Below are 56,452 nucleotides of genomic sequence, written 5' to 3'. Positions count from 1 at the left end.
ACCGGCGAGTGGCTGTTCCCGGTCGGCGCGGGCGAGCCGCTGCGCCCCGACCTCGCCGAGCGCGGCGGCATCTCGCTGCACGGGCGCGGCAGCTGGTTCGCCGCGCCGCCGTCGACGTACCCGCAGGGCTCCGTGCACTGGCGGGTCCGCCCGTCGGCGTGCGGCTGGAACCTCCCCGACCCGTTCCGCGTCCAGGACGCGCTGGCCGAGGCCGTCGCGCAGCGTCCGGCCGTCGCCGGCGGCGGGTCGACCTACCGCCTCGCCACCGTCGCGACCGGGGTCCGTTCCTAGAGCCCCGACGCGACACCCACCACAACTCCACACTCGGGTCCCCTCGGGGCGACGCCGGATCAGCGAGGCCCACCTGATGAGGGCCGCGCCCGCCGCCCCACCCGGATCCCGTGGCCGACGCGCCGGTGCACCCGCCGCGACCGGCCCGCGGTCCGGGCCAGGGAGGACCCCGCGGCGGTGGACCGCCCGCGACGAGACCGTCGCGCGGTCCACCGCCGCCACATACCGCGCCGCAGGCCGGGTCGATGAGCTCCCCGGCCTGCGGCGTGACATACCTCGCCGCGGGTCGGGACGGCCCCGTAACCCCCGACCCGCGGCGGAGCCCACTCCCGCAGGCGCGGGACCCGCTCAGCCCTCCGCGAGCCGGGTCAGCACCACATCGAGCACGACGACCGCGCCGGCCTTGTCGAGCGGGTCGTTGCCGTTCCCGCACTTGGGTGACTGCACGCAGGACGGGCAGCCCGAGGGGCACTCGCAGTCGGCGATCGCGGCCCGGGTCGCGGTGAGCCACTCCCGTAGGGCCTCGTGGCCCCGGTCGGCGAAGCCCGCGCCGCCGGGGTGGCCGTCGTGGACGAACACCGTGGGTCGGCCGGTGTCGGGGTGCAGGGCGGTCGAGACGCCGCCGATGTCCCAGCGGTCGCAGGTCGCGACGAGCGGGAGCAGCCCGATCGCCGCGTGCTCGGCCGCGTGCAGGGCACCCGGCCAGCGCGACGGCTCCAGGCCTGCCCGTAGGAGCGCGTCCTCGGTGAGCGTGTACCAGACCGCCCGGGTGCGCAGGCTGCGCTCGGGCATGTCCAGCGGCGTCGAGTCGAGGACGCGCCCGGACGGGAGTTTCCGCAGGTAGCCGACCACCTGCTCGCTGACCTCGACCGAGCCCAGGCACACCTGCAGGTCCCCGTGCGGGGCGCACCGCTCGGTCTCGATCACGGTGATGTCGATGACGGTCCGGGCCTGGGTCGTCCACTCCGGGTCCTCGGCGTGCAGGTGGGCGAGGCCGTCGTCGAGGTCGAGGGAGTCGACGACGTAGCTCTCGCCCTGGTGCAGGTGCACGGCGCCGGGGTGGACGGTCGCGGGGGCGGTCCCGGGGTCGACGGTGCCGAGCATGCGCCCGGTGTCGGACTCGACGAGGACGACCTGCTCGCCGCCGCTGCCCCGGATGTCGACGCCCGCGTGCGGGCGGTCGGTGGGGTGTGACCAGAACCAGCCGCCGCGCCGGCGCCGCAGCAGGCCCTCGGCGACGAGGTCGTCGACCACCGCCAGGGCGGCGTCTCCACCCAGAGAGGCGACGTCCTCCCGCGTCAACGGGATCTCCGACGCCGCGCAGGCCAGGTGGGGCGCGAGCACGTAGGGGTTGGTGGGGTCGAGCACGCAGCGCTCCAGGGGCGCGCCGAGCATCGCCTCCGGGTGGTGCACGAGGTAGGTGTCGAGGGGGTCGTCGCGGGCGACGAGCACCACGAGCGCGTCGTCGCCCGACCGCCCCGCGCGCCCCGCCTGCTGCCAGAACGACGCCCGCGTGCCCGGGAACCCGGCGACCACCACCGCGTCCAGCCCGGCGATGTCCACCCCGAGCTCGAGGGCGTTCGTCGTCGCCACCCCCCGCAACGACCCGCTCAGCAGCGCCTGCTCCAGGGCCCGGCGCTCCTCGGGCAGGTAGCCCGCCCGGTACGCCGCCACCTGCGAGGCCAGCTCCTCGTCGATCTCCGCGAGCACCCGGCGGGCGCCGAGCGCCGTCAGCTCCGCCCCGCGCCGCGAGCGCACGAAGGCGAGCGACCGCGCGCCCTCCACGACGAGGTCGGCCAGCATCCGCGCCGTCTCCGCCCCCGCCGACCGCCGGACCGGGGCGCCGTTCTCGCCGGTGACCTCCTCCAGCAGCGGCGGCTCCCACAACGCGACCGCCCGAGCACCGCGCGGGGAGCCGTCGTCCGTGACTTCCGCCACGTCCAGCCCGGTGAGCACCGACGCCGAGACGGCCGGCTCGGACACCGTCGCCGACGCGAGCACGAACGTCGGGTGCGCGCCGTAGCGCGCGCACACCCGCCGCAGGCGCCGCATCAGCAGCGCGACGTGCGAGCCGAACAGGCCGCGGTAGGTGTGGCACTCGTCGATGACGACGTAGCGCAGGCGGCGCAGGAAGGTCGTCCAACGCCCGTGGCGCGGCAGGATCCCGCGGTGGAGCATGTCCGGATTCGTGAACACCCAGTTCGCGTGCTGGCGCACCCAGTCGCGTTCCGGGAGCGGGGTGTCGCCGTCGTAGGACGCCGCGCGGACGCCGTCGACGCGGAGCTCCGCGACGGTGCGCAGCTGGTCCGCGCCCAGCGCCTTGGTCGGCGAGAGGTAGAGCGCGGTGGCCCGTGGATCGGCGTTCAGCCTGGTCAGGACGGGTAGCTGGTAGGCCAGCGACTTCCCCGACGCCGTGCCGGTGGCGACGACGACGTGCTCGCCGACGTGCGCCCGGTCGGCGGCGGCGGCCTGGTGGCTCCAGGGGCGCGCGATGCCGCGGGCGAGGAACGGCGCGCGGACGTCCTCGGGCACCCAGTCCGGCCAGCCCTGCGTGACGCCCTCGCGGGCGGGCACGAGCTCGGCGTGGGTCAGCGGGCTCTCGCCCGCGGGCGTCCCGGCGAGCACCCGACGCAACAGCACGGAGCCCCGACTCCGACCGTCGAGCACCGCGGCGGGAGCTCCGAGCACCCGTCCGCCGTCCACGTCCGTCGAGCCTGGCACAGGTCCTCCCGTCGCTGCTCTCGTTCGTGAAAGACGTACACCTCACAGCTCGTCGGGGAACTGCTGTGCGTGCGGGTGAAGGCCACCTCCTACACTGCGGCACCTGTCCACCACCCGCCGTGCCGGGTCGTGACTGTGATCATCACGCGCCGCAGCCGCCGCGAGGCCTGGCCCGGCGCGTCGTGTTTGTAGGTGCCAACCGGGAGGCTGGATGCAAGCGTCCGTCCTCGCCGCGGGGATCACGTTCTCCGCCGGCGACAACATCGTGGTCATCGTGGTGGCGGCCGTCGCCGTCATCGCGCTGGCCATCGGCTTCGTCCTGCGCAGGCAGGTGCTGGCCGCCGACGAGGGCACGCAGGGAATGCGTGACATCGGCAAGGCGGTCCAGGAGGGCGCGAGCGCCTTCCTCACCCGCCAGTTCAAGACGCTCGCTCCGTTCATCATCGTCGTCTTCCTGGTGCTCTTCGCGCTCCCGGCCAACAGCACCGGTGAGCTGATCGGGCGCTCGGTGGCCTTCGTGGTCGGCGCGCTGTTCTCCATGTCGATCGGCGCGCTGGGCATGAACCTGGCGACGCAGGCCAACATCCGCGTCGCCGCGGCGGCCAACGAGCCGGGCGGGCGCGACAAGGGCGCGAAGATCGCGTTCCGCACCGGCGGCGTGGTCGGCATGGCCACCGTCGGCCTCGGGCTCTTCGGTGCCTCGGTCGTCGTGCTCCTCTACGTCGAGGAGGCCCCGCGCGTGCTCGAGGGCTTCGGCCTCGGCGCGGCCCTGCTCGCCATGTTCATGCGTGTCGGCGGCGGCATCTTCACCAAGGCCGCCGACGTCGGCGCCGACCTCGTCGGCAAGGTCGAGCAGAACATCCCCGAGGACGACCCCCGCAACGCGGCGACGATCGCCGACAACGTGGGCGACAACGTCGGTGACTGCGCCGGCATGGCCGCGGACCTCTTCGAGTCCTACGCCGTGATGCTGGTGGCCGCGCTGATCCTGGGCTCGGTCGCGTTCGGCACGCTGGGCCTGACCTACCCGCTGATCATCCCGGCGATCGGTGTCATCACCGCGATCATCGGCGTGTTCATCACCCGCACCCGTGAGGGCGAGAACGCGCTGCGGGCGATCAACCGCAGCTTCTACGTGTCCGCGGTCATCTCCATCGTGCTCTGCACGATCGCCGCGTTCACCTACCTGCCGTCGAGCTTCACCGAGCTGCCCGGCGTCGACGCCGCCCGTATCGGCGACCTCGCCGCGGCCGGCAACCCGCAGATCATTGCGTTCGCCGCCGTCGCCATCGGCATCGTGCTCGCGATCATCATCCTGTCGCTGACGGGCTACTACACCGGCACCGAGACCCAGCCGGTCAAGGACGTCGGCACGAGCTCGCTCACCGGTGCGGCGACGGTCATCCTCGCCGGCATCTCCGTGGGCTTCGAGTCCGCCGTGTACACCGCGCTGGTCATCGGTGCGGCCGTCTACGGCGCGTTCCTGCTCTCGGGCTCGGTGTTCGTCGCGCTGTTCGCCGTCGCCCTCGCGGGCACCGGCCTCCTCACCACGGTCGGCGTCATCGTCGCCATGGACACCTTCGGACCGGTCTCGGACAACGCGCAGGGCATCGCCGAGATGTCCGGCGACGTGACCGGCCCCGGTGCCGACATCCTGACCGAGCTCGACGCGGTCGGGAACACCACCAAGGCGATCACCAAGGGCATCGCGATCGCCACGGCGGTGCTCGCCGCCACGGCGCTGTTCGGGTCGTACAACGACGCGATCACCCAGGCCTACTCCGAGGCCGGGCAGGCGCTGAGCGACATCTACAACGTGACCGCCCCGAACGTCCTCGTCGGCGTGATCATCGGTGCGGCCGTGGTGTTCATGTTCTCCGGCCTCGCGGTCAACGCCGTGTCCCGCGCCGCGGGGGCGGTGGTGTACGAGGTGCGCCGCCAGTTCCGCGAGAACCCCGGGATCATGGACTACTCCGTGCGTCCCGAGTACGGCCGCGTGGTCGACATGTGCACGAGGGACGCGCTGCGCGAGCTCGCCACCCCGGGCCTGCTCGCGATCCTCGCCCCGATCGCCGTCGGCTTCGGCCTCGGCGTCGGCCCGCTCGCGGGCTACCTCGGCGGCGCGATCGCGGCCGGCACGCTGATGGCGGTGTTCCTGGCCAACTCCGGTGGTGCCTGGGACAACGCCAAGAAGCTGGTCGAGGACGGCAACCACGGCGGCAAGGGATCCGACGCCCACGAGGCGACGATCATCGGCGACACCGTCGGTGACCCGTTCAAGGACACCGCCGGCCCGTCGATCAACCCGCTGATCAAGGTCATGAACCTGGTCTCGGTGCTGATCGCCCCGGCCGTCGTCGCCCTGTCGGTCGGCGTGGACGCCAACCCGGCGATCCGCATCACGATCGCGGTCGTCGCCCTGCTGGGCATCGTGGTCGCGATCTACGTGTCGAAGCGCCGCTCGACCGCGATCGCCGACTCCAACACGGACGCCCCGGCGACCGCCCAGGCCTGACGGCCACAGCTGTACCGAGCGAAGGGCACCTTCGGCCGATCTAGTCGGCCGAAGGTGCCCTTCGCTCGTTCCCGGGACGGGTCGGTCACCAGGGCACGAGGCCGTCCCTCTCGACGAAGCGGCCCGAGGGAGACGTGGTGTCGAGGGCGGCCGCGACGATCGCGTCAGTGCCCTCCTCGACGGTCTGGGTGCCCTGGTGGTCGTTCAGGTCGGTCGCGGTGAAGCCCGGGTTGACGACGGTGACGAGGACGTCGGTCATCGTCCTGGCGTACATCACCGAGATCATGTTCAGCGCCGCCTTGGACGACGGGTAGGCGAGGTACGGGTGGTTCTCCCACCGCCAGTCGCTCATGTCGGCCAGCGACCCGAGGCTCGACGAGACCATGACGAGCCGTGGCCGCTCGGCGCGCCGCAGCAGCGGCAGGAACGCCCCGGTGACACGGACGGGGCCGAAGACGTTCGTCTCGTAGGCCTCGCGCAGGACGTCGGCGCCGGCCTCGGCGGGCTCGACCATCTCGCCGACGATCGCGGCGTTGTTGACCAGGACGTCGAGGCTGCCGACCTGGTCCTCGACCTCCTTGACGGCGGCGGCCACCGATGCGTCGTCGGCGACGTCGAGGGTGAGGGGGCGGATGTCGAGGCCAGGCTCCAGGGTCTCCGCCAGGCGTCCGGGCTCGCGGCACCCGGCGAGGACGGTCCAGCCCTGGGCGGCGAGGCGGCGGGCGGTCACGACGCCCAGCCCGCGCGACGCTCCGGTGATCAGTGCGGTGCTCATGGCGCCCACGCTGCGCCCGCGCCGGCCTGCCCTCCAGGGACGGCGGACCCGGGGACCCGCGGTACCAGGCTCCGCGGCCCGCGACGGAGCAGAGTGGGGTCATGAGCCGCGGTGACCACGCCGAACTGGCCGCGGCGCTGCGCCAGTGGCGCGAGCGCCTGACGCCCGCGGACACCGGGCTGCCCGCCGGCCCGCGACGGCGCACGCCCGGGCTGCGTCGCGAGGAGGTGGCGCGACTCGCGGGCGTCTCCGTCGACTACGTGGTGCGCCTGGAGCAGGCGCGCGGCCCGCACCCGTCGGAGTCGGTGCTCGGGGCCCTGGCCCGGGCGCTGCGGCTGTCGGCCCCGGAGACGGCCCACCTCTTCGACCTCGCCGGGGTCGAGCGTCCCGGCGCGGGCCACGTCGTCGACACCGTCCGGCCCAGCGTGCTGCGCCTGCTCGACCGCATGGCCGACCTGCCCGCCATGCTCGTCGACGCCCGCAGCACGCTCCTGGCCTGGAACCCGCTGGTCGAGGCCCTCTACGGAGATCTGTCCGCGATCCCCCGCGACCGGCGCAACATGCTCTGGATGCGTTTCGGGCCGGCGGGCGGCGAGGGTCGCTCGCTCGTGGTGGACGAGGACGGGACGCGCGAGCGCCTCGACCGGCTCTCGGTGGCGCAGGCCCGGGCGGCGCTCGGGCGCTACCCCGGCGACACGATCCTGCGCGGGATCGTCGACGAGCTCCTGCGGACCAGCCCCCTGTTCGCCGACCTGTGGGCGCTGCGCCCGGTCGAGGACCGCCGCGTCGACCGCAAGAGCTTCGACGTCCCCGGCGTCGGCCGGATCACCCTCGACTGCGACTCCCTGGACGTCCCGGGCGACGACCAGCGCCTCGTCGTCTACTCCGCCGCGCCGCGCACCCGGGACGCCGAACTGCTCGACCTCCTGCGCGTGGTGGGGTTGCAGACCGTCTGATCCGGGTGTCGGTCCCCCCGTCCGTTCGAACGCATGTTCTAGGCTCCGCGGGCGTGGGGCAGCTGTCGTTCTGGTCGGCGGACGCCCGTCCGCGCGCCCTGGGCGATCTCGAGGGTCTGCTCTGCGGGCCGGGGCGGGCGGAGCTCTTCGGCCGCGGGTCCCTGGCGCGCCTCATCGTGGTCCTGGGCCCGCCGCCGAAGCAGGAGCCGGAGGAGGACGAGGAGGACGAGCACGAGGCCGAGCACGAGGAGCCCGATGCAAGCCCTGCGTCCACGCTGGCACTCAACGCCAGAAACGCCGCATCGTCGCCGGCGCGACACGCCGAGCCTGCGGCCCCCGGGACCGAGGACGACGACCCCGCCCCCGCCGTGGACCTCGACGACCTTGCCTTCCTCGACCTCGACCCTGACGAGCTCGCCGCCCGCCTGGGGCAGGCGCCGGCTCCCAGGTCCCGCGAACCCGATCCCGAGCCGCGAGAAAGCGGACTTCCTGGCGTTGAGTGCAAGCGAGGACGCAGGGCTTGCACCGACCCACCCGACCCCGCCCTGACCTGGCGCGCCCACGCCGTGCGCTGCGCCCTCCGGGCCCGGGGGGTGCCGGCCGAGATCGGGCGCACCGAGGACGGCCGCCCCGAGGTCCGCACGGCCTTCCGGGCCGACCTCGTCGACCTCGCCCGGGCGTGGACGGCCGGGGACGGAATGAAGAAGGTGCCGGCGGAGTTCGAGCTGGACGGGCCGCGGTTGCGCCTGTGGGTGCTCGCGGCCGGGGTGCACGACGGCCGGGCGTACACGCTCGGACTCGACCCCGAGGACCGTGGCACCGACGGTGACCTGCTCACGGCGAGTCGTCACCTGGGTCTGGGCGCGTCGCTCCATCCGCCGGCCCTCCGGATCGTCGGCGCCCGCCGGCAGCGGCGTCTGGGCGAGCTCGTGGGGCGTCCACCCGGCGATCTGATCGACGGCGTCTGGCCGGTGTGAGGCCCGCGACACTCCGCCTCGGCGGTCCGATCAGGCCGCTGTGCAGGGGTGATCGGTGTCCGGACCACGCCGTCCCCACCCGGGTGCGGACGTGATGCGACCGGTCGCACCCGGAAGCACATTGACGGTGAGGCACACTGGCGGCGGGTGGCGTCCCGCCACACGAACGACGAGACGAGGCATGTCCGTGGCAGCGAAGGGCTCGACGACGGCACGCAGCGCGACCACCGAGACCGTCGACACCACCGAGGTGGAGTCGACGGGACGGTCCGGCGCGCGCGCGACGTCGAGCACGAAGTCCGGCGGCAAGGGCTCCGGCGGCGGCCGGAAGACGGGCCGCGGGGGTGCGACCCCGGCCGGGGACGGCGGACGCCGTCTGGTGATCGTCGAGTCGCCCGCGAAGGCCCGCAAGATCGCCGACTACCTCGGCTCGCGATACATCGTCGAGTCCAGCCGCGGCCACATCCGCGACCTGCCGCGCGGCGCCGCCGACGTCCCCGCCAAGTACAAGGGCGAGTCGTGGGCCCGCCTGGGCGTGGACGTTGACCACGACTTCGAGCCCCTCTACGTGGTCTCCCCGGACAAGAAGTCCACGGTCTCCGAGCTCAAGGAGGCCCTCAAGGAGGTCGACGAGCTCTACCTCGCGACGGACGGCGACCGCGAGGGCGAGGCCATCGCCTGGCACCTCCTCGAGACGCTCAAGCCGAAGGTCCCGGTCCGCCGGATGGTGTTCCACGAGATCACCGAGTCGGCCATCCAGGCCGCCGCCGCGAACCCGCGCGACCTCGACCAGGACCTCGTCGACGCGCAGGAGACCCGCCGCATCCTCGACCGGCTCTACGGCTACGAGGTCAGCCCCGTGCTGTGGAAGAAGGTCATGCCGAAGCTCTCGGCGGGCCGCGTGCAGTCGGTGGCCACCCGCGTCATCGTCGAGCGCGAGCGAGAGCGCATGGCGTTCGTGTCCGCCGGCTACTGGGGCATCGACGCGCAGCTGCGGGCGACCGAGAAGAAGGACGAGCAGGCCCCGCGCAGCTTCAAGGCCGCGCTGACGTCGATCGACGGTGCCCGCGTGGCCACCGGCCGTGACTTCGACTCGCTCGGGCAGCTCAAGAACAGCGACGTCAAGCGGCTCGACGAGGGCGACGCCCGCCGGCTCGCGGAGGCCCTCGCCGACCGCGACTACACGGTCTCGTCGGTCGAGGAGAAGCCCTACACGCGCAAGCCCTACGCGCCGTTCATGACGTCCACGCTCCAGCAGGAGGGTGGCCGCAAGCTGCGGTTCTCGGCCGAGCGGACGATGCGCACCGCGCAGCGGCTGTACGAGAACGGCTACATCACCTACATGCGTACGGACTCCACGACGCTGTCGGAGACCGCGATCAACGCCGCGCGTACCCAGGCCCGCGACCTCTACGGCGACGAGAACGTCGCGGAGAAGCCGCGCCAGTACACGCGCAAGGTGAAGAACGCGCAGGAGGCGCACGAGGCGATCCGTCCCGCCGGGGACTCCTTCCGGACCCCCGGGCAGGTCGCGAACGAGCTCTCCGGCGACGAGTTCCGGCTCTACGAGCTGGTCTGGCAGCGCACCATCGCGAGCCAGATGCGCGACGCCCGCGGTACGACGATGAGCGTGCGGATCACCGGCACCGCCGCCACCGGCGAGGAGTGCACCTTCTCCGCGTCCGGGCGCACCATCACGTTCCCCGGCTTCCTGCGCGCCTACGTCGAGACCGTCGACGAGGAGGCCGGCGGCGAGGCCGACGACGCCGAGAGCCGGCTGCCGCGCCTGGCCGAGGGCGACGGCTGCGCCGCGGAGTCGCTGGACCCCGAGGGCCACAGCACCAACCCGCCCGCGCGCTACACCGAGGCGAGCCTGGTCAAGACGCTCGAGGAGCGCGGCATCGGCCGCCCCTCGACCTACGCGTCGATCATCAACACGATCCAGGAGCGCGGATACGTCTGGAAGAAGGGCGGCGCCCTCGTCCCGAGCTGGATCGCCTTCGCGGTCATCGGGCTGATGGAGGTCCACTTCGGCCGCCTGGTCGACTACGACTTCACCGCCGCGCTCGAGGACGAGCTGGACGGCATCGCCGCGGGCACCACCCAGCGCGAGACGTGGCTGTCGCACTTCTACTTCGGCGCCAACGGCAACGGCGCCCACGGCAACGGCGCCAACGGCAGCGCGAACGGGCACGGCAGCGGCGTCGAGGCCGCGATGTCGCAGGCCGGCGGCCTGAAGAAGCTCGTGGGCGACAAGCTCGAGGGCATCGACGCGCGCCAGGTCAACTCGCTGCGCATGTTCGCCGACGACCAGGGCCGCGACGTCGTCGTGCGCGTCGGTCGCTACGGGCCCTACCTCGAGCGGACGATCACCGAGGACGGTGAGGAGAAGTCGCAGCGGGCGAACCTGCCCGACGACCTCCCGCCCGACGAGCTCGACCTCGCGCTCGCCGAGCAGCTGTTCTCGACCCCGCAGGAGGGCCGCTCGCTGGGCACCGACCCGGAGTCGGGCCACGAGATCCTGGCGAAGGAGGGCCGCTTCGGTCCCTACGTCACGGAGACCCTGCCCGAGGGCGCCAAGGAGAAGCCGCGCACCGGCTCGCTCTTCAAGTCGATGACGCTCTCGGAGATCACGCTCGACGACGCGCTGAAGCTGCTGAGCCTGCCGCGGGTGGTCGGCACCGACCCGGAGTCCGGCGTCGAGATCACCGCGCAGAACGGGCGCTACGGGCCGTACATCAAGAAGGACAAGGACTCCCGCTCGCTCGACAGCGAGGAGAAGCTCTTCACGGTCACCCTCGAGGAGGCCCAGAAGATCTTCGCGCAGCCGAAGCAGCGTGGCCGGGCCGCCGCCAAGCCGCCGCTCAAGGAGCTCGGCACGGACCCGGCCTCGGGCGAGCCGATGGTGGTCAAGGACGGTCGCTTCGGGCCGTACGTCACCGACGGCCTCGGGGTGAACGCCTCGCTACGCAAGGGCGACGCGGTCGAGTCGCTGACCGACGAGCGGGCCGCGGAGCTGCTCGCCGAGAAGCGCGCCAAGGACGGGATCAAGCCGGGCGCCAAGAAGGCGCCGGCGAAGAAGGCCCCGGCCAAGTCGGCCACGACCAAGTCAGCGGCCAAGACCACGACAAAGAAGGCGCCCGCCAAGAAGGCGCCGACGAAGAAGAGCGGCACGCCGAGCCGCTGAGGGCCTCACCGGTTCCCGGTGACCGCCGGATAATCTGGCGGTCGCCGAGACCGGGAGGTGCCCATCGCCGAGCCGACGGTCGGTGGGTCGCCCGCCGACGTGACCGATGCCGAGGCGTCCGCGTCCGCGACGCACCGGATCCGCAACGTGCTCGCGATCCGGCCGTTCCGGCGGCTGTGGGCGGTCACGGCGGTCGCGAGCTTCGGCGACTGGCTCTCGCTGCTCGCGCTCACGGCCCTCGCGACGCAGCTGACCAGCGGCTACCAGGCGCAGAGCTTCGCGCTCGGCGGCGTGGTGGCCACCAAGCTGCTGCCGGCGCTGTTCATGGCCCCGCTGGGCGGGGTGCTCGCGGACAAGTTCGACCGCCGCACGGTGATGGTCACGTGCGACGTCCTCAAGGCCCTGCTCTTCCTGTCGATCCCGCTGGTCGGCTCGCTGTGGTGGCTGTTCGCCGCCACCTTCCTCATCGAGCTCTGCGCGCTGTGCTGGATCCCGGCCAAGGACTCCTCGGTCCCGAACCTGCTCAAGCGCTCCGACCAGATCGAGACGGCCAACCAGCTCTCGCTGGTGATGACCTACGGCGTCGCGGTGATCAGCGCCGCCGGGGCGTTCGCGCTGATCTCGAAGTTGGGCAACATCGCGGGCTGGCACCCGAGCCCGACGACGACGGTGTACCTCGCGCTCGTCGTCAACGGGCTCGCCGCGCTGCTCACCGCATTCACCGTCGCCTTCCGCATCCCCGAGATCTCGGGTCGCAGCGCGGAGCGCCGGGAGGCCGCGCCGGGCCTGCTGGCGATGCTGCGCGACGGCGCACAGTTCGTCTCGACGACGCCGCTGGTGCGCGGGCTCGTCGTCGGCATCATCGGGGCGTTCGCCGCCGGCGGCGCGGTGATCGCCAGCGCCCGGCTCTACGCCGCGAGCCTCGGGGGCGGCGACGCGGCCTACTCGGTGCTGTTCATCGCGCTGTTCAGCGGCCTCGCGCTGGGGATGGCGACGGTGCCGCGGATGGCGCGCCGGATGCCGCACAACCGCCTGTTCGGCGTCGCCATCGTCGGCGCCGGCACCTCGCTGCTCGCCGTCGCGATCGCCTGGCACCTCTACCTGGCGCTGGCCACCGTCGTCCTCGTCGGCTTCTTCGCAGGCAGCGCGCTGCTCACCGGCCTGACGATCATCGGCGCGCAGGTCGAGGACGCCGTCCGCGGGCGGGTCGTCGCGTTCGTCCAGTCGATCGTGCGGGTCGACCTGCTGGCCTCGATGTCGGTGGTGCCGCTGCTCGTCGGGCTCGTGCAGTCGCGGACGCTGACGCTGTTCGGCCAGCCCGCGCAGGTCGACGGCACCCGCTTCGTGCTCTTCGGCGCGGGCATCGTCGCCGCGGCGGTCGGCGTGCTCGCCTACCGGCAGATGGACGACCGGCGCGACCGCACGATCCTCGCCGACGTCAAGCGCGCCCTGCGCCGCAGCCGGCACGGCGAACCGGGGCTGCTCGTGGCCGTCGAGGGTGCCTCGCGCACCGACACCGACGTGCAGAGCGACCTGCTCGTGGCGTGGCTGCGCGAGCAGGGTGCCGACGTCGTGCTCGCCGGCCGCAGCGCCACCGACGCCGCGCGGGTCTCCGCGGCCGTCGGCGCCAGCGGGGTCGAGGGCCAGCGCGCCCGGGCCCTCGTGGCGGCCGCGGTGCGCGCCGACGTGCTCGCCGGCGAGGTCCTGCCGGCCCTGCGCGCGGGCCGGGTCGTCGTCATCGAGGGCTGCCTGGACTCTCCGCTCGCCCGGGTGGGCGACGAGCTCGACGCCGCCGACCTGCAGCGCCTCGGCGCCTGGGCCACGGGCTCGCTGCGTCCCGACGTCACGGTGCTGCTCGACCGCGACCCGTCGGTCCATGACGCCGCCCCGGTGACCGGCGGGATCGTCGACACCTGGCAGGTGCAGCGCACGCTCACCGAGATGGCCGCCGCCGATCCGGGGCGCTACGTGCGTGTCGACGGCGACGGCGACCCCGAGGTCGTCAGCGCCCGGGTGCGCGAGGTGCTCGCGCCCCTCGTGGCCCGCGCGCTGCCCACGCGCACCGTCTGAGTCACGACGGCGCGGGCACCGCGATCCCCGCGACGGCCTCGGCGAGGGCGTCCGGTCGGTCGATCATGGAGTACGTCCGGGCGCCCTCGAGGACGGTCAGCTGCGCCTGGGGCATCGCCGCGACCAGCCGGTGGGCGTCTCCGATCGGGAAGAAGCGGTCGTCGGCCGACCACGCGACGAGCACCGGCCGCGTGAACTCGCCGAGGCGCGCCCCGACGTCCAGCGAGGTCTGCCGATGCAGCGAGGACGTCAGCACCCGCAGGTCCTCGGCCACGCCCGGGTCGTCGAGCACCGGCCGGACCCACGCGGCCGCGAGCGGCTCCACGTCGGCGTGGGCGAGGTCGCCGTAGGCCCGCCGCCGGACGGCCTCGAGGGCCAGCGGCCGGACGGCGGCGCGCCACGTCACGGAGGTGCGCGAGGCCAGGAGGAACGGGCGCAGGATCGGCGGCGGGAAGTGCTCGAAGGCGTCGCAGCTGGTGAGGACGAGAGCGCCGAGACGCTCGCTGTGGTGGACGGCGACGAGCTGGGCGACGAGGCCGCCGGTGTCGTTGCCGACCAGGACGACGTCGCGGAGGTCGAGCGCCTCGAGGAACGCCCCGACCGTCGCGGCGACCCCGGGCAGGGTGCGGTCGGCGCCGGGGCCGCACGGGGTGGGGTGGGCGCCGAGGGGCCAGGTGGGGGCGAGACAGCGCAGGCCCCGCTCCGCGAGACGCGCGGCGAGCGGGCCCCACAGCGACCCGCCCATCGCGTAGCCGTGGACGAAGACCACGGGGCGGCCGGTGTCCGGGCCGGTCTCGGAGTAGTGGAGGGTCGTGTGGTCGAGATCGACGGTGGGCATCGGGTCCTCCCCGGATCCGTATTCTTACGTGCAAGCTGTCCGTAACTTACCGGCAGGATGTATGGAACAGAAGAGGCGCACGCAGGGAGAGCGCTCGGCGGCGACCCGCGAGGCCCTGACGACGGCCGCCCGGCGGCTGTGGGGCGAGCGCGGGTTCGCCGAGGTCGGCACCCCGGAGATCGCGCGGGAGGCCGGCGTGACCCGGGGCGCGATGTACCACCAGTTCGCGGACAAGACCGCCCTGTTCGTCGCGGTGATCGAGGACGTCGAGCAGCGCGTGATGGACGAGCTCGCCGCGGGCGTCGCCGCCGCCCGCCCGACCACGCCCGCGGCGGCTTTGCGGGCGGCCCTCGACCAGTGGCTGACGATCTGTGTCGACCCCGAGGTGCGCCAGCTCGTGCTGCTCGACGCCCCGAGCGTGCTGGGCTGGGCGCGCTTCCGCGAGCTGACCCAGGACTACAGCCTGGGCATGACCGAGCAGCTCCTGCGCGCCGCCATGGACGCCGGTCAGCTCGCGCCCCAGCCGGTGCGCCCGCTGGCCCACATCCTGATCGGGGCGCTCGACGAGGGCGCGATGGTGATCGCCGGCGCCGACGACAGGGAGCGGGCCCGTCGCGAGGTCCGCGAGGTCCTGCTGCGGCTGGTCGACGCCCTGCTCACCGACCCCGGATGATCGCCCGGTGCTCCTGATCGGCGGCAGCACGCGCGCCGCCTCGACGACCACCGCGGTCCTGCGGACCGCCCGCGAGCTGGCGCGGCCCGGGGCGGTGCTCTACGAGGGGCTCGCCACGGTCCTGGGCTACGTCGGTGCCGACGTCGTCGAGGCCGCGTGCGCCCGCGTCCCGGTGACCCGCGACGCCCTCGGCCCCGACGGTCTCGTCGGCGACGCCGAGCTGCGCGCCCACATCGGGGCCGCGGTCGAGTCGCTCACGCGTCACGCCGAGCCGTCCTGACGTCCGGCACCGTCTGCCCGTGGAGCTCCCACCCGGCGCCCAGGCTGCGGCGCCAGCGCAGCGGACCCTCCTGCTCCCACTCGCCGCGCAGAGCCCGCTGGTGGACCTCCCAGGCCCACACCTGCCGTTCCCACGCCCGCGCCAGACGCCGTCCCAGGTCGCATCGCATGTGTCGACCCTGATCGAGGGGCGCGTCCGGAACGAGTGGCAGGAACGACGTCATCCGATACATTCCTGCCATGCACGTCGTCGCGGTCCCCGTCACCGACGGGACGCCGATGTTCGAGCTCTCGACGGTGCACGAGATCCTGGCGTCCGACCGGTCCGCGAGCACCGGGGTGCCGCGCGAGGACTGGTACGACGTGCGTCTCGTGGCCGGCGAGCCGGGTCCGCTGCGCCTGCACGCGTGGGGCGTGGCGAACACGGGGTGGGGTCTCGAGGGCCTCGACGACGCCGACACCGTCGTCGTCCCGCCACCCCGCGACGGCCGTGCGGAGTTCCCGGCCGAGCTCCTCGACGCGCTGCGGGCCGCCCACGCGCGCGGGGCGCGCCTCGCGTCGGTGTGCACCGGGGCGTTCGTCCTGGCCGCCGCGGGCCTGCTCGACGGCCGTCCGGCGATCACCCACTGGACCTCGGTGGACGAGCTCGCCCGCCGCCATCCGCGCGTCGACGTCCGACGCACCGTGCTCTACGTCGACGACGGCGACGTGCTGACCTCGGCGGGCTCCGCGGCGGGCCTGGACCTCTGCCTGCACCTCGTACGCCGCGACCACGGCAGCCGCGTGGCCGGCATCGTCGCGCGCCACAGCGTCGTACCCCCGCACCGCGAGGGCGGGCAGGCGCAGTTCGTCCCGGCCGCCGCGCCCGAGCTCCCGCCGTCGGGGTTCTCGGCGAGCCTCGACTGGGCGCGGCGTCGGCTGGACCGACCGATCGGGGTGGACGAGTGGGCGCGTGCGGCGGGCACCAGCCCCCGGACCTTCGCGCGCTGGTTCCACACCTCGCTCGGGTCGACGCCCGGGCGGTGGCTGGCGGCCGAGCGGGTGCGGCGGGCCCAGGAGCTGCTCGAGGCCACGGAGCTGCCCGTCGAGGCGGTGGCGCAGCGCTGCGGCTTCGCCACGGCCGCCGGTCTGCGGCGGCCGTTCCTGCGGGAGGTCGGCGCCACCCCGCAGGAGTACCGCAGGACGTTCGGGATGGCTCCGCCACGTGAGCGATATGGGTCGCCATGACGACCCGAATCGCTCACGTGGCGAAGCCATCGGGCGGGTGGGGCATCATCGACGGCGTGAGCGTGTGGTCGCAGGTCGTCGGTCAGCCCGTCGCGGTGGCCGAGCTGCAGGCCGCCGCCGCGCAGGCCGCGCGGGTCCGGTTCTCCGACGAGCTGGGCGACGGCGTGCCCCCGGGCAGCGGGGGCATGACGCACTCCTGGCTGTTCACCGGGCCGCCCGGGTCGGGCCGGTCGGTGGCGGCCCGTGCGTTCGCGGCCGCGCTCGAGTGTCCGGACCAGGGCTGCGGCGAGTGCCCCGCCTGCCACACGGTCATGGCCGGCACCCACGCCGACGTGCGCGAGATCGTTCCCGAGGGCCTGTCGATCGGCGTCAGGGAGGTGCGCACGACCATCGACGTCGCCGCGCGCCGTCCGACCACGGCGCGCTGGCAGATCGTCATCGTCGAGGACGCCGACCGGCTCACCGAGCAGGCGTCGAACGCGCTGCTCAAGTCGGTCGAGGAGCCGGCCGAGCGCACCGTCTTCCTCCTCTGCTGCCCGTCGGAGCACCCCGACGACATCTCGGTGACCATCCGCTCGCGCTGCCGCGCGCTGCGCCTGCGCACCCCGGCGCCGGAGGCGATCGCCGCCGTGCTCGTCGAGCGCGACGGCATCCCCGAGGCGGACGCGACGTGGGCGGCGTCGGTGTGCGGCGGGCACATCGGCCGCGCCCGTCGGCTCGCCCGCGTCCCCGAGGCCCGCGAGGAGCGCGACGCCGTGCTGGCGCTGCCTCGCGCGCTGCGGTCCGCGGCCGACGCCTTCGCCGCCTCGGACGCCATGGTGGGCGCGGCGGCGTCCGAGGCCGCTGCCCTCGCCGAGTCCCGCGACGAGGCCGAGCGCGAGGAGCTCGCGGTCTCGATGGGCGCCGGCGGCACCGGCAAGGGCACCGCCCAGGCCCAGCGCTCGGCCCGGGCCGCGGAGAAGGACCTCGAGAAGCGGCAGAAGAGCCGCACCACCCGCAACCGGCGCGACGCCCTCGACCGCGCGCTCGTCGACCTCGCGGGCTACTACCGCGACGTGCTGGCCCGGGGGCTCGGCGCGTCGGTCACCTCGACGCATCCCGACCGCGCCACCGAGATCGGCGCCGCGGCCCGCGACAGCACCCCCGAGGCCTCCCTGCGCCGCCTCGAGGCCGTCCTGGCCTGCCGCGAGGCCCTCGCGACCAACGTGAAGCCCGAGATCGCGATCGACGCGCTCGTCACGTCGCTGCGCGCCGGCTGAGCGTCGCCACCCGACGACGCCCCCCGCGGGGTGGCGTGACGACCCGTGCCCAGTGCTAGCCTGTCGCTGTGCCGGAATCACGGAAAACCGTAATCGCCGTGGGTGCGCTCGCCGTCGCGCTGCTCCTGCCGACGGCGTGCTCGTCGTCCCCGGAGGTCGGCGGGGCGCCGGCGGAGGTACCGGCGGCGTCGGTCCCGGCCAACCCGCCGCGTCCCGCGGACTGCGGCCCGGCACCCGCCGCGAGCCCGACCAGCCCCGACGGCTGGCTCGGTCTGCTCGCGACGACGCCCGACGACGTGGCCACCGTCGTGGACGACGGGCGCGGCTCGGTCGTCTCGCATGCCGCCGAGCGGCCGATGCCGCTGGCGTCGGCGGTGAAGATCGTGCACGTCGCGGCGTACGGCCGGGCCGTCGCCGACGGCCGCCTGAGCCCCGACGAGCCGATCCGGCTCGCCGACTGGGAGGCCTGGTACCTCCCGTCCGACGGCGGGGCCCACGTGCAGGCGCTCGACACCCTCGGGATCCCGCGCGACCCCGCCACCGGTCTCGCGGCCGATCCGCAGCGCACGGTGCCGCTGTCGACCATGGTCGCGGCGATGGTGCAGTTCAGTGACAACGCCGCCACCGACTACCTGCGCGAGCGTCTCGGCGACGACGCCCTCGTCGAGGCCGCCGCGGCGGGCGGGTGGCAGGACCTCGACGTGCCCTCGGAGCTCGGCTCCCAACTGGCGCTCGTCCGGCCGCAGGAGGCGCCGCCGGTGACCGCGCCGCGCGCCGAACGGGCGCCGGTGGAGATCGCCCTGGCCCGGCGCTACGCGTCCGACCCCGCGTTCCGGGAGGACTCGCAACGCCGTCTGATCGCGCAGGCCACGGACATCGAGGCATACCTGCTGGAGAGCGAGCGATGGGCGGAGTCGACGGCGGTCGGGTCGGCCGCGCAGCTCGCGGGGCTGTGGCGGGCGGTGATCAGCGGGTCGTTCGGCCCCGGCGCCGACGTCGCCCGCGCCCAGCTCGAGGTCGGGCGCCCGCGTCCCGACGGCCAGGTCCGGGCGGCCAAGGGCGGCTCCTTCCCCGGGATCGGGACGATGGTGCTCAGCGTCCGGCGCCCCGACGGCTCGCTCGGGATCGGTGTCGTGCTCGGGCGTGGCCTCGGGGCCACGACGGACCTGGCCGAGGTCGGCACGGCCCAGCTGCGCTTCCTCGCCCGCGCGGTGGAGGAGCCGGCGGAGCGCACCCGCGTGCTCTGCGTGGCCTGAGACGATCGGGCTGTGGCCGATTCTGCAGGGGCCGACCCCGACCCCGACGCGCGCCTCGAGGCCCTCGAGGCGCGCGTCGCGGCGCTCGAGGGCGGCCGTGTCCCCGAGGGCCAGGCCGAGCGGACCGGTGAGGCCGGCGAGATCGGCTACCAGGGACGCGTGCGGTTGCAGGAGGGGGCGGGCCCGGTGTCGTGGACGATCGCCTACGACGCGGCGGCGACCCTGGACCTCCCGGCCGCCCCGGTCGCCGAGGTGCTCGCCGCGCTCGGTCACCCCGTGCGCCTCGCCCTCGTGCGGCGCCTGCTGACGGGTCCCGCCGGCACGAACGAGCTCGTGGAGGCCGCCGAGCTGTCGTCGACCGGCCAGCTCTACCACCACCTGCGCACACTGACCGCAGCCCGCGTCGTCGAGCAGGACGGCCGGCGGTACCGGGTCCCGACGACGGGCGTCGTCCCCGTCCTCGTCGCCCTCCTCGCCGCGGCCGATCTCGGCGGCGCCCTCCACTGAAGTAACGCCTTCAAAGTCTTGCACACCTTACGTGCGCTCTCCTACGGTAAGGCGTATACCGCCGTTGCAACCATGAGGAGGAGCCGTGCCGATCGAGACCGCCACCTGGGCCCTGCGCGACCGCATCGCGCTGCCGACCGGGACGATCGCCGTCGACGTGCTGGGGGAGGACCGGCCGGGCTGCCCGGTCGTCCTCACCCACGGGACGCCCTCGTGGTCGTACCTCTGGCGCCACGCCGCGCCGGTGCTCGCCCACGAGCGACCGGTGTACCTGTGGGACCTGCCGACCTACGGGGACTCCACCGGCCACCCCCCGTCCGTCGCCGGGCACGCGCAGACCCTCGCCGCCCTCGTCGGCCACTGGGGACTGGACGCCCCGGTGCTCGTGGGACACGACATCGGCGCGGCGACGGTCCTGCGCGCCCACCTCGTCCACGGCACCCCGGCGAGCGCGCTCGTGCTCGCCGACGCCGCCGTGCTCGCGCCCTGGGTCACCGCGACCGCCGCCCACATGCAGAAGCACCTCGACGTCTACGGGTCGATGCCGAACGCCGCGTTCACCGCGCTCATCGCGGCCCACCTGCGGACGACGTCGGCCACGGGCCTGGACGGCGAGGCCGAGCGTGCCTACCTCGAGCGCTACGCCGGTCCGGAGGGCCAGCGGCGCTACCTCGACCAGGTCGCCGGCTTCACCGAGGACGACACCCGCGACGTCGTCGCCCGTCTCGGCGAGATCGCCGTCCCCACCGACGTCGTGTGGGGCGCGGAGGACAGCTGGCTCCCGTCCACGGCCGCGACCACGCTGCGGGGCCACATCCCGGGCGCACGCCTCCACACCGTGGACGGCGCCGGCCACTTCCTCACCGAGGACGCCCCGGTGGCGTTCCTCGACGTGCTCGCGGCGGTGCTGCCGTGAGCCACGGGGAGGTGCGGATCACCCTCGCCGGCGGGAAACCGATGAAGATCACAGGCGTCTATACAGATGTCACACCAAAGCGTCGTCGCATCGCGGCGACCGACCTGGAGCACTGCCCGATGAGCACTCCCACGCGCCCCGCCCCCACCGACACCACCGTCCCCGCGCTCCGAGAGAACGGCGACGAGGCCCGCGTCCTCGTCATCGCCGCCCGCCCCGACTCCAGCGGCCTCGCCGCCGCTGAGGTCCTGGCCGAGCGTGTCGGAGGCGCTGCTGCGCACTCCGGCGACGCCGAGCTCGGCACCAAGGCCCGCCAGGCTGCCCAGGTCATCGTGCTCGACCCCAGCTCGCTGCGCGCGAAGATGACGCGCGACCGCGCGTTCTCCGCGCCCGCCGACGCGGCCGCCCGCCGCGACCTGCTGAACCGCCTCGCGCCGTACCAGGACCGGGTCCGCTGGATGACCCGCCCGGCCGCGGCCTAGAGCTAGAGCCGGCGGTTCGCCAGCACCGGCAGAGCGGCGCGGACGTCGGGGATCTGCTCGGGGTCGACGTCGACCAGGAGCAGCCCCGGCTCCGCGCCGAGCTCGTCGATCGTCACGCCGAAGGGCGAGGCCGCGAGGCTGTGCCCGACGCCGCGCGGGGCCTTGCCCGCGTCGATGCCCTGAGTGGCCGGGTCGGCCTGGTCGGTGGCGAGCACGAACGTGGTCGCGTCCACGGCCCGGGCGCGCACCAGCAGCTGCCACTGCTCGACCTTGCCCGGCCCCGCGCCCCAGCTCGCGGGCAGCAGCGTCACGGTGGCGCCCTGGTCGGCGAGGGCGCGGAACAGCTCCGGGAAGCGGATGTCGTAGCAGGTCGCGAGCCCGAGGGTCGTGCCGTCGACCGTGATCGTCAGGGGCTTGCTGCCCGGCGCCACGGTGTCGGACTCGGCGAACCCGAAGGCGTCGTAGAGGTGGATCTTGTCGTAGGCGGTGTCGACGCCGCGGCCGGTGACCAGCAGCGTGTTGGTGACGCGGCCGTCGTCGGTCGGCGTGAACATGCCGGCGACGACGAGCACGCCGTTCCTTTCGGCGATGCGACGGACCTCGCTCGCCCACGGCCCGTCGAGCGGCTCGGCCACCGGCTTCAGCGAGACGCCGAACCGGCACATCGTCGCCTCGGGGAACACGACGACCGTCGCGCCCTGCTGTGCGGCGAGCGTGGTGTGGTCGGCGACGAGCTCGAGGTTCGCCGCCGGGTCGTCGGTGGCGAGGATCTGGGCCAGGGCGACGCGCATGACCCGTGTATACCGGTCATGTGGACGCGACGGACTACCTGGCGCGGATCGGTGCCGCGGCCGACGATCCGCTGGACACCCTGACCGAGCGCCACATGATCGCGATCCCGTTCGAGAACCTCTCGGTGCACCTGCCCGAGCCGATCGAGCTCGACGACGACGCGCTCCTCGAGAAGATCGTCGACCGGCACCGGGGCGGCTTCTGCTTCGAGCTCAACGGCGCCTTTGCCTGGCTGCTGCGCGAGCTCGGGTACGACGTGACCCTGTGCTCGGCCCGCGTGGCGCGCAACGGCGGGGACGACGGGTACGGCCCGCCCGGCGACCACATGGCGCTCGTGGTGGACGTGCGGGGCGCCCGCCTGCTCGTCGACGTCGGCTTCGGGCGCTTCGCCGCCCGGGCCGTCGACCTCGACCGTCGCGACGGGCAGCCCGACCGCACCGGGACCTACGCCGTCCGCGACGCCCCGGACGGCGAGCTCGACGTCGTGTGCGACGACAAGGTGGTCTACCGCCTCGACCCGCGCGCCCGGCTGCTCACCGACTTCGCGCCGCTGTCCTGGTGGCACTCGACCTCGCCGGAGTCGCCCTTCGCGCTCGGGCTGACCTGCTCCCGCCTCACCCCGGCCGGTCGCGTCACCCTCGCCGGCGACCGCCACATCGTCACCGGCGACGACGGCTCCCGCGAGGAGCACACGGTGTCCGAGGACGAGCAGCTCGCGATCTACCGCGACGTCTTCGGCATCGTCCTCGGCGCCGTCCCGACGGTGGGTTAGCGGGCCGCGCGGACCCGTCCGAGCAGGCCGTACACCTCGCACCCGAGGCAGAAGCCGAACGCCGCGTTGAGGAACGCCGCGGCCAGGGTGACGGCGGTCGCCACGATGCCCAGCACCGTCGCGCCGCTCAGGTAGCCGATCGCCGCGAGGACGGCGAAGACCAGCCCGACGGCCTGCGAGAACCGCACCGGCGCCGCGTCCTCCCGCTCGCGCGGCGGGCCGAGGCGCGGCGCGAGAAGCGTCTGGAACAGCGCGCCGTAGGGCGACCAGCGCATCCCGGCGACCACCGGGATCGCGAACACGAGCGCCTGCAGCGCAGCGAGCACCCCGCTGCCGGTGAGCAGCACGACGGCCAGGACCACGGTCGTGACGGTGGCGGCGAAGCGCACGCCGCGCGGGTCGAGCCGCTCGGTCATCGGGCCTCCTCGAGGGACAGGGCCTGCTGCAGGTCCGCGCGGCGGGGGACGCCGCCGATGCGCAGGAGCTCGGTGCCGGCGCGGTCGAACGCGACGGTGGTCGGGGTGCGCAGGACGTGGAGGGCCTGGGCGATCCCGGGGTGCTCGGCGACGTCGACCTCGACGTGGCGGAGATCGGGGTGCTCGGCCGTCAGCGCGGTGAGCTGCTCACGGGTCCGGGCGCACGGGGTGCAGACAGGCGACGAGAGCTGGAGCAGGAGAACCCGGTCCCCGGGGTCGGGGTCGACCCCGGCGAGGTCCCAGCCGTTCCCGGTGTCCTTGCCCTGCGTCACCCGCCCGTCCCGGCGTCGGAGGACGAGCCCGACGGTCGTCGCGACGACGAGGACGCCGACCAGCACCGCGGCCCCGGCCGCACTCAGCCCCACGAGTCCGGCAACCTCGTCCCCGTGCGCGGTTGTTCCCGGCATCGGCCTCGGCGGTGACGAAAGCCGCGCTCACCGCGGGATCCGCCGCCGAGGACCGACGGTGTAGACCGGTCCCCGTGGCGGTGGCGACGGCGGCGACCTTCGTGTGGCTCGGGATGGTGCTGGCGATCTCGTTCCTCGAGGCGCCGCTGAAGTTCCGAGCGCCCGGCGTGACGACGGTGATCGGGCTCGGGATCGGGCGGCTGGTCTTCCGCGCGCTGAACGTGGCCGAGGGTGTGCTGGCCCTGGTCGTGGTGGCCGCCGTGCTCTTGACCGGCGTCCCGGTGGGGCCGACGGTCGTCGTCGGCGTCCTGGTGGTGCTCCTGCTGGTACAGCTCGGCGTCGTGCGTCCGCGCCTCAACCGCCGCTCGGACCGCGTGCTGGCCGGCGGGGACGCGCCGCGCTCCCGGCTCCACCTCGTCTACATCGGGCTCGAGGTGGTGAAGGTCGTGGCGCTGGTGGTGCTGGGCGTGCTGCTGGGGACGGCGTAGACCCGGCTCGCCGTCGGGCCGGGGCCCTGGCCTAGACTCTTCGGCACTGCCGCCTTAGCTCAGCTGGCCAGAGCAACGCACTCGTAATGCGTAGGTCTCGGGTTCGAATCCCGAAGGCGGCTCCGCAGGTCAGGGCCGGTTTGGGGCACTCCAGACCGGCCTTTTCCGTGTCTTCGTGGCACGGGTCGTGGAACGAACGCGGTCTGCCGTCGTGACGCCGACGCCCAGACCGGTCGGGGAGTGCAGCGAGAGGCCGATATGCCCGCGGGCAGACGCCTCCGAGCCCGAACGGCCAGGTCGGATCATGGCTCATCCACGTCTGGACGTCGTGGGAGCGCGCGCCAGCAACGTCTTGCTCCGCGAAATCCGGGACACCCCACAGCCTCCACTGAATCCGGCGCGCTTCAGCATCCACTGCTCCTGCTCGCGGTTCGATCGACAACCTCCGCCGACTGGCGACGAACATGCCGAGTCCTCGGGGCCGATCACGGGCCCGGCGCCGCCGTCGAAGATCGAGACCGGACGGACGTGCGCGTCGGGCTGGACCCCGGCGGCGATGCACCCCAAGCCGCACGGAGAAGAAAGCCGCGCGTGGCGGAAGGTGGCGCTCCCGCAGATTCTGTGGCGGCCAATGTTGCACCCTTTTGAGGGACCCGCAGGCTGCCTACCCACGGCTAAACGTCCTGCGACATGAGCTGACTGCGATCAGCGATGAACTCCAACGAGTTGATGTCGGGGTCTCGAATCTCGAATGTCCGAGACGTGGAGTTACTCCGGGTACCGATCACTTATCGGTGGCGTTACCGCCCCGTGACCTCCTCGTTGGGGGCTGCGATGTCACCGTCCGAGACCGCCCGATGTGGTCTCGATGCGGCGGTGGCTGTCGGGGGGCTCATGCGTCCGTGCCCGCGAGGGTCGGGCGGACCGACCACTGGGTGCATGCCCGGGACGCCCCCAGATCTGTGTCCGTCCGTTCTCGAGGAGTTCTCTGATGATGAAGAAGTTCGGTGTCGTGACCGTTGGTGTGGCCGCCGGCTTGGTGGCCGCCGCCCCGTTCGCGTCCGCGCATGAGTCCCAGCACGAAGGTCACGGTCAGCGCGACGCTCACAGCAATGACTCCGCGTCGTGCAACGTGACAGGCGGCAGCGCCGAGGCCAACGGCGGTATCAGCGGCGATTCCTTGCTCGGCAACGTGCTCACCCAGACGCCGGTAGGTGGCTCGAACGTCGCCAACATCGTCTGCAACGACATCCTCAACGGCAACCTCAGCGGCAACAACGCCAACGTCGACATCGGCGGCTCCGAGACTCCTGGGGTCCCCGTGTTGACCCCCGACCCCGAGGGCGCCACCGGCGGCGACCCGGTCGACGAGACCCCGGTCGACGACACCCCGGCAGACGAGGCCGAGGCGGACGAGACCGAGGCGGACGAGACCCCGGTCGACGGGACCGAGGCGGACGAGACCGACGCGGGCGAGGCCCCGGTCGACGGGACCGAGGCGGACGAGACCGACGCGGACGAGGCCCCGGTCGACGGGACCGAGGCGGACGAGACCGACGCGGACGAGGCCCCGGTCGACGGGACCGAGGCGGACGAGACCGACGCGGACGAGGCCCCGGTCGACGGGACCGAGGCGGACGAGACCGACGCGGACGAGGCCCCGGTCGACGGGACCGAGGCGGGCGAGACCGAGGCGGGCGAGACCGAGGCGGGCGAGACCGAGGCGGGCGAGACCGAGGCGGGCGAGACCCCGGCCGAGGCGATCTCCTCAGGCATCCTCTAGAGGCGGAGCGACGGCGCGGTCACGCTCTGCGTCTTGTGTCGCGGGTCCGGCTGAGGGAGCGAGTCGTACCTGTGACGTCTTGGGCTCCGGTCGCCGGCTCACAACAGTGGCCGGGGAACCAAGACCTCGCCTGGCGTGTTCTGGTCTTGCCTTGAGGCGCCCCGAAGCTGAGAACCCGGCCTATGCGTTCTTCTCGGGTTCTCCTGATCAGGTGCCAGCGGACGGCAGGAGTACCTGATCCCATCAGGCCTTGGATGGGGACCACCCCCCGATCACCGAGGATGGTTCCGATCGAGGGCCTGGCCTCGGACGTTGCGTGATATCTCGACCATCGGCGTACCGCGGGGTCGGGTCACCATCCCGGTCTCGATCGACCTGCGGGCCGCGAGCGGGAGGTCACTGCGCCGCAGCCCGAGGTCGGTGCCGTTGGTGCTGCTCGCTTCGACCGCGATCAGAGCTCGGGGCCTTGCGGGCGCGGGGCGGCGGCGACCCGGGGCTCCGAGACCAACGTCAACGTCCTCAAGCCTGAGAGCACCTCGGGCGCTGAACACACGAGGTCGACGTAGCCTCATTCGTGGACTCAAACGCAGTCGCCTCCGTATGTGACGGCGTGTATCGGAGGGACCCGCCGAGGTGCACCGTTGGACGCGCAGAGCACACCGCTGACGGTCAGGCATTTACTTGTGATGGGTAGGTCTCGGGTTCGACTCCCGAAGGCGGCTCCGCGGATCAGAGACTGTTTCTGTCGTCGGGCGCAGGCCTCTGACCGATCTTTGTAGCGCCTCCTGCCCTCCAGGGGTCGTACTCTCCGCCTCTGGTCTCTTGACCACACTGTTCCCGGTGCCCCCGCCCATCCACGGCGACGTCGCGACCCTGCCCGCACGAATGTTCCCGGATCTGTGCGGCGGCGCTGCATGCCCGCCGCATCTACCCCGCGCCGCTCGGAAACGGCATTCAGGGAACTCATCGCGTGTGTCGAGTTCGGTGACCGCCTCAGCAGCGACGCCGATCTCTTGGTGTCTCTTGTGCGCCAGTGTCACCATCGTGGGCGGTCACCATCGTGGCGCGGCATCCTGTTCTGTCCGCGTGGGTGCGGCCACGCCGGAGAGCGCCAGGTGCCGACCGGACGCCGTGGTTGATCGCGGCTGCTGATCATTCGCCTACTCCGCGAACTCCTCGCCCACTTCAGGTGGGCAATCTACCGAGTCATCGACTTCGAATGTGCTCCACGACTCTGGCGAGCTCCGCCGATGGAGAGAAGTCGATGTACTCGCAGTCCTCGAGAGCCTCCGGGGCATGGCCCGGTGGCCAGTAGAATGCTTGCCCGGCGGCATAGTCGTAGTGGCCGTCCGAGGTGTGCATCCGGAGCAGCCCGGAGATCATGTAGCCCCAGTGCGGACATGGGCACCGGTCGCCGGGCAGGCCGACGAGCACGGGGCGTAGATCCGTGCCCTTCGCGAGCCGAAACCACCCAGCGGTGAGTTCGCCCACCTCAGCGGCACGTACCTCGACCCCCTCCGCTTCGAGGGCGACCGGCATCTTCGCATGATCAATCGCTTCCATCGTCTACTCCTTCGTCTGTAGGGGCGCGTCGCTCTGAGCTGCCTCGAAGGCAGCGTGGGGACGGCGCGCATCATTTCGCCAGGTAGCTGGCAGACCGTGCGGACGCCGCGCCGCACGCGAGCAGAAACGCTGGTGCGGCTGTGTCGCTGACGATGATTGATAGCCTGGCCTTCCGGAGAATGATCGCCCTCCACCCGGTCGCACGACGCCGTGAGCATTGTCGAACCCAAACTCGATGACCTGCTCGCGTCTATACGCACTTCCCGCACGTCCGGCCGCTCCCGTAGGGCGGTGGCGAGCGACATCCGGCGCACGCCCTTCGTCTTCGATCAAGCCGTTGAGGAGATCGCTAGCGCTGGGTAACTACCTATGTTCGGACGGATACAATGTCGCCACTCAAGAATCGCATGCGTGCCTGTGAATGGTTGCGATCAGTAGTACAAGGCGGGACAGTGGTGCGCCTCGTTGGAGGAGGACGATATGTCCATCGCCTTGATCACCGGCGCCAGTCGCGGCATCGGCCGCGCCATCGCTGTCCACTTGGCTCGGCACGGCTTCGAGGCGTACGCCTCGATGCGCGACCTCGGCGACGCTGCCCCGTTGGTCCAGCTCGCTGAGGCTGAGGGCCTGGCACTGCACCCGATCACTCTCGACGTCACCGATGACGCGTCGGTGCGGTCGGCGGTCGAGCACGTTCTCGAGCGCACTGGGCAGATAGACGCGCTGGTGAACAACGCAGCGATCGCCCGATTCGCTCCGATCGAGCACACCACCCCCGCGGCCCTGGCCGGTGTGCTCGACACGAACCTCATCGGCGCCCTCCGAACTGCGCAAGCCGTGCTCCCGACGATGCGTGCCCAGGGCCGCGGCACGATCGTCAACATCAGCTCCGTCGCCGGGCGCGTCGCCCCGTTCTGCTTCGGGTCCTATGTGATGGCCAAATGGGCGCTCGAGGCGGCGTCAGAGATGCTGGCCCAAGAGGTCACGGCGCTCGGCATCCGGGTCGCGCTCATCGAGCCCGGGTTCCATGCCACACGGATGCTCGACGACGCCACCCAAGGCATCGGCATCGATCCCGGCTCGGCGTACGCCGATGCCGAGCGCCGTACGGTCGCCCTGTTCGCGGCCAGCAAGCAGACCGCCGCCGACCCGCAACGTGTGGCCGAGACCGTGGACGAGGCAATCACCACTCAGACGCCCCGGTTCCGCTACCCCGTCGGTGTCGACGCTGACGTCTTCCTCGGCGGGCGGGCCCGGATGGCCGACGAGGACTGGGTCGCATTGGGCCGGCGTATGACCGACGAGGAGTACTTCGCGGAGTTCGCCGCCCGCTTCCCGGCCCCGGTCCCGGTCTGAACTCAACCAACGCGGCGTCCTCGAGTGGTCTTCCGAGTGCACGGAGGCGAGATGGGTCCACCACCAGAGCTGCTGGCGGGGCGCCTCTCCGCGGGCCGTCCGGGTCTCGACCCCTGTGCCCCCGCCTCGTCGGGTGGACCCCCGGGCGCCGGCGATCCTTGGAGGGATCCCTGTGGAACACGAGACGTTCCAGCCACCCAACGAGGGGACGTGGGAGCTCGACACCGCCCACAACAGCCGACCGATCACCTGGTTCACGCGGTCCGCGCTGGTCTCCGGCTTCCCGCGCGGGTTCGCGGAGGGGCTGGCGCGCTACGGGCTGTTGCTCGGCCGCTACGACGTCGCGGTGATCGGCGGGTTCATGTACGCCCAGCGCCTCCCGTTCGGCTTCGGTGGGACAGCGACTCCCGAGCAGATGCGGGCGCGGATCGCCACGTCGGCCCGCGCTTTCACCGAGCGGTTCTGGCGGGAGGACCTCGCCCGCTGGGACGAGGTGGTCAAGCCCGGGGCGGTCGCTGCGCACCTGGCCGTGCAGGCGGTCGACCCGACGGAGCTGTCGGATGACGAGCTGGCTGCGCACGTAGAGCGGTGCCGAGACCACCTCGAAGCGATGTTCGAGCTGCACCATCGCTACAGCGCGCCATCGCTCATGCCCACCGGAGACTTCCTCTCCAGTGCCCTGGAGTGGACCGGTGCGACTGCCGGGGAGCTGATGGGGTTGTTGCGTGGTACCTCGGCCATCTCCACCGGGTTCGCCACCGCGGAGCTCGACGCCTTGGCGGATGCTGTCGCCGCGTCCGAGAGCGCGCGAGCGATCCTCCTGTCGCGCGACGACCCGGCGGCGTTGCTGGATTCCCTCACGACCGACCCCGTCGCCAGCCCGGCCGCGCAGGCATACCTCGACGCGGTCCGGTACCGGTCGGTCGGCTACGACGTAGGGGAACCGTCGGCGGGTGAGCTGCCGGCGATGGAGGTCGGGGCGATCCGGGCGGCCGTCACCCACCGCAAGACCGGTCCCGGCGACGACGGGGACGCCGCGCTGACCGCGATCCGCTCGCGGGTGCCCGCTGAGCACCTCGCCGAGTTCGACGATCGTCTGCACGAGGCGCGGCTAGCGAACCGGCTCCGTGACGAGCGCGCCACGTACTCCGACGGGTGGGCCGTGGGCCTTGCCCGCCGTGCTCTGCTCGAGACCGGACGCCGGCTGGCCGCTCGGGGCGCGCTCGCCGATCCGGAACATGCTGTCGATGCGAACGCGGCGGAACTCGCGGCGCTGCTGCGGGGCGGACCGGGTCCGGCGGCGGACGAGGTGGCCGCGCGCTTCCGCCGGCGCACGACGAGGACCGTCGACGACGCGCCACCGCTGATCGGGCCGCCGCCGTCATCGCCCCCGCCACAGGAGGAGCTCCCGGAGCCGGCCCGGCGCGCCTCGCTCGCGGTGGACGCCGCGATGCTCAACCTGTTCGCCGTCCCGGACATCCCGAACTCCGCGACGACGGTCCGTGGGCTCGCGGTCAACACCGGCATCTACGAGGGGCCGGCCCGCCTCATCGTCGACGGCACCGACTTCGAACACGTGCGGCAAGGAGACGTGCTGGTCACGCGGATGACCTCGCCCTACTTCACCGTTGTCCTGCCATTGCTCGGAGCGATCGTCACCGACCGGGGCGGCCAACTCAGCCATGCCGCGATCGTTGCGCGCGAGTACGGGATTCCGGGCGTTGTCGGGACCCGCGAGGCAACCCGGCTGATCCCTGACGGTGCCCGTGTGCAGGTGGATGGAACGACTGGCGAGGTGCGGCTAGTGAACTGAGGTGTCATGAGCCCGCTGACCCCACTCGTCGAGGCCACCGACCCTTCTGCGTTCGGCGGCAAGGCGGCGTCGCTCGGGATCGCCGCCCGCGCGGGGCTGCCCGTGCCGGCCGGATTCGCGTTGACCGTGGACGCCGTGGAGGGGGTGATCCGCGCGGACCCTGACGTCCTCTCGAGGCTGCACGCGGCCTGTGCCGGTGTCCACCCGCGGGCAGTGCGGTCGAGCGCGGTCGGGGAAGACTCCGGTGCGGCCAGCTTCGCCGGCGCCCACTGCACCATTCTCGGCGTTCGGCGTCCCGATGCCGTCATCGCGGCCGTCCGAGATGTGCACGCCTCCGGTGCTGCGCCCGGCGCTCGCGCTTATCGCAGCCGGCTCGGCCTCAGCCCGTGCCGGATGGGCGTGGTGATCCAGGACCTCGTGCCGGCGGAGGTGGCCGGGGTGCTGTTTACCCGCAACCCGGTGACCGGCTCTGCGGAGCGAGTGGTCGAGGCGAGCTGGGGCCTGGGCGAGGCTGTGGTCGCCGGTCTGGTCGTCCCGGATCGCTACCGGCTCGACACCTGCGGCCGAGTGATCGAGCGCTCGTGCGGGGAGAAGGATCTCGCACTTCGTGCCCGTTCGGGCGGGACTGAGCAGGTCGCGGTCGTCGGCCCGGCCGTGCACACTCCTTGCCTGGACGACGCGCAGCTGGCCGCGCTGCACGCCCTGGCCGAAGCCTGCGACACCGTCTACGAGTCGAGCGAGCACGACATCGAGTTCGCCGTGTTCGACGGCACGGTGTTCCTCCTGCAGCGGAGACCGATCACCGGTGGCTGAGCCCGGAACGCGGCGCGCGCTCGGGGCGGCCCTGCTCGCCTCCTCGCTGCTCCCGCTGAACTCCACCATGATCGCCGTGGCTTTGCCGGACATCGCCCGGGAGTTCTCCCGGGCACCGGGAACTGTGGCGCAGGCCGTCGTGGCGAGTTACCTCGTGGCCGCGCTCGTGCTGCAGAGCCCGGGCGGGAAGCTCGGCGACCGCCTGGGGCATTGGCGAATCCTCGCTATCGGTCAGGTGCTGACGGTCATCGGTGCCCTCATCGGGGTCCTGGCCGACGGGCTCGGCATGCTTGCTGTGGCCCGCGTGCTGATGGCCGCCGGTGGGGCCGCGATCGTGCCGGCAACGGTGGCCCTGCTGCGAATCGAACTCCCACCGCAGCGCCGCGGCCGTGCCTTCGGCCTGTTCGGTGCGGTGATGTCGCTGGCGGCCGGTGTCGGGCCTCTCGTCGGCGGCGAACTCGTCCGCGTCCTCGGCTGGACCAGCATCTTCGCGGTCAACCTGCCGGTGATCGGCCTCTCGGCGCTGCTCGCGGGAGGGAACAGACGACCGGCCAAGTCGCAGAACCGGTCGTGCTTCGACCTGGTCGGCGCGGTCCTGCTCACGACGACATTGAGCGCGCTCGTCATGGGTCTGGAGGTCGACGGGGTGATCGCCTCGGTCCTCCTCGGTGCTTGCGCTTGCCTGCTCGCGCTGTTCGTGTGGTGGGAGCGTCGGGCCGAGGACCCCGTCGTGGCCTTCACGCTGTTCAGATCGCTGCCGTTCACGGCCGGGTCGCTACTCGTGGCTCTGCAGAACCTGGTGGTGTACACGCTGCTGTTTGAACTGCCGCAGGTGCTCAACGCGCTGCTCGCCGTCGGCGCTGCCACCGTTGGCCGGCTCCTCGTCGCAATGACGGCCGCGACGATTCTCGCTTCCGTGGCCGCCGGACGGCTCACCGACCGGATCGGGCCGCGACCGGTCGCGGTCGCCGGTGTCGTTGCCTGCCTCGTCGCCGTGGGCCTGCTGGCGGCGAACGATCTGTCGTCGCTGCGACCGCTTGTCCTGCCGCTCGCGCTGGTCGGTCTCGGTCTCGGGTTGGCGACCCCTGCGGCACAGAGTGCCTCGCTCGCCTCCATCCCGCGTGAGCGCAGCGGCGCCGCAGCCGGCATCGGCTCAACCATGCGCTACCTCGGAGGGATCGTCGGGGTCGCGCTCCTCGGACGCCTGGTCGATCCCGCCGGCAACAGACCCGCAGTCCTCGGCGAGCACCGGACCGTCCTCGCCGTCTTCGCCGCGGCGCTGGTTGCAGGCCTTGCCTGCGCGATGGCCTTGCCTGGACGGTCTCTGGACTCGAGCAGGGCCCCGTTGTCCGGCGGTTCGTGACGGGTCGTGCCGTGGCCATCTCGCTGCTCCATGGCGGCCGAGGGCGCTTGACCGTTCACGCAAGGGCTCGGACCGGCTGCGGGGCACCGACCTGGTGGCCGCCGCGGGGGCCTCTCATGTCCGGGTCCGCCGAGAGTCGTCGACGCGCCGCCTAGCGCCGGTGTGGCCTCCTTCGTGGCATCGAACGCAGTCGCCTGGGGAGCCGCGGTGTGCACAGGAGGTTCTCTCCTCCTCGGCGCCGCGGGACCAGCCAGGTGCGGAGATCGAACCGGACAGGGCCATGATCCCTCCGTGAGCAGCAACGCAGGCCCCGAGCGCGACTCCCAGTCCGTCGGGTCCGGGGAGGCTCCGGCGGACCTGTCCGTGGTCACGACGGGAGACGTGAGCTCCCGGGCCGGTCGGTGGCGGTGGCGGACGCCGGCGGTGCTGTACCGGTTGATCAGCACGCCCGCGCTGCGGGCGGTCCTGGGCTGGGACCTGCCCCGCTGGGACGTGCGGTGGGTCCCGGCGGGATCCGGCACCTGCCTCGAGGTCGGCAGCGGCGGCGGCTTCTACACCGGGCCGCTCGCGCGGCACCTTTCCCCGTCCGCAACGTTGCTCTCGTTGGAGCGCCACCACGGCAGCCTGACGGCCCTGCGGAGCCGGCTGGCCGACCGAGCGGGGCCCACCCTGCGCCAGGTGTGCGGCGACGGCACCCGCCTGCCGCTCGCGGCGGAGAGCGTGGACGTCGTGTTCCTCGGCTACTGCCTGGAGGAGATGCCCGATCCGTACCGTGCGGTCGCCGAGGCCCACCGCGTGCTGCGGTCCGGGGGCCGGCTGGTCGTGTTCCTGTGGCGCCCGGCGATCACCCGGCGACGGCGCGACCCCGTCCTCGCCCGCATGCACGAGCTCTTCGACATCGAGCGGGAGCGGTTCGGACCGCAGAACATCCGGTTGTGCCTCCGCCGGCCCGGCCTCGAGCCCGACCCCGCCCACGCCTCGCCGGTGGCCTCGACGGCCGGCAGAGCAGGACGGGGCTGATCCGGTCACCGGCGCAGCTCGGAGCTCGGTGAGCGGGCGGCAGCGGTGACCCTCGGGCTGGTGGCGGCGCTCGGGGTCGGGGGCGGCCTGGGGCTGCTGGGCGTGGACCCGGCGGGCGCCCTGGTCGCGGCCGTCGCCCTCGCGGCGGGCGCGCGGGACCGACAGATCGTGATCTTCGGGTTGGTCGTCCTCGTCGGCACCACCGTCTTCGGCGTCGTCCTCACGGTGGCCGTCGGGGAACGGCTCGCACGGCTCGACTGGGCCTCGGTGCTGCCGAGTGGGGCCCTGCGTGCCGGGCTCGAAGCGGGCGCGGCGCTGCTGCTGGCGGCGTGGGCCGTGACGCGCGTCGTGCGCGGGAGCACCTCCTCCGAGCCCCGGGTCATGGGAGCGGGGGCGACCGGAGCCGTCGTGGCGGGCGTGCTGTTCATCGGCACCGCCGCCACCGACCCGTCGTTCGCGGCCCTGATCGTGCTGGCGGGGCGGGAGGCGTCGCCGACCGGCGTCGTCGTCGCGAACGCCGTGTGGACGGTGGTCAGCCAGGCACCGCTGTTCGTGGTCGTCGTGGCGGTCCTCCGGGGACGACACCGGGCGGCGGTCGACACGCTGCAGAGCCTCCGCGAGCGGTGGGCGCCGCGCGTGCGGGTCCTCGTCACCGTCGCGCTCGGTCTCGGCGCGCTGGTGCTGCTGGTCGACGTGCTGAGCTGGGCCGCGGGCTCCTTCCTCATCGGTCGCTGACGCCCGATTCTCGGGGCCCGACCCCGACGCGCGGCGGGACGGAGAGGCCCAGCCTCGGGTCATGGACGACGGTCACGTGGTGGTGTGCGGAGCGGGAGTGGTCGGGCTCGCGCTGGCGACGATGCTGGCGGGAGAAGGCCGGTCGGTCACGGTGCTGGAGACCGACCCGGCGCCCGCGCCGAGCGGTGCCGACGCGGCGTGGTCGGGATGGTCCCGGCACGGGGTGGCGCAGTTCCGTCAGCCGCACGGCGTCTTCCCCCGGTTCCGTCAGGTCTGCGACGAGGCCATCCCGGGACTGACCGACGCGCTCCTCGCCGCTGGCTGCCGAGCTTTCGATCCCCTCGACACCGCCCCGCCGTCCCTCGGCGACCACGACTCCCGGCCCGGCGACGACCGGCTCCGGTGGGTCACCGGTCGTCGGCCCGTCATCGAGGCCGTGCTGGCGGCGCGGGCCGAGCAGCAGCCCGGGGTGACGGTCCGGCGCGGTGTCCGGGTCATCGGCCTCATCGAGGGAGCCCGCGCGGAGGACGGCGTGCCCCGCGTCGCCGGCGTGGTCACCGATGACGGGGAGCAGCTCCGGGCCGATCTCGTGGTCGACGCGATGGGGCGCCGCACGCCCTCGGACGCCTGGCTCGCGGACCTCGGCGCCGCCCCACCGCAGCGGACGGCCTCGGACAGTGGCTTCGCGTACTACACCCGCTACTTCTCCGGGCCGCTTCCCGCCTGGCGGACCGGGCTCCTCGTGCCGTACGGGACGGTCACGCTCCTGACGCTCCCGTCCGACAACGACACCTGGTCGGTGACCGTGTTCGCCGGCTCCCGCGACGCCCCGCTGAAGAACCTGCGCGACTCGGTCTGCTTCGATCGCGTGCTGCACGGATTCCCCCTGCAGGGGCACTGGGTCGACGCCGCGGCCCAGCCCGGCGTGGCGGTCATGGCCGGCGTGCTCGACCGCGTCCGCTCCCTCGTCGTGGACGGCGCGCCGGTCGTCACGGGCTTCACCGCCGTCGGGGACGCCTGGGCCTGTACGAACCCCTCCGCCGGGCGGGGCATCAGCATCGGGCTGATGCACGCCCGGGTGCTCCGCGACGCCCTCCGCGAGCACCCCGACGACCCGGCGGCCTTCGCCCGGGCGTTCCAGCGACGCACCGACGAGAGCGTCGCGCCCTACGTGCACAACCAGCTGCACGCCGACCGCGCCCGCGTCGCCGAGATGGACGCCCTGCGCCACGGCGAACCGGCGCCCGCCGCCGATCCCGACGTGGCCGCCTTCGGCGCGGCGGCGATGGAGGACCCCGAGGTCTTCCGGGCACTCCTCGAGGTCATCCTGTGCCTCGCCCTCCCGGGTGAGGTCCTCTCCCGGCCCCACATCGCCGAGGCCGTCGCGCGGCGGCGCGGAGAGGTGCCCGCACCGCCCCCCGGCCCCGACCGACCGGGTCTGTTGGCGCTGATCGCCGCGTGACGAGAGGACTCAGGCGGCGGAGTCGTCCGTGCTGCGGGTGGTGAGGACCTTGCCGTCGGTGAAGAGGACACCGTCGGCGCACCGGGCCTCGACCGCGCCGGCGCCGAACTGCTCGGCGTAGAGCTGGGCGTACAGCCCGCCGCGCGCCAGCAGCTCGTCGTGCGTGCCCTGCTCGACCAGGCGGCCGCGGTCGATCGCGAAGATCACGTCGGCGGCCAGGATCGTCGAGAGCCGGTGCGCGATCGCGATCGTCGTCCGCCCGGACATCACCGTCTCCAGGGCCTGCTGCACCAGGCGCTCGCTGGTGGTGTCGAGCGCGGAGGTGGCCTCGTCGAGCACCAGGATGCGCGGGTCGGCGAGGATCACCCGGGCGATCGCGATGCGTTGCTTCTCCCCGCCCGAGAGGCGGTAGCCGCGTTCCCCGACGACGGTGTCGTAGCCCTCGGCGAGGCCCTCGAGGTGCTCGGCGATGTTCGCGGCCCGGGCGGCGGCGCGGATCTGCTCGTCGGTGGCGTCCGGGGCGGCGTAGCGCAGGTTCTCGGCGACGGTCGCGTGGAACAGGTAGCTCTCCTGGGTCACCATCCCGACGAGGCCGGGCAGCGAGGCGAGGGTGAGGTCGCGGACGTCGGTGCCGTCGAGACGCACCGAGCCGGCGTCGACGTCGTAGAGCCGCGGCACCAGCGAGGACAGCGTGGTCTTGCCCGCCCCGCTCGGGCCGACGACCGCTGCGAGCTGACCGGGCTCGATGCGCAGCGAGAGGTCCTCGAGCGCCCACGGGCCCGGCTCGGACGGGCGCCCGGGCTCGGCGTCGACGGGGTAGCGGAACCAGACGTCGCGGAACTCGACCTCGCCACGCGCGTCCGCCTTCGCCAGGGGGCGCGCGTCGGGCCTGTCGCGCAGCTCCGGGACGAGGTCGAGGTACTCGAAGATGCGCCCGAAGAGCGCCAGCGACGTCTGCACGTCGAGCGACACCCGCAGCAGGTTGACGATCGGGAACAGCAGCCGCGTCTGCAGCGTGGTGAACGCGACGAGCGTGCCGGCGGAGATGCCGGCGTCGCCGCGGGCGGCGAGCAGGCCCGCCACCAGGTAGACCACGGCCGGGATGAGCGCGAAGAAGCCGGTGACGACGGCGAAGAAGGACTGGCCGCTCATCGTCTGGCGGATCTGCAGGGTGGTCTGGCGGTCGTTCTCCGAGCTGTACCGCGCGACCTCGTGCTCCTGGCGGCCGTACACCTTGGCCAGCAGGACGCCGGAGACCGACAGCGTCTCCTGGGTGATCGCGCTCATGTCCGACAGCGAGGACTGGGTGCGCGCCGCGATCTTCCGCCGCACCCGCCCGACCCGGATCTGCAGCAGGAGGAACACCGGCAGCAGCACGAACGCCACCAGCGACAGCTGCCACGACAGGGCGACCATCGCGATGACCGAGGCGACGACGGTGACGACGTTGCCGAGGATCGACGACGCTGTGTCGGTGACGACGGACTGGACGCCGCCCACGTCGTTGTCCAGCCGCGACTGGATGGACCCCGTGCGGGTGGAGGTGAAGAACCCGAGGTGCATCCGCTGCAGGTGGGCGAAGAGTCGGTCGCGCAGCGACTGCATGACGCGGTTGCCGAGCACGGTGGTCAGGTAGGTCTGGCCGATCCCGATCACCGCGGAGACGGCGGCGATCGCGATCATCGCGCCGACCAGGGCGCTCAGCAGCCCGATCCGGGGCCCTCCCGGAACGAAGAGGGCGTCGTCGAAGACGCGCTGGGTGAGGAACGGCGTGACCACGCCCAGCGCGGAGGTCACGAGGATGGCGAGCGCGATGAGCACCAGGCGCCCGCGGTAGGGGGCGAAGAGCGCGACCGCCCGCCGTCCGGTGGTGTCCTTGACCGAGGTCCCGGTCGGTGTCGAGGGCTCGGCGGTGGCCTCGTCCCGGCGCTGCGCCATCTGCCCTCATCTCCGGTCGGCGAACGTCACTCTGCACCTCGCACGGGGGCGGTGTCGAAACGAGGGTGGGTGCGTTCGTCGCCAGGGTGAGGGACCGGCACCGGGCCGGTCGCCCCGCCCGAGGGAGGCACCCCATGACCGCGACCTACACCTTCGACGTCTTCTCCAGCCTCGACGGCTACGGCTCCTACGGAGGCGACGGCGACTGGGGCGGCTACTGGGGCAAGCAGGGCCCCGAGCTGCTCGAGCACCGCCTGGCCTCGTTCGGGGGCGAGCACCGCATGGTGTTCGGTGCGACGACGTTCCGGCAGTTCGTGGCGATGCTGTCCGAGAGCACCGAGGAGTCCGAGGTGCGCGACCCGTGGGTCGACCGGATGCGCATCATGCCGATGACGGTGGTGTCCTCGACGCTGTCCGGCCCGCTCGACTGGCCGGACGCGACCGTCGTGGGCGGCGACGCCGTCGACGTCGTCCGGCGGCTCAAGGAGGAGTCCGACGTGCCGTTGCGCTCGCACGGCAGCCTGTCGCTGAACTGGGCGCTCATGGCCGCCGGCCTGGTCGATCGCCTCCAGATCACGGTCTTCCCCGTGATCACCGGGAGGACGGGGACCGACCCCGTCCTCGGCGGTGCGGACGACTTCGACCTCGAGCTGCTCGAGCGCCGGACGCTCGACGGCGACATCCAGGAGCTCGTCTACCGGCCCACGCTGCACCGGCCCGGGCGCTGACTCGGACCGGGTCGCTCAGGCGCCGCGGCTCCGGGCGAAGGCCTCGGGATCGGGAGCGGGGCGGTGCTCCCACCCGGAGTCACGGAGCTCGGAGAGCCACGTCTCGGACGCGATGACCGGCAGGATGCCGAGCCAGGTGTCGGTCATGCGCTCGAAGTAGGTGGGCGAGCCGACGATGGTCTCGGCGAACGCGTAGTGGCCGGACGCGGCCGCCACCACGAGTCGGCTCACGCGGTCGGGTTGGGTCTCGGGGCGCAGCAGGCCCTGCTCGAGCGCGGACCGCAGGCGCGCGGCCGTGCTCTGCGCCCAGTCGCCGTACCAGGCGCGTTGCCTGTCGGCGAACTCCGCGGCCCCGGCCATCGCCCGGCACCCACCCCGCACGACGATGTCGTGGGTCCACCGGCTGACGTAGGAGTCGGTCTCGACGAGGAGCGTCCGCAACGGGTCGAGGCCGCGATCCGCGATCATGCTGCGCACCACGTCCCAGGACTCGACGACCTCGTCCATGAGGACGGTGGCGAGCTGCTGCTTGGAACGGAAGTGGAAGTAGAGGGCGCCCTTGGTCCGCCCGGAGGCGGCGAGGATGTCCGAGAGCGAGGCCGCGTCGTAGCCGCGCTCGTCGAACACCCGCGCGGCCTCGACCAGCAGGGCCTGGCGGGTCGTCCGGCCCCGCTTCTGGGGCGACGAGCCGGAGTCGGACCACCCGGCGACCGGGACGTCCCACCAGGTCGCCACGCCCACGTTCATCGCGCTCACCCTCCCGCGGCTCCACCCGAGACCGCTGGAGGACCTGACGGTAGCGCTCCGCCGCGTCCGGTTCCTGGGGCATCGGTGGAGAGCAAGTGTCTCTCGGTGAGCGGTACCGCCCGGCCAGGAGGACCTACTCCACCTGTTCGGCCCAGCGGTCGCGGGAACGTTGCTACAGCGCGTCGCGCGCACCGTTTGACGCATCCGGGGTGCCCGGGAACATCCCCGGGCCCCGCACCGTCACAGCGGCATGGAACGCGTGATGCCGGCCCGGCCCGGCACGTGGGCACCCACGCCCCGCTGGGTGCCGCGGGCACCTGCGGGGCTGGCCGACCTCGGAGAGCTCGGCGAGCCCTGGGCGGCGAGCGCCTGGCACCATGCCGTGGCGATGGCGTGGGGGTGGAGGGGCGAGCCGACGGCGACGTCGGGCTGGGGCTACCCGCCGCCCACGGCGTACCTGCCGGTTCCGGCGCCGAGAGCGGCGCCCGTCCCGGTCCCGGCACCGCGCCGGGAACCGGTCCGGCAGACGGTGCCGCGCTGGCTCCCGACCCGGCCGATCGGGACCGCGCCCGCCTGAGGTCGCGCAGGTCAGAGCCTCGACGCCGCCCCCGACGGCGGCGTCGTGGCGGTCAGCGTCGGGGCGGGGGGTCGACCACGAGGAGCCCGACGGCGCGTCCGAGACCGAGCATGCCGAGCAGCTCGGTGCAGTCCTCGACGCCGGTGGCGTGGGACGCGACGACGCGGGCGGCGGTGCGCTGGTCGTTCTGGTGCGCGGCCTGCGCCACGTCGTGGGCGTCGGTCACGCGGTTCGCCGTGGGTGTGGACTTCGGTCCGGCTCTCACTGGGCACCGCCCTGGGCGATGGGCGAGGCCGTACCGGCGCTGCGGCGTGGTGACGTGACGGTCATGAGGCTCCCTCGGTGTCGGGCACCGGCGTGGTCGCGCCGAGGAGCTCGCTGCCCTTTCATCCGTCCCGAGAGGCGACATCCGGAGCTGTGCTCCGGGCCGGGTCAGCCAGGAGCTTACCCCGGGGTCACGCGGCGCTGATCTCCAGGCGGACGTGGGTGCCGTCGACGCCGGTCCAGAAGTGCAGCACGTCGCTGAGCTGCCGGGCGAGCCAGACGCCGCGTCCGCGGACCGAGCGGACGTCGGGGCGACGGAGCCCGGGCGTCGTGGTGGTCATGTGCCCGGCGTCGTGGACCTGGGCGACGACCCGGCCGGGCCGCGTCCACCAGGACAGCGTGCCGCGGCCGGGACCGTGCTCGATGCTGTTGCTCACCAGCTCGCCGATCGCGAGGACGAGCCCGTCGACCTGCTCGTCGCTCAGCCCGGCCTCCTCGCCGTGCCGCCGCGTCGCCGTCCGGACGCCGCGCAGGGCGGTGACGCCCTCGAACGTCGCGAGGTGGTTCGGCGGCCCGAGCGGCGGTGCGGGCGGGGCGGGGACGGACGCGAGGACCTGGTCCGGGGTGCGGTAGCGCGGGTTCGGGCTCGCGGAGGAGCCGTTGAAGAGCTCGGGATGGTTCCAGTACAGGTAGCGCTCGGTGTCCTCCGAGGCGCCGGCGGCGTCACACAGGCAGACCAGGGTCACCGGCAGGCCGGTCAGGGCGAGGTTGCAGCTCGCGTCGACGACGCTCCAGAAGTCGGGTGCCGACGAGCGCGGCCCGGGCCCGCCCACGGTGCTGCTGTCGCTGAGGACGAGGGCGGCGCGGCCGTCCGCCGTGAGCTCCCGGAGCCGGTCGGCCCGCCGCGAGGCCGTCGTCTGCCCGCTGTAGCTGTAGGGCTGCGCCGGCTCGCCGAAGACGACGTCGTCCGCCGCGCTCCCGAGCCGGCGTTCGAGGGCGCTGCGAGCGGGGTCGTCGACGGCGGCCCAGACGAGGTCGCCCCGCGTGAGCGCCTCGGTGAGCATCGGCTCCAGCGTCGCGACGAGGCCGTCGACGTCGTGGAAGAAGACCGCGAGGTGGCGGAAGGGGTCGGATGCCGTGCTCATGATGTCGGTTCCTCCCGGTCGAGGACCTCGAGACGGTCGGTGATCCCGAGCATGTCGAACATGCGCCGGGTCTGACCGTGTCCGAGACGCACCGCGAGGCGGCGGTTCTCGTCGTCGGCGACGCCCTGGGCCAGCAGCACCAGGCGCACCCCGCAGGAGTCGACGTACTCGAGCGCGGCGAGGTCGAGGACGAGCACCGCCGGGGCCTCCGCCTCGGCCGCGGACACCTCGTCCTGGGCGGTCGGCAGGGTGTCGTTGTCGAGCTCCCCGGACAGGGCGAGCTCCAGGCGTCCGTCGAGGGACGTGCGGGCCACCCGCACGACGGCGGCGTCCTCGCTCATGGCGCCGCCCGGATCACGAGGAGGGCGACGTCGTCGCGGAGCTTGCCGTCCTGGAACCCGGAGACCGCGTCGAGGACGCCGTCGGCGACGGTGTCGGCCGACGTGTCGGTGAAGGACGCGACGAGCGACGCCAGCCGCTCGGGCCCGAAGAACCCGTCGGGTCCGCGGGCCTCGGTGACGCCGTCGGTGTAGAGCAGCAGGGCGTCGCCGGGAGCGAGCCGGACGTCGGCCTCGACGAGCTCGGGATCGGGGTAGATGCCGACGAGCGTGCCGGGGACGTCGAGCCACTCGACGTCGTCACCGGAGCCGCCGCTCTTCGGCGGGGCGTGCCGCAGGACCACGCCCGGCGGGTGCCCGCCGTTGACGAGGGTGATCGTCACCCCGTCCGGATCGACGGTCAGGGCCCCGTGGACCATCGTCGCGAACCGGGCGCGGGAGCCGCCCTGGTTCCGCAGCATCGCGGCGTTGACCCGGCGCACGACGTCCGCGGGCCCGAACCCGTGACGCACCTCGGCCTGGACGGTGTGGCGGATGAGCGAGGTGAGCGCGGCGGCCTGTGGGCCCTTGCCGCAGACGTCGGCGACGGTGAGCGCCCAGCGCCCGCGCTCGGGGTCCTCGTGGACGTCGTAGAGGTCGCCGCCGACGTAGACGTCGGTGAGCTCCGGATCCGGCGGCCGGTAGCGCCCGGCGCACTCGACGCCCGGCACGTGGGGGAGCTCGCTGGGCAGCAGCGCCGTCTGGAGCGTGCGGGCGACCATGCGCTGCTGCTCGTAGAGGGCGGCGTTGTCGAGGGCGACCGCGGCGGTGGCGGCGAGTTGGCCCACGAACGTCAGGTCCGCCTCGGTGAAGCGCTCCCCGGACTCCGCGTGCACGAGTGTCAGGGCACCGAGGCTGCGCCCGCGCACCAGCAGCGGCACGACGATCGCCGACCGCAGGCCGATCGCCCGGAGCAGCTCGAGGTGCGTCTCGTCGCGGGCGGAGGCGACGAGCAGCTCGTCGGGCACGTCCTCCATGACCACGGGTACCCCGCTGCGGGCGACGTCGATGGCGCCGCCGGGGGCGTCCGGGTCCGGCGGGTAGCGCCGCTCGAGCTCCTCGATGAACGCGATCTTCGCGGGATCGAGGTGGGCGACGGTGACCCGCTCGACGCGCGACCCGCGGACGAGGTGCACCGCGGACCAGTCGGCGACGCCCTTGACGACGAGGTCGCCGAGCTGGCGCAGGCGCTCCTCCACCGACAGCGGCGCCTCCATCAGCCGGCTCGCCTGCGCGAGGAACGCCATGCGGTCCCGTTCGCGTTCGGCGGCGGCGCGGGCCTCGTGCTCGGCGGTGTAGAGCCGTGCGCGGTCGAGCGCCTGGGCGCACAGCGCGGCCGCGGCCATGAGGAACTCCCGCTCGGACGGGTCGAAGGCCCGGGGCTGGTAGAAGCTGAAGACCACGGCGCCGAGGTCGCGGTCCTCGACGAGCAACGGCAGACAGGCCGTGGCCTGGTGGCCCTCGGAGACCCCGATCGAGGCCATCTCCGGATAGCGCGCACGCCACTGCCCGGCGTCCTCCAGCCACACCGGTGTGCGCCCGAGGACGGCGTCCGACATCGGCCGCCCGCGCTGCAGCGGCACCCGGGTGAAGAGCAGGTGGGTGTCGCCCGGCCAGCCGTGGTGGTGCAGGGCCTCCATCACGTCGGAGCCCTCGGGGCGGCGGTAGGCGATGCAGGAGTCGGCCCCGATCAGCGCGGCCGCCGTGGTGGTGGTCAGGCGCCCGATCTCGGCGGGCGTCGCGGCGCGGGAGAGCTGCTCGGTCAGCTGCTGGAACCCGGCGGTCCGGGCGCGGGAGCGGTCGTCGTCGTCGGGGACCACGCGCAGCAGGAGCCCGGAGATGCGACCGGGACCGCCACCGAGGGGCGTGCAGCGGATGATGCGCCCTTCCTCGTGGGAGACCCGGCTCGCCTCGCCGGAGAGGTACGCGGTGTCGAGGGCGTCGACGAATCCCGGGAGCGCCTCGCGCATCGGCGTGTCGAGCCGGATCGAGCCCAGGACCTCGCGGCCGAGCGGGCTCAACGCCCCGAGGGCGTGGTCGTCGCCGGACGTCACGGCGAGCACGCCGGGAACTACGTGCAGTAGCTCTTCGGCGCCGATGTTCACCCGCAGGACCCTATAGCGGACGATGACCGGGGCACAGGGCCCTGATCGGTGACGAAGAGTGATCGTCACGTGGGCTCGGAAATTCCTCCCGTCCCGTGTCGATCGGCGCCCACGGCGTTCGACCCAGGGGTGAGAGGGTCCGACGGAGGCCCTGCCGACCAGGGGAGAGACCGATGAAGTACATGCTGATCATGCGGGCCACCGACGAGGCCTACGCGGCGATGGCGGATGTCGACATGACCGAGATGCTCGAACTCATGGGCCGGTTCAACGACGAGCTGATCCGGGCCGGCGTGCTGCTCGCCGCCGAGGGGCTCGACGACGCCTCGGACGGCGTGGTCGTCGACCACTCCTCCGAGCCGCCGGTGGTCAGCGACGGCCCCTACGGGGAGACGAAGGAGCTCTTCGGCGGCTTCTACCTCCTCAACGTGTCGTCCAAGGAGGAGGCCGTCGAGTGGGCGAAGCGCCTCCCGGGCGCCGGGAAGGGCTTCAAGACCGAGGTCCGTCGTGTCCCGACGATCGACGAGTTCCCGCAGGACAACGAGTGGATCCAGAGGGAGCGGGCGTGGCGCGAGGCCACGGGCCAGCTCTGAGCCCCGGACCCCGAGATGGACGACGCCACGAGCCGTGAGGCCGTCGCCGCCGTCTGGCGGATCGACTCCGCGCGGATCGTCGGTGCGCTCGCGCGCTACACGGGCGACTTCGCGCTGGCCGAGGACCTGGCCCAGGAGGCCCTGGCCGCGGCCCTCGTGACCTGGCCCCGCGACGGGGTGCCCGACAGCCCGGCGGCGTGGCTGCTCACGGCGGGGCGTCGCCGGGCGATCGACGCGTTCCGTCGCCGCTCGGCCCTCGACGACCGGTACGCCGCCCTCGCCCGCGACCTGGGGGAGGGCGGCGCGGTCGCGGGCGCGGCGCCCGCCGATCCGGGGGAGGTCGACGACGTGCTGTGGGACCCCGACCAGATCGACGACGACGTCCTCGCGCTGATCTTCGTCTCGTGCCACCCGCTGCTCTCGCGGGAGGCGCGGGTGGCGCTGACGCTGCGGGTGGTCGGCGGGCTCACGAGCGACGAGATCGCCCGCGCGTTCCTCGTCCCGACCGCCACCGTGCAGGCGAGGATCACGCGGGCGAAGAAGACGCTCGCGGCGGCCCGTGTGCCCTTCGGGGTGCCGCCGGCCGCCGAGCGCGTCGAGCGTCTCGGCACCGTGCTCAGCGTCATCTACCTGATCTTCACCGAGGGCTCCTCGGCCACCTCCGGCGACCAACTGGTGCGCCTCGACCTCGCGGGCGAGGCGCGGCGCCTCGCCCGCGTGCTGGCCCGGCTCGCGCCCGACGAGCCGGAGGTGCACGCGCTGGTGGCGCTGCTCGAGCTGACCGCGGCGCGCTTCCCCGCCCGGACCGACCCGGACGGCGAGCCGGTGCTGCTCGAGCACCAGGACCGGCGTCGCTGGGACCGGGCCGCGATCGGGCGGGGGCGGGCGGCGCTCGCGCAGGCGGAGGCGGCCGGGCGGGGCCTCGGCTACTACGGCTTGCAGGCCGCGATCGCGGAGTGCCACGCGGTGGCGGCGTCGGTCGACGAGACGAACTGGCCGCGCGTCGTGCTGCTCTACGAGGCCCTCGGACGGCTGGCGCCGTCCCCGGTGATCGAGCTGAACAGGGCGGTCGCGGTGTCCATGGCCGAGGGGCCGCAGGCGGCGCTGCCGATCGTCGACGAGCTCGTGAGCGCCGCGGCCCTCGCCGGCTCGCACCTGCTCCCGAGCGTCCGCGGTGAGCTGCTCACCCGCCTGGGACGCCACGACGGCGCGCGCCGGGAGCTGGCGCGCGCCGTCGAGCTGTGCGGCAACGAGCGTGAGCGGACGCTGCTGCGCCGCAAGCTCGCGGACCTGGAGTGACCCGTCAGACCTCTTCCACCGATCGGGTCGGGGTCTCCCGCCGCGCCGGCTCGCGGGTGGCGAACAGCATCAGCAGGGCGCCGATCGCGGCGAGCGCGCTCATGACCACGAAGCCGCTGGTGAACGTCCCGGTGGACGACACGATGAACCCCATGACGGCGGGCGCGACGATGCCGGCGAGCGCGAACGCGGCGTCGGCGAACCCGGCGGCGCTGCCGGGCTGACCCGGCTCCGCGTCGATCGAGGCGACCCACCAGATGCCGCCGGTGACGAAACCGAAGCCGACGCCGAGCGAGATGAAGACCAGCGCGACCGTCAGCGTCGGGTCGACGAACACCGGGATCAGCGAGGCGCCGGAGAGCAGCAGCGCGCAGCCCATGATCGTGAAGCGGCTGCGGATGCTCTGCGTGCGGCGGTAGACCCGGTCGACGAGGAAACCGCCGACCAGGGCGCCGACGACACCGGCGGCCCAGGGTGCGATCGAGAACGCGCCGACGGCCTTGATGGACAGGCCGTAGGAGGTGGAGAGGAACTGGGGCAGCCAGTACATGAAGCCCCAGAACATGAAGCCCCAGGAGAAGTAGCCGACCGCGACGATCCAGAGGTTGCGGTTGGTGAGCAGCGAGCGCCAGTCGACGCCGCCGGAGCGGTTCTCCGACTCCTCGATGTCCTGGCCGGCGGCGATGAACGCGCGCTCGGCCTCGTTGACCCGCGGCGACTCGGACGGGGTGTTGCGCAGCAGGCCGATGGCGACGGCGGCCCAGGCGATGCCGAGCACGGCCATGACCCAGAACATCCCGCGCCAGCCGACCACGCCGATGAGGTTGGTGAGGACGGGGCCGGCGATGAGCAGGCTGCCCGAGACCGCGACGCCGCCGATGAGGGCGAGCGCGAAGCCGCGCTCGGCGCGGGGCAGCCACCGGCTCACCGTGCGGGTGGCCGCCGGGAAGGCGGGCGCCTCCCCGGCGCCGAGGATGATCCGGATCAGCAGGAGGCCGACGAAGCCGCCCGCGAGCGGGACGAGCGCCGTGGCGATCGAGAAGATCGTGATGGCGACGAGCAGGACCTTCCGTGGCCCGTACTTGTCGACCAGCGGGCCGGACAGGAACGCGAAGACCATGTAGCCGATCGCGAAGGCGCTGGAGATGATGCCGTACTGCGCGGTGGAGATCCCGAATTCCTGCTGCAGCGGCTGGACCGCGTAGGAGACCGCCGACCGGTCGATGTAGTTGATGACGATGAGGACGACGATCAGAACGATCGTCGCCCACCGGAATCGGGTCTGCATCAGCGCACCTGTCGGTCGGGAATCGGCACCGGAATTGTTCCGCTTAGAGGAACGCTCCCGTCGTTACTCGTCCATCGAGGCTCCCAAGGCCGATGTTGCTGGTCAAGAGGCCAGTGCATGGTCGAGAGAACCGGTTCGCGCTTTGTTCCCCTGGCGGGAACGATGATCAGAGAAGTGCGCCCGTCCGGTCCATGAGATCGGCGACGCGACGGCCGCCGCGCAGTTCCCGCACGGCGTCGACGACGGCGGGGACGTCCTGCTCCGGCACCGAGCGCACGGCGTTCGTGCGGAACTTCTCGGCGACCTCGTCGTCGCCCAACGGCCGGTCGGGACCGCCCCGGTTGGCGACGATCCGCTCGGTCACCGACTCGCCGGAGTCGAGGCGCGCGGTGAGCACGGCGGGGAACTGGTGCGGGAAGATGGCGGTCGATTCCTCGTCGGCCACGCAGCGCACGCGTCCCGCGAGCGCGAGCCGGGCCGGGTCGGCCGCGGCGGTGTCGGTGAAGTCGTCGTGCGAGAGGCCGAGCCCGCCGCCGCCGAGCAGCGCGGCGGCCACGGTGTAGGGCCCGCTGAAGGCCGCGTGGTACCCGGATCGGGGCGCCGCCTTCTCCTCGGCGGGCTCGGCGATCGTGCGCAGGACGGGGGCGGGCGCGCCGAGCGTCAGCTCGACGACCCGCTCGGCGGTGATGCCGTCGGACCGCATCCGCAGCGCCGCGTCGATACCGGCGTGGGTGAAGTGGTTGCAGGGGTAGGGCTTGGTGAACACCCGCAGGGTCTCCCAGTGCTCGCCGAGATCGTCGGTGACGCGCTCGACGTGGGTGCGCTCGCCGCAGAAGGCGCGCAGGAACCCGAACCGGCCCTCGAGCACGGTCGGCGGGCCGGTGAGGCCGTGCCGCGCGAGGTCGGCCGCGGCGACACCCGCGTGGGCGGCCCAGCCGCAGTGCACCCGCTTCACGGTGCCGCCGGTGCGGTTGGCCTCGATGATGCCGGCGCCGGTGCTCGCGGCGATGCCGATCGCCGAGGTCAGACCCTCGGCGTCCAGCCCGCGCAGCATCCCGACGGCCACGGCCGCCCCGACGGCGCCGCAGATCGCGGTCGCGTGCTGGCCGTGCTCGAAGAAGACCGAGTTGCCCAGCTCCTCGTCGTAGCCCGCCATCCCGAGGCGGCAGGTCAGCTCGACCCCGACGGCCGCGGCGTCGAGGTAGGCGGTGCCGGACGCGCCGACGGCCTCGGCGGCGGCGAGCGCCGCGGGCAGGACCGCCGCCGACGGGTGCAGCACCGACGGCAGGTGGGTGTCGTCGAAGTCGAGGCTGTGGGCCAGCGTGCCGTTGACCAGCGCCGCCGACGGCGCGGGCAGGCGCCGGCCGTCGGCCAGCGACGTCGCGGCCGGCGTCCCACCCCACTCGGCGACGACGGCGGCGGTGACCCGCGCCGGCTCGGCGTCGCGGGCGGCGAGGCAGTTGCCGAGCAGGTCGGCGGTGCGCGCGACGAGGTCGTCGCGCAGCGCGTCGGGGGCTCCGTGCGCGGCGGTGCGGGCGGCGAAGGCGGCGAACTGCTGCGCGGGAGTGCCGGCCGGGCTCATGCCGCGACCACCGCCACGGGACGCACCGGCGACCCGGTGCCGCCGACGATGCGCAGCGGGGTGAGCACGAAGAGGAACTCGGTGAGCCCCTGCGCCGCGGCCTCCTCGAGCGCGAGGTGCTCGACGATGTGGATGCCGTGCTCGACGAGCAGGATCCGGTGCACGGGCAGCACGCGGTGCCCGTCGCCGGCCGGGATCTGCTCGAACGCGGTGGTGTCGGCGCCGGCGGCCACCACGCGGCGCTCGGCGAGCCACCGGGCGCCGTCCTCGGTGACCCCGGGGACGCCGGTGTCGTGCCCGAGGTAGGACGCGGCGTCGTCGAACCGGCGCGCCCACCCGGTGCGCACCAGCGCGACGTCGCCCGGACCGGGCTCCGCGCCGGCGCGGTCGGCGGCCGCGGCCAGGTCGTCGGCGGTGACGCCCTCGCCGGGGCCGAGCGCGTCGACCCCGCGCACGGCGGGGATGTCGAGCAGCACGCCGCGGGTGATCATCGCCGGGATGTGCTCGGCGCCGTGCTCGGTGTGCCGCCCGCCCTTCTGGGCGGCCTCGGCGTCGATCCCGCCGTGCAGGCAGCCGTCCTGGCTGACGTGGGAGAGCGCGTCGACGTGGGTGCCGACGTGCCCGCCGGTCACGACGATCTCGTTGGACGCGGAGCCGCCGTCGGGGCGGACCATGTCGCCGTGGCGCCGGATCAGGGTCATCCGGAACCCGGGGTGGTTCGGCGAGCACGGCATGCCGGTGAACAGCGGCTGCCCCAGCTCGACGGTGCGGGTGCCCGCGGTGACGGCGTCGATCAGGGCACGCGTGCCCGTGGCGGTCGTCATCGGTCCTCCTCAGTGAGGGTGTCGGGGAGGGTGTCGGGGAGGGTGTCGGCCTGCTGGAGCACGCGGTGGGCGCCGGCGACGACGGCGGGGTCGACGAAGCGGCCCCGCGCGTCGACCCACGCGCTCTCCCCGCGGCCGGTGGCGTCGGTGAGCGAGCCGAGCAGCGCCCGGGCGTCGGTCACCTCGTCGGCGCTCGGCGTGAACGCCCGGTGCACGGGCTCGACCTGCTTCGGGTGGATCACCGAGCGGCCGAAGAAGCCCTGGTCGCGGGCGTCGCGGCTGTCGCGCTCGAGCCCGTCCGGGTCGGCGAGGTCGGTCCAGACGCTGGTGATCGGGGCGGCGATCCCGGCGGCCCGGCACGCGACGACGACGCGCTGGCGCGCCCACGCCAGCGCGTCCGGGCGCCGGACACCGAGGTCCGCGGCGAGGTCGGCCTCGCCCAGCGACACGGCGACCACCGACGGGTGCGCCGTGGCCAGCGCGTACGCCTGCTCGACGCCGAGGGCGGTCTCCAGCAGCAGGTGCAGCGGCAGGCCCAGGCGCTGCGCGAGCCCCGCGACCGCGTCCGGGTTGCCGGCCTTGGGCACGCGCACGCCGTCGAGGTCGGTGCCGGCCAGGGCGGCGAGGTCGTCGGCGGACCAGGGGGTGCCGACGGCGTTGACCCGCACCCACAGGGGCTTGGTTCGCGGCACGGTCGCGGCCCGCACCGCGGCGTCGCGCGCGGACTCCTTCGCCTCGGCGGGCACGGCGTCCTCGAGGTCGAGCACCACGGCGTCGGCGGGCCCGGAGAGGGCCTTGTCCAGCAGCTCCGGGCGGTGCGCGGGTACGTAGAGCCAGCTCCGCGCGCGCCCCGGGCCCGTCACAGGGCGCCTGCCGCCCGCAGCTCCGCGAGCCGGTCGGCGTCGATCCCGTGGCGGGCGAGCACCTCCGCGGTGTGCTCGCCGAGGCGCGGGCCGGCGGTCCGGACGCGGCCCGGGGTCTCGGAGAGCCGGAACGGCACGTTCTGGAACCGGATCGGTCCGAGCTCGTCGTCGTCGACGGTGACGACGCTGCCGAGTGCGGCGTACTGCGGGTCGGCGAGGACGTCGGCGGCGGTGTAGATCGGGGCGACGGCGGCCTCGGCCTTCTCGAACGCGGCGACGACCTCGTCGCGGTCGCGCTCGGCGATCCACGCGCCGACGGCGTCGTCGAGCTCGTCGGCGTGCTGCGCGCGCTCGGCGCCGGTGGCGAACCACGGCTCGTCGATCAGCTCGGGACGGCCCACCAGCCGCATCACCCGCTCCGCGATCGACTGCGCGCTGGTGGACACCGCGACCCAGCGGCCGTCGGCGCACTCGTAGGTGTTGCGCGGGGCGTTGTTGGACGAGCGGTTGCCGTGGCGGGGCTGCAGCTCGCCGAGCTGGTCGTAGGCGATGAGCTGGGGGCCGAGCACGGTGAGCAGCGGCTCGATGATTGCCATGTCGAGCACCTGGCCGCGCCCGGTCTGCTCGCGGGCCCGCAGCGCGGTCATGATCCCGAACGCCGTGGTGAGCGCGGCGACGCCGTCGGCGAGACCGAAGGGTGGCAGCGTCGGCGGGCCGTCGGGCTCGCCGGTGATGGCCGCGAAGCCGCTCATGGCCTCCGCGAGCGTGCCGAAGCCCGGCCGCGAGGAGTACGGCCCGAACTGGCCGAAGCCGGTGACCCGCGCGAGCACGAGCCCGGGGTTCGCCCGGTGCAGCACCTCCGGCCCGATGCCCCAGCGCTCGAGCGTCCCGGGCCGGAAGTTCTCGATCACCACGTCGGCGTCGGCGGCCAGGGTGCGGAAGACCTCCTGCCCCTCCGGCGACGAGAGGTTCAGCGTGATCGCCTGCTTGTTGCGGCCGAGCATCTTCCACCAGAGGCCGACGCCGTCGCGCCGCGCGCCGTGGGTGCGCGACGGGTCGCCGCGCGGGTGCTCGATCTTGATCACGTCGGCGCCGTGGTCGCCCAGCATCGTGGCGGCGAGCGGCCCGGCGAAGAGGGTGGCGACGTCGAGGACCTTCAGTCCGTCCAGAGCGCCATCGGTCATGGGGTGTCCGTCCTTCCTGCTGCGCTACCGACCGGGGTGCGGCCCGGGTCGGCCCCGAGGCGCCGGGAGATCTGGGCGGCGACGGCCACGACCCGCGGGCCGAGCTCGGTCGCGACGGCGTCGGTCATCCGGTAGCGCGGGCCGCACACCGAGATGGCCCCGAGGACGTCGCCGCCGACGCCGAAGACGGGCGCGGCCACCGAGCCGGCGTCGGCCTGGCGCTCACCGGCCGAGACGGCCCAGCCGCGGGCGGCGATGTCGTCGAGCTCGGCGCGCAGGGCCACCGGGTCGACCGGGGTGTGCGGCGTGAGCGACTCGAGCCCCGCGGCGAGCACCTCGTCGCGGTGCTCGGCGTCGAGATGGGCGAGCATGCACTTGCCGGAGCTGCCCGCGTGCAACGGGAACCGGCGGCCCAGCTCGACGGTCATCTTGATCTCGTGCAGGCCCACGACCTGGTCGAGGTAGACGCGCCCGTGCGGCACCGGCGTGCTCAGCGTGGCCGTCTCGCGGGTCTCGTCGCGCAGCCGGCGCAGCAACGGCAGGGCCGCCGAGCGCAGGTCCGACTCGCGCAGCGCCCGGGCCCCGAGCGCGGCGACGGACGGGCCCAGCCGGTACTCCCGGCTGACCGGGTCGAGCACGACCATGTCGCGGCCGGCCAACGACTGCAGGATGCGGTGCACCACCGCCTTGCTCAGCCCGAGCTCCCGCGCGATCCGCGTGACCCCGAGCGTCGACGGCCCCTCCACGAACAGCAGCAGCACGTCCGCCACGCGCGAGGTCGACTCCGTCCCGCCTCCGGGCTCGGCCATGTCGCCATCCTCCGTACCGTTGGACGGAACGTAGCGTCGCCGTGCTGCGCGCCGGATGTCAAGCCGGACGTGCTGCTCTTGTCCTCATCGCGTCGAGCTGCTGTCATGCGACGGGAGAACTCCGCGAGACTGTTTCTCTGGACGGAACGAGGTGAGCGCCGGTGGTCGACACCGATCTCGTGGTCGTCGGCGCGGGCGGCGGGCTCGCAGGCGCGCTGCGCGCGGCGGAGCACGGCCTCGACGTCGTCGTGGTCGAGGCCGACGAGCACTTCCGGCGGGGCAACAACACCGCGATGTCGACGGCGATGGTCCCGGGCGCCGGCACCCGCTTCCAGCGCGCCGCGGGGATCGACGACTCGCCCGCGCGCTTCCTCGCCGACGTCGACGCGAAGACCGCCGGCGCCGCCGACCCGACGGTGGCCCGCGCCCTGACCGCCGTGAGTGCCGAGCTGGTCGAGTGGCTCGCCGACGGGGTCGGTCTGCCGATCGAGCTCCCCGTCGACATGGACTACCCCGGTCACTCGGCCCGCCGGGTGCACTCGGTGCCCGGCCGGCACGGGTCGTCGCTGCTGCGCGGCCTGCTCGACGCCGTCACCGCGTCCGACCGGATCGATCTCCTGTGTCCCGCCCGCGCGGTCGGGCTGGAGGTCGATGACGCCGGCGTCCGCGTCACCGTCGAGGATCCGCGGGGCGGGCGCGAGGACGTCACCGCGGGGGCGGTGCTGCTGGCCACCAACGGCTACGGCGCCGACCCCGGGCTCGTCGCGCAGCACGTCGGCGAGATCGCCGACGCGACCTATCACGGCAGCGAGTTCGCCCGCGGCGACGGACTGCGCCTCGGCCGCTCGGTCGGCGGTGCCGACGGCTTCCTCGACGCCTACCAGGGACACGCGGCGCTCTCGGCGGCCGCGCGCACGCTGGTCACGTGGACGACGGTGATGCACGGCGGCGTCGTCGTGGACGCCGACGGCCGGCGCTTCGCCGACGAGACCGTCGGCTACTCCGAGTTCGCCGCCCTGCTGGCCGCTCGCCCCGGCGCCCGCGGCTGGGTGGTGCTCGACGAGCGCATCGACGCCCTGTCGCAGGCCTTCGGCGACTACCGCGACGTCGCGGGGTCCGGCGCGCTGCGCTGGGCCGACGACGCCGAGCAGCTGGCCGCGCGCCTCGGCGTCGCGCCCGAGGTGCTCGCGGGCGAGCTCGCCGACGCCGCGGCGGTGGCGCGGGGCGCGCAGACGACCGACCGCGTCGGGCGCAGCGCGGTCGAGGCGCCGCTGACGCCGCCGCTCGCCGCCGTCGAGATCGTGCCCGCGCTGTTCCACACGCAGGGCGGCCTACGCGTCGACGAGCACGCGCGGCTGCTCGACGCCGCCGGTCGCCCCGTGGCGGGTGTCTACGCCTCGGGCGGGGCCGCGGTCGGGATGTCCGGCCACGGCGCCGCCGGCTACCTCGCCGGCAACGGCCTGCTGCCCGCGCTCGGCCTCGCCGTCCTCGCCGCCGACCACCTCGCCGCGATCCGACCCTCACCCCAGGAGGTCCACCCGTGAGCCACGACCTGATCATCCGCGACGTCCGCGTCGTCCGCCCCGGCGTCGAGGACGTGACGCACGCCGACATCGCCGTCGACGACGGCCGCATCACCGCGGTCGCGCCGGATCTCGGCACCGACGCCGCGCGGGTCGAGGAGGGCCGCGGCCGGCTGGCCTTCCCCGGGGTGGTCGACGCCCACCAGCACTGGGGCATCTACAACCCGCTGGCCGAGGACACCGAGACCGAGAGCCGCGCCTGCGCGCAGGGTGGCGTGACCACGTCGCTGACCTACATGCGCTCCGGGCAGTACTACCTGAACAAGGGCGGCGCCTACGCCGACCTGTTCCCCGAGGTCCTGGCCGCCTCCGAGGGCCGGTCGTACGTCGACTACGCGTTCCACCTCGCGCCGATGCAGGCCTCGCACATCGACGAGATCCCCTCGCTGGTCGACGACCACGGGGTGACGTCGTTCAAGATCTTCATGTTCTACGGCAGCCACGGCCTGCACGGGCGGTCGAACGACCAGAACGACTTCCTCATGATCCCCGAGGGCGAGCGCTACGACATCGCGCACTTCGAGTTCGTCATGCGCGGCATCCAGCGCGTGCGCGAGCAGCGCCCGGACATCGCCGACCGCATCTCGCTGTCGCTGCACTGCGAGACCGCGGAGATCATGACCGCCTACACACGCATGGTGGAGCAGGAGGGGCGCCTCACCGGTCTCGAGGCCTACAGCGCCTCCCGGCCGCCGCACTCCGAGGGCCTGGCCGTCACGATCGCCTCGTACCTCGCGCACGAGACCGGGCTGCCGACGATCAACCTGCTGCACCTGTCGTCGGCGAAGGCGCTCGAGGCGGCCCTGCTGATGGCGGGCACGTTCCCGCACGTCGACTTCCGCCGGGAGGTGACGATCGGCCACCTGCTGGCCGACGTCTCCACCGCCGACGGGATCGGCGGCAAGGTCAACCCGCCGCTGCGCCCGCGTGAGGACGTCGAGGCCCTCTGGCGCCACGTGCTCGCCGGCGACGTCTCGTGGGTCGTCTCGGACCACGCCTGCTGCAAGGAGGCGACGAAGTTCGGCGACGACCGCGAGGACGTCTTCGCGGCCAAGTCGGGCTTCGGCGGCACCGAGTACCTGCTGGCCGGGCTGGTCGGCGAGGGCCTCAAGCGCGGCCTGCCGCTGTCCGCGGTGGCGGCGCTGACCTCGTGGAACCCCGCCCGGCGCTTCGGGCTGGGCAGCAAGGGCGACCTCGCGCCGGGCTTCGACGCCGACGTCGTGCTCGTCGACCCCGACACGTCGTGGACCGTCGACCCGGCGGGCTCGGAATCGACGCAGGAGTACTCGCCGTTCCGGGGCCTGGAGATCGGGGCGACCGTCGACGCCACGTTCCTGCGCGGCGAGCGCATCTGGGCCGACGGGCGGGTGGAGGGCGCGCCGACCGGCCGCTACCAGCACCGGCCGACGTCCTGATCGTCGGCGCACGTGCCGGCGGGTCCGCACCCTGGGTGTGCCGCAGCGCCCGGGAGGTCTAGCCCGTCGCGCGGGACGTCGTCGCGAGACCGACGCCGAGGCCGACCATCGACACGCCGCCGGCGGTGCCGAGGGCGGCGAGGCGCCGGGGCGAGCGCGCGAACCAGGCGCGGGCCGTGCCGGCGGAGAGCGCCCAGGCGCTGTCGAGCACCAGGCCGATGCCCACGACGACCAGGCCGAGCAGGAGGATCTGGGTGCCGATCGCCCCCGCCGGGTCCGCGAACTGCGGCAGGAACGCGACGAAGAAGAGCGCGCTCTTGGGGTTCAGCACGCCGACGACGACACCGTCCACGAGACACCGCCACCAGGTGGGCAGGGCCGCGGGTTCCGGGCCGGTCAGCGCACCGCTGGTCCGGTGGCGGTGCCGGATGGCCAGCAGGCCGAGCGCGATCAGGTAGGCCGCCCCGGCGAGCTTGACGACGGTGAACGCCAGCGCGGAGCGCTCGAGCACCGCGCCGAGACCGACGGCGACCGCGACCACCTGCACGGCGACCCCGGCGGAGTTGCCCACCACCGAGCAGACGGCGCGGCGCCTGCCGGCCACGAGGGCCCGCCCGATCGCGAACACGACGCTGGGCCCGGGGATCGCGATGAAGACCACCGCGGCGACGAGGAACGCGAGCAGACGGTCGGACACGAGCCCGAGCGTCGGGCACGCGGACCCCGGCGTCGAGGGGTTTCGGGGCACGGTCCGCGGCGCCTCGGACGTCAAGGGCGAGGACGGCACCTGGGGCTCGGCCGGCAACGTGCTGCCCGACGACCCGCAGTGGTGGGCGGGCGGCCACGGCCTGCACTCCACCCCGCGCGACTACATCCGCTTCGAGCGGGCGCTGCTGCGCGGCGGGGAGCTCGACGGCGTCCGCATCCTGCGCCCGGAAACGGTGGACGCGGCGTTCAGCGACCAGCTCAACGGCGTGCCGATGCCCACCGAGATCGTCACGGCGGACCCGGCCATCACCGACACCCTGAAGCTCGGCGAGGGCTGGACCTGGGGCTACGGGCTGCTGCTCAACACCCGCGACATCCCCGGCGCCCGGCGCGCCTGGACCGGTGCCTGGGCGGGCCTGCTGAACACCCACTTCTTCATCGACCGCACGAGCGGTGTGTGCGCGTCGATCTACACCAACTCGCTGCCCTTCATCCCCGAGCACGAGGCCTGGAAGCTCTACCAGGACTTCGAGGGCGCCCTGTACGACGCGCTCTGAGGCCGGCCCGGCCCGGGTCTCTGAGGGTGCCTCAGGAGACCCCGCGGTCGGCCGCCTGCCAGTGCTCGGCGCGCAGCTCACGCTTGAGGATCTT

General features: G+C 73.5%; 53 protein-coding genes and 1 tRNA gene (2 of these 54 cut by a window edge). 32 read left to right on the top strand and 22 right to left on the bottom strand.

What is annotated here, in order from left to right:
- Positions 1 to 291, top strand: partial view of a bifunctional DNA primase/polymerase gene (locus OG774_RS18455; protein ID WP_328303080.1) — the 3' portion only. It extends 354 nt beyond the left edge of the window; 291 of the gene's 645 nt are visible here — the last part of the coding sequence; its start codon lies beyond the left edge, outside the window; the stop codon is at positions 289 to 291.
- 348 nt (positions 292 to 639) lie between these two features.
- On the opposite strand, the gene OG774_RS18450 is transcribed toward OG774_RS18455, so the two are convergent.
- Positions 640 to 2,994, bottom strand: coding sequence for a DEAD/DEAH box helicase (locus OG774_RS18450; protein ID WP_442873888.1), 2,355 nt, complete (start codon positions 2,992 to 2,994; stop codon positions 640 to 642).
- Between the two features lie 229 nt (positions 2,995 to 3,223).
- Between OG774_RS18450 and OG774_RS18445 the strand changes: the two genes are divergently transcribed.
- Positions 3,224 to 5,527, top strand: coding sequence for a sodium-translocating pyrophosphatase (locus OG774_RS18445; RefSeq protein ID WP_328303078.1), 2,304 nt, complete (start codon positions 3,224 to 3,226; stop codon positions 5,525 to 5,527).
- A gap of 85 nt (positions 5,528 to 5,612) precedes the next feature.
- On the opposite strand, the gene OG774_RS18440 is transcribed toward OG774_RS18445, so the two are convergent.
- Positions 5,613 to 6,302, bottom strand: a complete 690-nt coding sequence (locus OG774_RS18440; RefSeq protein ID WP_328303076.1) for an SDR family NAD(P)-dependent oxidoreductase — start codon at positions 6,300 to 6,302, stop codon at positions 5,613 to 5,615.
- Positions 6,303 to 6,403: 101 nt separating this feature from the next.
- Between OG774_RS18440 and OG774_RS18435 the strand changes: the two genes are divergently transcribed.
- The 4 genes from OG774_RS18435 (at position 6,404) to OG774_RS18420 (ending at position 13,492) form a co-directional block, all read left to right on the top strand.
- Positions 6,404 to 7,258: a helix-turn-helix transcriptional regulator gene (locus tag OG774_RS18435; RefSeq protein ID WP_328303074.1), complete on the top strand. Its 855-nt coding sequence runs from the start codon at positions 6,404 to 6,406 to the stop codon at positions 7,256 to 7,258.
- Positions 7,259 to 7,311: 53 nt separating this feature from the next.
- Positions 7,312 to 8,235, top strand: a complete 924-nt coding sequence (locus tag OG774_RS18430; protein ID WP_328303072.1) for a hypothetical protein — start codon at positions 7,312 to 7,314, stop codon at positions 8,233 to 8,235.
- A 376-nt stretch (positions 8,236 to 8,611) separates the two neighbouring features.
- Positions 8,612 to 11,422 (top strand): type I DNA topoisomerase, encoded by a 2,811-nt coding sequence (gene topA, locus OG774_RS18425; protein WP_328311016.1) that lies wholly within the window; start codon positions 8,612 to 8,614, stop codon positions 11,420 to 11,422.
- 57 nt (positions 11,423 to 11,479) lie between these two features.
- Entirely contained in the window at positions 11,480 to 13,492 is a 2,013-nt protein-coding gene (locus OG774_RS18420) for an MFS transporter (RefSeq protein WP_328303070.1), read from the top strand.
- Between the two features lies 1 nt (position 13,493).
- On the opposite strand, the gene OG774_RS18415 is transcribed toward OG774_RS18420, so the two are convergent.
- Positions 13,494 to 14,330, bottom strand: a complete 837-nt coding sequence (locus OG774_RS18415) for an alpha/beta fold hydrolase (RefSeq protein ID WP_328303068.1) — start codon at positions 14,328 to 14,330, stop codon at positions 13,494 to 13,496.
- Between the two features lie 61 nt (positions 14,331 to 14,391).
- Here OG774_RS18415 and OG774_RS18410 point away from each other — a divergent pair, with 61 nt between their 5' ends.
- On the top strand, positions 14,392 to 15,003 hold the full coding sequence (locus tag OG774_RS18410) for a TetR/AcrR family transcriptional regulator (protein WP_328303066.1): 612 nt from the start codon (positions 14,392 to 14,394) through the stop codon (positions 15,001 to 15,003).
- A 7-nt stretch (positions 15,004 to 15,010) separates the two neighbouring features.
- Positions 15,011 to 15,283, top strand: a complete 273-nt coding sequence (locus OG774_RS18405) for a hypothetical protein (RefSeq protein WP_328303064.1) — start codon at positions 15,011 to 15,013, stop codon at positions 15,281 to 15,283.
- Here the strand turns inward: OG774_RS18405 and OG774_RS18400 are convergent.
- Positions 15,258 to 15,452: a hypothetical protein gene (locus OG774_RS18400; RefSeq protein WP_328303062.1), complete on the bottom strand. Its 195-nt coding sequence runs from the start codon at positions 15,450 to 15,452 to the stop codon at positions 15,258 to 15,260. The genes OG774_RS18405 and OG774_RS18400 overlap by 26 nt on opposite strands.
- A gap of 70 nt (positions 15,453 to 15,522) precedes the next feature.
- Here OG774_RS18400 and OG774_RS18395 point away from each other — a divergent pair, with 70 nt between their 5' ends.
- The 6 genes from OG774_RS18395 (at position 15,523) to OG774_RS18370 (ending at position 20,929) form a co-directional block, all read left to right on the top strand.
- Positions 15,523 to 16,509 carry a helix-turn-helix domain-containing protein gene (locus OG774_RS18395; protein WP_328303060.1) on the top strand — a complete coding sequence of 329 codons (987 nt, stop codon included), beginning with the start codon at positions 15,523 to 15,525 and terminating at the stop codon, positions 16,507 to 16,509.
- 56 nt (positions 16,510 to 16,565) lie between these two features.
- Positions 16,566 to 17,768 carry a DNA polymerase III subunit delta' gene (locus tag OG774_RS18390; RefSeq protein WP_328303059.1) on the top strand — a complete coding sequence of 401 codons (1,203 nt, stop codon included), beginning with the start codon at positions 16,566 to 16,568 and terminating at the stop codon, positions 17,766 to 17,768.
- A gap of 98 nt (positions 17,769 to 17,866) precedes the next feature.
- Positions 17,867 to 19,024, top strand: a complete 1,158-nt coding sequence (locus tag OG774_RS18385) for a serine hydrolase (RefSeq protein ID WP_328303056.1) — start codon at positions 17,867 to 17,869, stop codon at positions 19,022 to 19,024.
- Between the two features lie 12 nt (positions 19,025 to 19,036).
- On the top strand, positions 19,037 to 19,531 hold the full coding sequence (locus OG774_RS18380) for an ArsR/SmtB family transcription factor (protein ID WP_328303054.1): 495 nt from the start codon (positions 19,037 to 19,039) through the stop codon (positions 19,529 to 19,531).
- 85 nt (positions 19,532 to 19,616) lie between these two features.
- A complete protein-coding gene (locus tag OG774_RS18375) occupies positions 19,617 to 20,447 on the top strand; it encodes an alpha/beta fold hydrolase (RefSeq protein WP_328303052.1) in 831 nt (276 codons plus the stop codon).
- 119 nt (positions 20,448 to 20,566) lie between these two features.
- Positions 20,567 to 20,929, top strand: coding sequence for a hypothetical protein (locus OG774_RS18370; protein WP_328303050.1), 363 nt, complete (start codon positions 20,567 to 20,569; stop codon positions 20,927 to 20,929).
- Between the two features lie 2 nt (positions 20,930 to 20,931).
- On the opposite strand, the gene OG774_RS18365 is transcribed toward OG774_RS18370, so the two are convergent.
- Positions 20,932 to 21,720: a carbon-nitrogen hydrolase family protein gene (locus OG774_RS18365; RefSeq protein WP_328303048.1), complete on the bottom strand. Its 789-nt coding sequence runs from the start codon at positions 21,718 to 21,720 to the stop codon at positions 20,932 to 20,934.
- Between the two features lie 20 nt (positions 21,721 to 21,740).
- Between OG774_RS18365 and OG774_RS18360 the strand changes: the two genes are divergently transcribed.
- Positions 21,741 to 22,493 (top strand): arylamine N-acetyltransferase family protein, encoded by a 753-nt coding sequence (locus OG774_RS18360; protein ID WP_328303046.1) that lies wholly within the window; start codon positions 21,741 to 21,743, stop codon positions 22,491 to 22,493.
- On the opposite strand, the gene OG774_RS18355 is transcribed toward OG774_RS18360, so the two are convergent.
- Positions 22,490 to 22,909, bottom strand: coding sequence for a DUF4395 domain-containing protein (locus OG774_RS18355; RefSeq protein WP_328303044.1), 420 nt, complete (start codon positions 22,907 to 22,909; stop codon positions 22,490 to 22,492). The genes OG774_RS18360 and OG774_RS18355 overlap by 4 nt on opposite strands.
- Positions 22,906 to 23,334 (bottom strand): thioredoxin family protein, encoded by a 429-nt coding sequence (locus tag OG774_RS18350; RefSeq protein WP_328303042.1) that lies wholly within the window; start codon positions 23,332 to 23,334, stop codon positions 22,906 to 22,908. The genes OG774_RS18355 and OG774_RS18350 overlap by 4 nt, the downstream gene beginning before the upstream one ends.
- A 155-nt stretch (positions 23,335 to 23,489) precedes the next feature.
- Here OG774_RS18350 and OG774_RS18345 point away from each other — a divergent pair, with 155 nt between their 5' ends.
- The 3 genes from OG774_RS18345 (at position 23,490) to OG774_RS18335 (ending at position 25,647) form a co-directional block, all read left to right on the top strand.
- Positions 23,490 to 23,864 (top strand): hypothetical protein, encoded by a 375-nt coding sequence (locus OG774_RS18345; RefSeq protein ID WP_328311015.1) that lies wholly within the window; start codon positions 23,490 to 23,492, stop codon positions 23,862 to 23,864.
- A 48-nt stretch (positions 23,865 to 23,912) separates the two neighbouring features.
- A tRNA-Thr gene (locus tag OG774_RS18340) sits at positions 23,913 to 23,986 on the top strand.
- A 746-nt stretch (positions 23,987 to 24,732) separates the two neighbouring features.
- The gene (locus OG774_RS18335; protein WP_328303040.1) at positions 24,733 to 25,647 is read left to right on the top strand and encodes a hypothetical protein; all 915 of its coding nucleotides are present in this window, start codon (positions 24,733 to 24,735) and stop codon (positions 25,645 to 25,647) included.
- Positions 25,648 to 26,853: 1,206 nt separating this feature from the next.
- Here the strand turns inward: OG774_RS18335 and OG774_RS18330 are convergent.
- Positions 26,854 to 27,210, bottom strand: a complete 357-nt coding sequence (locus tag OG774_RS18330) for a hypothetical protein (RefSeq protein ID WP_328303038.1) — start codon at positions 27,208 to 27,210, stop codon at positions 26,854 to 26,856.
- Between the two features lie 480 nt (positions 27,211 to 27,690).
- On the opposite strand from OG774_RS18330, the gene OG774_RS18325 reads away from it, so the two are divergent.
- From OG774_RS18325 to OG774_RS18295, 7 genes are all read left to right on the top strand, one after another.
- Complete coding sequence (locus OG774_RS18325; protein WP_328303036.1) at positions 27,691 to 28,566, top strand: SDR family oxidoreductase; 876 nt, start codon at positions 27,691 to 27,693, stop codon at positions 28,564 to 28,566.
- Positions 28,567 to 28,738: 172 nt separating this feature from the next.
- On the top strand, positions 28,739 to 30,379 hold the full coding sequence (locus OG774_RS18320) for a PEP-utilizing enzyme (protein ID WP_328303034.1): 1,641 nt from the start codon (positions 28,739 to 28,741) through the stop codon (positions 30,377 to 30,379).
- 6 nt (positions 30,380 to 30,385) lie between these two features.
- Complete coding sequence (locus tag OG774_RS18315) at positions 30,386 to 31,192, top strand: PEP/pyruvate-binding domain-containing protein (RefSeq protein ID WP_328303032.1); 807 nt, start codon at positions 30,386 to 30,388, stop codon at positions 31,190 to 31,192.
- Positions 31,185 to 32,555: an MFS transporter gene (locus OG774_RS18310; RefSeq protein ID WP_328303030.1), complete on the top strand. Its 1,371-nt coding sequence runs from the start codon at positions 31,185 to 31,187 to the stop codon at positions 32,553 to 32,555. The genes OG774_RS18315 and OG774_RS18310 overlap by 8 nt, the downstream gene beginning before the upstream one ends.
- Positions 32,556 to 32,846: 291 nt before the next feature.
- The gene (locus tag OG774_RS18305) at positions 32,847 to 33,575 is read left to right on the top strand and encodes a class I SAM-dependent methyltransferase (protein WP_328303028.1); all 729 of its coding nucleotides are present in this window, start codon (positions 32,847 to 32,849) and stop codon (positions 33,573 to 33,575) included.
- Positions 33,576 to 33,620: 45 nt separating this feature from the next.
- Complete coding sequence (locus tag OG774_RS18300; protein WP_328303026.1) at positions 33,621 to 34,310, top strand: hypothetical protein; 690 nt, start codon at positions 33,621 to 33,623, stop codon at positions 34,308 to 34,310.
- A 61-nt stretch (positions 34,311 to 34,371) separates the two neighbouring features.
- Positions 34,372 to 35,772: an NAD(P)/FAD-dependent oxidoreductase gene (locus tag OG774_RS18295; RefSeq protein WP_328303024.1), complete on the top strand. Its 1,401-nt coding sequence runs from the start codon at positions 34,372 to 34,374 to the stop codon at positions 35,770 to 35,772.
- 9 nt (positions 35,773 to 35,781) lie between these two features.
- Here the strand turns inward: OG774_RS18295 and OG774_RS18290 are convergent, their stop codons facing one another.
- Entirely contained in the window at positions 35,782 to 37,710 is a 1,929-nt protein-coding gene (locus OG774_RS18290; protein WP_328303022.1) for an ABC transporter ATP-binding protein, read from the bottom strand.
- Between the two features lie 134 nt (positions 37,711 to 37,844).
- Here OG774_RS18290 and OG774_RS18285 point away from each other — a divergent pair, with 134 nt between their 5' ends.
- Positions 37,845 to 38,438, top strand: a complete 594-nt coding sequence (locus tag OG774_RS18285; protein WP_328303020.1) for a dihydrofolate reductase family protein — start codon at positions 37,845 to 37,847, stop codon at positions 38,436 to 38,438.
- 15 nt (positions 38,439 to 38,453) lie between these two features.
- Here the strand turns inward: OG774_RS18285 and OG774_RS18280 are convergent, their stop codons facing one another.
- Positions 38,454 to 39,185 carry a TetR/AcrR family transcriptional regulator gene (locus tag OG774_RS18280; protein ID WP_328311014.1) on the bottom strand — a complete coding sequence of 244 codons (732 nt, stop codon included), beginning with the start codon at positions 39,183 to 39,185 and terminating at the stop codon, positions 38,454 to 38,456.
- 250 nt (positions 39,186 to 39,435) lie between these two features.
- On the opposite strand from OG774_RS18280, the gene OG774_RS18275 reads away from it, so the two are divergent.
- A complete protein-coding gene (locus tag OG774_RS18275; RefSeq protein WP_328303018.1) occupies positions 39,436 to 39,762 on the top strand; it encodes a hypothetical protein in 327 nt (108 codons plus the stop codon).
- A 52-nt stretch (positions 39,763 to 39,814) separates the two neighbouring features.
- Here the strand turns inward: OG774_RS18275 and OG774_RS18270 are convergent, their stop codons facing one another.
- The 4 genes from OG774_RS18270 to OG774_RS18255 form a co-directional block, all read right to left on the bottom strand.
- Positions 39,815 to 39,988: a hypothetical protein gene (locus OG774_RS18270; protein ID WP_328303016.1), complete on the bottom strand. Its 174-nt coding sequence runs from the start codon at positions 39,986 to 39,988 to the stop codon at positions 39,815 to 39,817.
- A gap of 229 nt (positions 39,989 to 40,217) precedes the next feature.
- The gene (locus OG774_RS18265) at positions 40,218 to 41,171 is read right to left on the bottom strand and encodes an ATP-binding protein (RefSeq protein ID WP_328303014.1); all 954 of its coding nucleotides are present in this window, start codon (positions 41,169 to 41,171) and stop codon (positions 40,218 to 40,220) included.
- A complete protein-coding gene (locus OG774_RS18260; RefSeq protein ID WP_328303012.1) occupies positions 41,168 to 41,512 on the bottom strand; it encodes an STAS domain-containing protein in 345 nt (114 codons plus the stop codon). Before OG774_RS18260 ends, OG774_RS18265 begins: the two co-directional genes overlap by 4 nt.
- Positions 41,509 to 43,611 carry a GAF domain-containing SpoIIE family protein phosphatase gene (locus OG774_RS18255; protein WP_328303010.1) on the bottom strand — a complete coding sequence of 701 codons (2,103 nt, stop codon included), beginning with the start codon at positions 43,609 to 43,611 and terminating at the stop codon, positions 41,509 to 41,511. Before OG774_RS18255 ends, OG774_RS18260 begins: the two co-directional genes overlap by 4 nt.
- A 215-nt stretch (positions 43,612 to 43,826) precedes the next feature.
- Here OG774_RS18255 and OG774_RS18250 point away from each other — a divergent pair, with 215 nt between their 5' ends.
- Both OG774_RS18250 and OG774_RS18245 read left to right on the top strand, forming a co-directional pair.
- Positions 43,827 to 44,246, top strand: coding sequence for a YciI family protein (locus OG774_RS18250; protein WP_328303008.1), 420 nt, complete (start codon positions 43,827 to 43,829; stop codon positions 44,244 to 44,246).
- A gap of 15 nt (positions 44,247 to 44,261) precedes the next feature.
- Positions 44,262 to 45,545 carry an RNA polymerase sigma factor gene (locus OG774_RS18245; protein ID WP_328303006.1) on the top strand — a complete coding sequence of 428 codons (1,284 nt, stop codon included), beginning with the start codon at positions 44,262 to 44,264 and terminating at the stop codon, positions 45,543 to 45,545.
- Positions 45,546 to 45,549: 4 nt separating this feature from the next.
- Here OG774_RS18245 and OG774_RS18240 read toward each other — a convergent pair whose 3' ends face one another.
- From OG774_RS18240 to OG774_RS18215, 6 genes are all read right to left on the bottom strand, one after another.
- A complete protein-coding gene (locus tag OG774_RS18240) occupies positions 45,550 to 46,833 on the bottom strand; it encodes an MFS transporter (protein ID WP_328303004.1) in 1,284 nt (427 codons plus the stop codon).
- Positions 46,834 to 46,999: 166 nt separating this feature from the next.
- Positions 47,000 to 48,415, bottom strand: a complete 1,416-nt coding sequence (locus OG774_RS18235; RefSeq protein WP_328303001.1) for an MmgE/PrpD family protein — start codon at positions 48,413 to 48,415, stop codon at positions 47,000 to 47,002.
- On the bottom strand, positions 48,412 to 49,239 hold the full coding sequence (locus OG774_RS18230) for a cyclase family protein (protein ID WP_328302999.1): 828 nt from the start codon (positions 49,237 to 49,239) through the stop codon (positions 48,412 to 48,414). The genes OG774_RS18235 and OG774_RS18230 overlap by 4 nt, the downstream gene beginning before the upstream one ends.
- On the bottom strand, positions 49,236 to 50,102 hold the full coding sequence (locus OG774_RS18225) for an HpcH/HpaI aldolase/citrate lyase family protein (protein WP_328302997.1): 867 nt from the start codon (positions 50,100 to 50,102) through the stop codon (positions 49,236 to 49,238). Before OG774_RS18225 ends, OG774_RS18230 begins: the two co-directional genes overlap by 4 nt.
- Complete coding sequence (locus tag OG774_RS18220; protein ID WP_328302994.1) at positions 50,099 to 51,286, bottom strand: CaiB/BaiF CoA transferase family protein; 1,188 nt, start codon at positions 51,284 to 51,286, stop codon at positions 50,099 to 50,101. The genes OG774_RS18225 and OG774_RS18220 overlap by 4 nt, the downstream gene beginning before the upstream one ends.
- Positions 51,283 to 52,095 (bottom strand): IclR family transcriptional regulator, encoded by an 813-nt coding sequence (locus OG774_RS18215; protein WP_328302992.1) that lies wholly within the window; start codon positions 52,093 to 52,095, stop codon positions 51,283 to 51,285. Before OG774_RS18215 ends, OG774_RS18220 begins: the two co-directional genes overlap by 4 nt.
- Before the next feature lie 161 nt (positions 52,096 to 52,256).
- Between OG774_RS18215 and OG774_RS18210 the strand changes: the two genes are divergently transcribed.
- Positions 52,257 to 53,639 carry an FAD-dependent oxidoreductase gene (locus OG774_RS18210; protein WP_328302990.1) on the top strand — a complete coding sequence of 461 codons (1,383 nt, stop codon included), beginning with the start codon at positions 52,257 to 52,259 and terminating at the stop codon, positions 53,637 to 53,639.
- Positions 53,636 to 55,093 (top strand): dihydroorotase, encoded by a 1,458-nt coding sequence (locus OG774_RS18205; protein ID WP_328302988.1) that lies wholly within the window; start codon positions 53,636 to 53,638, stop codon positions 55,091 to 55,093. The genes OG774_RS18210 and OG774_RS18205 overlap by 4 nt, the downstream gene beginning before the upstream one ends.
- Before the next feature lie 58 nt (positions 55,094 to 55,151).
- On the opposite strand, the gene OG774_RS18200 is transcribed toward OG774_RS18205, so the two are convergent.
- Positions 55,152 to 55,790, bottom strand: coding sequence for a LysE family translocator (locus tag OG774_RS18200; RefSeq protein WP_328302986.1), 639 nt, complete (start codon positions 55,788 to 55,790; stop codon positions 55,152 to 55,154).
- Between OG774_RS18200 and OG774_RS18195 the strand changes: the two genes are divergently transcribed.
- Positions 55,744 to 56,358, top strand: a complete 615-nt coding sequence (locus OG774_RS18195; protein WP_328302984.1) for a serine hydrolase — start codon at positions 55,744 to 55,746, stop codon at positions 56,356 to 56,358. The genes OG774_RS18200 and OG774_RS18195 overlap by 47 nt on opposite strands.
- Positions 56,359 to 56,389: 31 nt before the next feature.
- On the opposite strand, the gene OG774_RS18190 is transcribed toward OG774_RS18195, so the two are convergent.
- A protein-coding gene (locus OG774_RS18190; protein WP_328302982.1) for an acyl-CoA synthetase crosses the window boundary here: on the bottom strand, positions 56,390 to 56,452 show its 3' portion. 1,527 nt of this gene lie beyond the right edge of the window; 63 of the gene's 1,590 nt are visible here — the last part of the coding sequence; its start codon lies beyond the right edge, outside the window — the gene reads right to left on this strand; the stop codon is at positions 56,390 to 56,392.

Origin of the sequence: Actinomycetospora sp. NBC_00405, from assembly GCF_036044095.1 — a bacterium.
GTDB classification, from domain to species: Bacteria; Actinomycetota; Actinomycetes; order Mycobacteriales; family Pseudonocardiaceae; genus Actinomycetospora; species Actinomycetospora callitridis.
Note: the sequence above shows the minus strand (reverse complement) of the source record. Positions and strands in the feature narration are given on the sequence as shown.

Excerpts from the sequence above, each read along its gene's own strand:
- OG774_RS18445 (WP_328303078.1), top strand. The coding sequence starts at position 3,224 with ATGCAAGCGTCCGTCCTCGCCGCGGGGATCACGTTCTCCGCCGGCGAC.
- OG774_RS18440 (WP_328303076.1), bottom strand. The coding sequence starts at position 6,302 with ATGAGCACCGCACTGATCACCGGAGCGTCGCGCGGGCTGGGCGTCGTG.
- OG774_RS18435 (WP_328303074.1), top strand. The coding sequence starts at position 6,404 with ATGAGCCGCGGTGACCACGCCGAACTGGCCGCGGCGCTGCGCCAGTGG.
- OG774_RS18415 (WP_328303068.1), bottom strand. The coding sequence starts at position 14,330 with ATGCCCACCGTCGATCTCGACCACACGACCCTCCACTACTCCGAGACC.
- OG774_RS18410 (WP_328303066.1), top strand. The coding sequence starts at position 14,392 with ATGGAACAGAAGAGGCGCACGCAGGGAGAGCGCTCGGCGGCGACCCGC.
- OG774_RS18400 (WP_328303062.1), bottom strand. The coding sequence starts at position 15,452 with ATGCGATGCGACCTGGGACGGCGTCTGGCGCGGGCGTGGGAACGGCAG.
- OG774_RS18395 (WP_328303060.1), top strand. The coding sequence starts at position 15,523 with ATGCACGTCGTCGCGGTCCCCGTCACCGACGGGACGCCGATGTTCGAG.
- OG774_RS18370 (WP_328303050.1), top strand. The coding sequence starts at position 20,567 with ATGAGCACTCCCACGCGCCCCGCCCCCACCGACACCACCGTCCCCGCG.
- OG774_RS18365 (WP_328303048.1), bottom strand. The coding sequence starts at position 21,720 with ATGCGCGTCGCCCTGGCCCAGATCCTCGCCACCGACGACCCGGCGGCG.
- OG774_RS18355 (WP_328303044.1), bottom strand. The coding sequence starts at position 22,909 with ATGACCGAGCGGCTCGACCCGCGCGGCGTGCGCTTCGCCGCCACCGTC.
- OG774_RS18345 (WP_328311015.1), top strand. The coding sequence starts at position 23,490 with ATGGTGCTGGCGATCTCGTTCCTCGAGGCGCCGCTGAAGTTCCGAGCG.
- OG774_RS18335 (WP_328303040.1), top strand. The coding sequence starts at position 24,733 with ATGCGGCGGTGGCTGTCGGGGGGCTCATGCGTCCGTGCCCGCGAGGGT.
- OG774_RS18330 (WP_328303038.1), bottom strand. The coding sequence starts at position 27,210 with ATGGAAGCGATTGATCATGCGAAGATGCCGGTCGCCCTCGAAGCGGAG.
- OG774_RS18325 (WP_328303036.1), top strand. The coding sequence starts at position 27,691 with ATGTCCATCGCCTTGATCACCGGCGCCAGTCGCGGCATCGGCCGCGCC.
- OG774_RS18315 (WP_328303032.1), top strand. The coding sequence starts at position 30,386 with ATGAGCCCGCTGACCCCACTCGTCGAGGCCACCGACCCTTCTGCGTTC.
- OG774_RS18295 (WP_328303024.1), top strand. The coding sequence starts at position 34,372 with ATGGACGACGGTCACGTGGTGGTGTGCGGAGCGGGAGTGGTCGGGCTC.
- OG774_RS18290 (WP_328303022.1), bottom strand. The coding sequence starts at position 37,710 with ATGGCGCAGCGCCGGGACGAGGCCACCGCCGAGCCCTCGACACCGACC.
- OG774_RS18285 (WP_328303020.1), top strand. The coding sequence starts at position 37,845 with ATGACCGCGACCTACACCTTCGACGTCTTCTCCAGCCTCGACGGCTAC.
- OG774_RS18280 (WP_328311014.1), bottom strand. The coding sequence starts at position 39,185 with ATGAACGTGGGCGTGGCGACCTGGTGGGACGTCCCGGTCGCCGGGTGG.
- OG774_RS18275 (WP_328303018.1), top strand. The coding sequence starts at position 39,436 with ATGGAACGCGTGATGCCGGCCCGGCCCGGCACGTGGGCACCCACGCCC.
- OG774_RS18265 (WP_328303014.1), bottom strand. The coding sequence starts at position 41,171 with ATGAGCACGGCATCCGACCCCTTCCGCCACCTCGCGGTCTTCTTCCAC.
- OG774_RS18260 (WP_328303012.1), bottom strand. The coding sequence starts at position 41,512 with ATGAGCGAGGACGCCGCCGTCGTGCGGGTGGCCCGCACGTCCCTCGAC.
- OG774_RS18250 (WP_328303008.1), top strand. The coding sequence starts at position 43,827 with ATGAAGTACATGCTGATCATGCGGGCCACCGACGAGGCCTACGCGGCG.
- OG774_RS18245 (WP_328303006.1), top strand. The coding sequence starts at position 44,262 with ATGGACGACGCCACGAGCCGTGAGGCCGTCGCCGCCGTCTGGCGGATC.
- OG774_RS18240 (WP_328303004.1), bottom strand. The coding sequence starts at position 46,833 with ATGCAGACCCGATTCCGGTGGGCGACGATCGTTCTGATCGTCGTCCTC.
- OG774_RS18235 (WP_328303001.1), bottom strand. The coding sequence starts at position 48,415 with ATGAGCCCGGCCGGCACTCCCGCGCAGCAGTTCGCCGCCTTCGCCGCC.
- OG774_RS18230 (WP_328302999.1), bottom strand. The coding sequence starts at position 49,239 with ATGACGACCGCCACGGGCACGCGTGCCCTGATCGACGCCGTCACCGCG.
- OG774_RS18220 (WP_328302994.1), bottom strand. The coding sequence starts at position 51,286 with ATGACCGATGGCGCTCTGGACGGACTGAAGGTCCTCGACGTCGCCACC.
- OG774_RS18215 (WP_328302992.1), bottom strand. The coding sequence starts at position 52,095 with ATGGCCGAGCCCGGAGGCGGGACGGAGTCGACCTCGCGCGTGGCGGAC.
- OG774_RS18195 (WP_328302984.1), top strand. The coding sequence starts at position 55,744 with ATGAAGACCACCGCGGCGACGAGGAACGCGAGCAGACGGTCGGACACG.